Origin of the sequence: Escherichia sp. KS167_9B (assembly GCF_030295215.1) — a bacterium.
In the GTDB taxonomy this organism is placed as follows: Bacteria; Pseudomonadota; Gammaproteobacteria; order Enterobacterales; family Enterobacteriaceae; genus Escherichia; species Escherichia coli_F.
The window spans coordinates 2,809,666-2,865,127 of the sequence record NZ_AP025754.1; the positions used below are offsets into that span (position 1 = coordinate 2,809,666).

The following is a 55,462-nucleotide window of genomic DNA, read 5'->3' on the forward strand; positions in this document are numbered from 1 at the left end:
GAGAACCTAACGAAGTTTTTAAACGTTTAGGTCGAGCAATAAGATACAATTTTCAAGTGGACGATGCAAAATTTAGACGCGATAATGTAAAAGAAATAATTTCTACTTTATTCGCTAACGAAGTTGACGTTGACAACTCTCAAAATGAATATAAACAGTTTAAGGAAATCGAAGATAAAGTTGAAAAAAGACTTCAAAATCGCCAGATGAAATATCAAAGTGAAATTAAACAACTCTCTGCGTTGGGTGTTAATTTTGATGATAATTAAAATTATTTGTCCAGTTTTTTGATTTTTCAACGTCTGAATATCGGAAACAGTCAGTGACGAACATCAGTATTTTTACATAATTCGTCCGGGTCATTGTCGGTTTGTCTCCTTTTACTTGTGGTAATTGAGGGATAACAACAAAAAAGGTGAGTTTTGCGACTCACCTTTTTATTTGTTTCTTATTCAGAATCGATATCTTTTAACTCATCCTGAATCGCTTGCGCGTTCGGGTTTTCCTGCGGTTTGAGTTCGCCGCCATTGGCGATGAAATCATGACGCTGGAAGTACGCTTCGCGCACCATAATGTATGGGTCGGACGACTGACGCAGCAGGCCGTCGGAATCCAGCAGTTGCGCACGGGTTTCGATACCTTCAAGCGTCCATTTACCCACGGACATCGGCCAGGTCAGCCAGGAAAGTACCGGGTAAAGACCATCCGCCATATCACCGCCGTCATCACGCAGCGTGAAGCTTCCGTAGAACGGTAATTGTACGTACGGCCCATACCCCACGCCATAATGACCAAGCGTACTACCGAAGCGGTGAGGTTCAGTCCGTTGCAGTTTCGGGTTCGCCATCCCCGCAACATCAATAAAGCCGCCCATCCCCAAAATAGTGTTCAGGAAAAAGCGGGTAAAGTGGACCATCCCCTGATAAGGGTCGCCCTGCAAGAAGTAGTTAACCATCACCGCAGGTTCTTCAAGGTTGCCGGTAAAGTTGCTCAAACCGTTACGCGCCGGTTGCGGAACATAATCACGCCAGGCGACTGCGACCGGTCGAACAATATACGGGTCTAATACATTGAAGTTGAAGTTGTACATGGTGCGGTTGAACCCTTCTAATGGGTCAGAACGCCCTTGCTGATCTGTACCGGAACTCGCACACCCCACCAGAAGCGTAGTTCCAAGAGCAAGCGCCGACAGGCGAAGCTTCATAAATGTCTCCCTGTTTTTTTTATGGCTTATGCAGTTTGCCATCCATGACGGAACGATACCGTATCCGCCTGTTTAGGTGTGGGCGATTGTAACAGCACGTCAACTGATGTCCAGACGCCCTGATTTGCTGATTTGATCATAGCCTGGTAATCGACGCCCTGTAGGCTACTTGATTCTATAGAAACAGAAAAAGGCAAACACAGCCTTTTCTACATTTTCAGAGTAACTCCCGCCAGTTGCGAGCAAAAAAGCCGCTACGCTTTAGCTATACGTGCTAATTCAAGAGAAGAGACCATGGACAACGACAAAATTGATCAACACAGCGACGAAATTGAAGTTGAGAGCGAAGAAAAAGAACGCGGCAAAAAAATAGAAATAGATGAAGACCGACTCCCCTCCCGGGCGATGGCAATTCATGAACATATCCGCCAGGATGGTGAAAAAGAGCTGGAACGCGACGCAATGGCGCTACTGTGGTCAGCCATTGCGGCGGGTCTGTCGATGGGCGCTTCACTACTGGCAAAAGGGATATTTCATGTCGAACTGGAAGGCGTGCCGGGCAGTTTCTTGCTGGAGAATCTCGGTTATACCTTTGGCTTTATTATCGTCATTATGGCCCGCCAACAATTATTTACCGAAAACACCGTGACTGCGGTACTACCCGTCATGCAAAAACCGACAATGAGTAACGTCGGCTTACTTATGCGGTTATGGGGCGTCGTGCTGCTGGGGAATATTCTCGGGACAGGTATTGCGGCGTGGGCATTTGAATATATGCCTATCTTTAATGAAGAAACTCGCGATGCATTTGTAAAAATCGGCATGGATGTGATGAAGAACACCCCCAGTGAGATGTTTGCCAACGCGATCATTTCCGGCTGGCTGATCGCCACTATGGTATGGATGTTTCCTGCAGCGGGTGCGGCAAAGATTGTAGTGATTATATTAATGACCTGGCTTATCGCCCTCGGAGACACCACCCACATCGTTGTCGGTTCTGTAGAAATCCTCTATCTGGTATTTAACGGCACGCTGCACTGGAGCGATTTCATCTGGCCCTTCGCGTTACCTACTCTGGCAGGAAACATCTGCGGCGGCACCTTTATCTTCGCGTTAATGAGTCATGCACAGATCCGTAACGACATGAGCAACAAGCGCAAAGCAGAAGCACGACAAAAAGCAGAACGTGCGGAAAACATTAAGAAAAATGATAAAAACCCGGCATAAATGGCGAGGGTTTAAGCAATCGAGCGGCAGTGTACTTACCCCGCTGAGCATTAGCGGGTATACTCATGCCGCATTGTCCTCTTAGTTAAATGGATATAATGAACATAAATATCAATCCATTGATTTAAATGCATTAAATACCAAAACATCCATCACAACAGTACTCACTTATGTACACATTATGTTAAGAATGCCCCGCACTTCAGTACGGGGCAATTTCTCTTACTCCACCCCCACTTTTTTGTTGTACTCGCGGTTAAACCGATCCACGGCAATCTTCATATCCCGCTCAACCGATTTCACCATCGCCGACTGTTGCGCCAGACTGAGAGTACTGTCGGCATAAATGGCATCACGCTGTTTACGCAAATCCTTCAGTCTCTTCCGGGTATCCTGCATAAGCCCGTTCATCGACAATTTTCCGTTGTTCTCGTCAATGAATGCCGTTCTTTCGGAACCCCTCAGGCTCTTCAGCTCTGCGTGGTACTGCACAACCTCCGTCATCCGGTCATACATCTTCTGCTGGTCAGCATACGGCATCACCTCTCCCGAAATTTTCCCCAGGAAAGGCACCTGCTGCTCCGGTATATCAATACCATTCAGCGATTTCACCGCCGCATCCGTGGTTTTGGAAATGAAGCGCCCTGTCCCTCCGGAGATATAGTCCACCCAGTATTTCAGCGATTCCGGTGTGATATCCACCGCGCCGGGACGGTACTGGCTGCCACCAGAGAACGCATTCAGCCAGGATGCAAACGCCTTGTACGCTTCTGGCGTTGAACGTCTTCCCAGCTGGCTGTCAGGTTTTGGTGTACCAAACGGCATGTTCTCCTGGTAAATCTGCGCCCCCATGAAGTTTTCATTCATGGCAAGGTTCGCAAACGGACGCAGAATGGTCGGCGCTGCATTTTTCAGCAATGCCCCGGACAGTGTTTCCGACGTCTCACTGCCAATCGGGCTGAATGCACCAAGCACACCACCAACAACATTACCGGCAGCACGGGACGCCGTCAGGTCACCCGCCGCCACACCTTCAGCAGTATGCCCGAGCAGGAAGAAAACGTTGTACCCGTAAGGCAGAGGAATACTCCAGTACTCTCCGGCCTTGCCCCCGAACACCGATTTCATAATGACGAGGTTACGCTCTTTCACATGAGACGGCACCTTGTCATACCAGTTAACCCCGTCATCATCCTCACCCGCCACGCTGCGGTTAAGCGAGCCAAGCAGATAACCTGCTCCCACAGCGGCAAGCGCGATTTTCTGCGGAACATTCAGATTCTTCCAGCGAAGGCGCTCCAGTAAAGGTCCCTCACCATTAAGATGTCCGAGCGTTCTCACCAGATTTGCCGTTCCCTGAATGCTGGCGTTGGCGAACATGTACAGCGAATTCATCAGCGCCCCCTGCTCACCACGACGGTTAAAGTTCACCGTCATGTTTTTGGCAAGAGACGCCGCCTGCTGGCGTGACAAACCGGTATCACGGGCGTGCTTATAGGCAGAAAGACGCAGAGCGTTTTCAACCGCACCGTTGGCATCCTCGACAAGGTTAAGGAACGAATTCCATGCACCGATACTCTGGCCTTTCCATCCCCCCTTCGCCAGTGAGACAAGGCGATCCATTTCCTTCTGCTGGCCTTCAAGGTCACCCATGTTAAACCAGCCGGTTTTCCCTCCGTCCTCAACAAACTCTTTCCACACCTTCTGCCACTGTGCACCTTTTCCCGTGAGGGTTTTACCACGCAGACTGGCGTATACGGCTGACATGGCAGAACGGCTGTCTTTCACCACAGCCAGGGCGGATAAGTTATCCAGCCCTTTCAGTTTACCGTCGCTCCTTCCCTGCTCCGCCTTCAGGTTCATCACCGCCGTCTGCACGTCACGGATGAAGTTACTGACCAGGAATTCCGGGTTATACGACGTGTTCACCGTTGCCAGGAAGCGGTTAACTTTCCCCAGCGTGCGGATTACGGCGTTACTGGTTTCCGGTCCCATATTCTTCATCGCACGCATCAGGCGCGGATCATGGAGTTTGATGTAGTACGTTTTGCCGTTCTTTTTGGTGGTGAAGTACCGGTCTGCCATCATTGCCATCGGTACAGGGCGTTCGACAGCTTCGCGAATGGTTTCACCAGTTTCCTGGTCCTTGCGCTCTGCAATCGTCCGCATGGTATCCGGTCTGTCATCGGTGAATACCTGCCAGTAATCCTTGTCGGGATTATCCTGCACCAGTTTCAGGAAGGCGTTACCCACTTCGTTTTTGCGATGGCGGATCAGCGATTCGCTCAGGTCCTGTATCGCCTGAGTGGACGGAGACTGTGCCCGGGATGCACGCCCCATGGCCTGCCTGCTTTCACGTCCGCCGATGGTGAAGCCCTTACCTGTACGGGGCAGTGACACCACACCGTCAACATCCTGACCTTTCAGGGGAACGTAGTAACGGTAGGCGTTCTGCCAGGCATCCACCACACCGTTCTCTTCAAGTCCGGCCTGACGGATAAGCTCACGGCGACGGGCCAGCATATCGTCAATAATCCCTGCCAGACGGTCATACTGTGCCTGTTTGCCACTGTTACGTACACGCTGCATGATTTCCGCCGCTTCCGCGTTGGTCATCCCCGAACCGCCGTCCGGCATTTTCGGGTTGATTTTCGCGATATGCGCGTTACGTTCCGGCGCGTGACGGGCGTAGAGGTACTCATCCAGATCGGCCTGCGCAATTTTGTAGTCCGCCAGTAATTTAGCCAGTGGCTGAACGTAGCGCTCCTTCATCACGTTCAGGTCGTTTTCCGCCTTCCCGTGGAAGAGTTCTTCCGCCATATAAGCGTTGTTACTGTCGTCTATTTTTCCGCCAGTTTTACGGATGTTCTCCTGAACAGCTTTCAGCACCTGGAATTTATCCTGCATCTGACGCACAAAACGCGATGCAATTGTCTCTTCCGGTGTCAGACTGCTGGTACGGGAGTAATACGGCCCATTGCGAATATCTTCAGGATAGAGTATTTTATCTACAGAGCCGCGATAAGAACGCTCCTCTTTGGGCAATTGAAGCCCACTGTACTGAGGGTTATCGCGGCTTAATTTTTCCTTCCGGTAAAGCGTCAAACCTGCTTTATCCAGGCTATTAGCTTTGTTCATCCCCCCTTTTGTTCCATATACAGAAGCCACCTTGTTAATTTCTATTCGTTTATCTGTTGCCTTCATGTGCACTGCCGACACCACCGGATCACCATTTTTATCCACGGCATCAAGCAGCATCACAACCGCATTTCTTTCTGTCGCGGAACGGTAAATTGCATCCGGATCGTGCATCAGCTCAGGAAGTCTCTCGATAACATCCATTGGCACCACATGTTTCACTCCATTGGTTGCCTTCCGCACAGTGTCGCGGGAGATAACCAGCGGCAAATCTGGTGCGCCAAGGTGGCGCAATACCGGCGGCGTACGCCCGATGTTTGCAGTCATTGCACCAGAACGTAACGACTTCATCATTCTGGCAAGGTCATCACGATAACGCTCGCCCTCACCTTCCGGCACTTTGAACGGATCAGGTTTACCACTACGGGAGTACTGAGACGATGCGCCCGCGCCATCCTCACGCGGCGTGTAACCTTCCCGCACACGCAGGCCTAACGTGCGAATAGTTTCGCGAACAAGTCTGATATCGTTCAGTTCCGTCGGCTTCAGTAACCCCGTACGACGCAGTACCCCTTTGACCAGGGCAACAACACGCTCCCATGCCGCCACGAATTTATTCGGCTGTTTCTCCGCCATATGTGCCAGAAATTCACCCGCCTGTACTTCCGGTGATTCCTTACCATAGGAAGCATCAACCTTACGCCAGGCTTCACGGATGGTGACGTTATCACTGTCGCGGGTTTTCAGCACGGTTTTGATAATCGTCTGATATTCCGCTGGTGTGACAACATGCTCCATGGCATGGTGAATGATCTCGTGACGCAGCTTCTCGCGAACGGTCCGCCCGTCAGGGATGTTATCCGCCACCAGGACAATTTCTCGTTTATCCGGACGATAGAATGCGTGCACCCTGCCGTAACCATCGAACAATTCACCCGCCAGCGCTTCAGCCTCTTTCTGTGACTTCACCACACGGACCTTCAGGTCACTGTCCTTAATGCCGCTCATCACGCCACGGGCAACCGCTTCAACCTGCGGGACCGGACTGCCTTTGGCTTCCGCACTGCGGTTAACATCCGAAATCAGATTGCCTTCAGGTGTGCGGGTCACGCCCTTACGGGAATAAAACGCAACTCCCTTGTCCGTCTCACGGGTTTTCAGTGTTCGGAACAAGTGATCGAATGCCTCACGAATACCGCCATCCAGTTCTGCATTCGTCGGATAAGCGTAGGTGTCCGGCTGTCCATGGTCATCCGCCTTACGGATATTGACCAGATAATCATTCTCCACGCCAGCCATACGCGCTTTATCCTGAACATAACGCTCAAAGGCTCGCGCCGCCATTTCAACATCCGTTGACCAGTACGGTTTTGAACGAACGCCATCCAGGCGTTCAGAACGACGCAACATGTCACTGCTGTTAATGGCTTTCATCACGCCTTTAAACGCGTCGTAAACCTCCTGACGTACCGGATATTCCGCATCAACATACCTGCCGTCTTTAAATACGCGCCCGGCACGCTGTGCTTCCGTCATATAGTCGCCACCTGACGTGATCTTCCCGTCAGTGGAAACATCATAACGACCAAAATAATTATCCAGTGAATGGAACCATTCGTGGGCCAGCGCCCCCGGTCCGTTACCTTTTGTCAGGTTGATTGCCACCTCACCCGGCTCATAGTGTGCCGCCGCCTTACCCTTACCACGGGCACCAAAAGCAAGCCCAAGACGACCGTTCAGAGAAAGCGCTTTTGTCGGCACGTTCAGCACGTCAGCCAGGTCATGCAGCGAGTCATAAGCCCGGTTCAAATCAGCCTGACGACGCGGACTTTCCACATAATTACCAAACTGCACACCACGAAAACCAAACGCATCACTGAACTGCTCCGGCGAAACATCCCCCTTGCGGCGTTCTGGTCCGGTACGATCGCGGTTGGTGGCGTTACGCTGCTCCTCACGCGAGACTTCACGCAGCGCCTTCACCTGATTAACCAGCTCATCACGATGTGTGCGCACATAATCATGTGCATCACGGGCAGACTCAAAACCGCCCTTCAGTTTCTGCCTGTTTTTGCCATAACCGATAAAAATGTCGCCACTGGCCTTATGCCGGTACACGTCAAAGGTTATTCTGTCATCAGCAGAGGTTGCTGGCGTTTCCCTTTCTCTGGAGCCTTGTTCATCGAAATATGCTTTCGCCTTTTTCAGTAACTCATCCCGGCTTTCCGAGAAAAAGAGGTCGCGCCCCTTGCTATCACGAAGCGAATACATCATTTGCGGCGGATCGTAACGTTTTCCCCCGACAAACGAATAAACACCGGACCTGACACGATAGCCGGATGCTTTATCAATCTGCAATGCAGAAAGCGTACGGAGCAGTTTCCAGGTATCCGACATGCTCCGTAACCCCGGCTTACTGTCCATCATATCAGCCAGTTTCGCTGCCGGAATTTTCCCCTCCAGCATACCGGCAGTAGCTTCGCGACCGCTTTTAACAATGCTGATCCATTTCTGCATGTTACGGCTTGTTCTGGTGGGAATTTCACTGCGATACAACGCCATCATTGCCAGCGTGTCACTATCCACACCTTCTTTTTCCAGACGGGCATAATCCGGCTTTGGAAACAGTTTGCTCAGTGGTTGTGTCGCGTACTCCCCATCCTCCAGCGTTTTACCCATAGCTTCAGCAAGCTGCGCATAACGGTGTTTTGCCGCGCCCTTAATCTCCTCGCCAAAGTCTTCAATTTTCGCACCACGCGCCTGCTGGTGAGTGCTCGGTTTATCTACCGGCACCGGCACCTCAGTATCCGGAACATCGGTTATGGTCTGGCGATTATCCCCGGTCTGTCTGCGTGCTTCTGCCTGCTGTGCCAGTTCCGGAAGGGAGTCACGAACCATACGAGGGAGTGATTCAGGCTGTGGCATATCAACCCCACGCTGACTTTCAGGTGCAGGAAGACCTTCACGCACTGGTGCTGTGGCGTTCTGCTCATCCGGTGACGGCAGACCACGACGAACTGTTTCGCCCTCCAGTATTTCCCCCTGGCGACCAGCGGCATTTTCCGGTGCCTGCGCACGTCCTTTCTGGAAACTCTGGCCCTTCACCTCACCGGTTGTGGTAAAACGACCACCACGTCCGGCCTGATTTTCATCCGGCGTACGCGCTACTTCTCCTGGTAACGGATATCCCTGTCCGGGATGAATATCGCCGGGAGCGGGAAGGCGTGGACGCTCAGTTAACTCCTGTGCTGTCGGACCGGCATCACCTTCAGCCATCTGGGAACGCACCAGTTCTTCCGCCGTCGGCGCGTTGCCACGAGCAAGACGGGCCTGCACTTCTGTATCATCCCCCGTAAAACCACGGAATCGCGGGTCACGCATGAACGCGGGCTGTTCCATCGGATCAGCATCAGTAATACGCTCTCCGTCAGCCAGAGTGTTAATGGTCTCCGTTGCCACATCTTCAGAGAACGCAGGATTATCCATTTCAACGGCATACTGATTCTCGCCTTTCTTCACTACGGACGGTTTCAGGCCGGTGGCGCTGGCATTGCGGAAAACGTCGCTCCCCAGAGCACTTTTTTCATCCGTGAAATAACGGTTGTCCGGACGCACCTTTTCAATGCGTTCTGCTGGTCTGGACGCACCACTCTCGTTAATTTCAATACGAACTTCATCCGGATCGCGGAACCGCACCGTCGGGTAAATACTCCCGTCGCCATCATCCGCATTTTCCGGCTGTGGCTGTGCCTCCGGTCTGGCCTCCCGCTGAGGGCGAAGCACATCACGTATTGCCTGTAACTGCTGCTCTTCAGTATCAGTACGCCCTTCCTTCTGGCTGAGTTTTCGGTATTCCTCAAGCAGTTCATGGCGCGGCTTCGCCTTCAGCTCATCCATCACCGCCTGTCGCTTCGCCTGTTCATCCAGTTCATTCAACAGCTGGCTGGCGGCTTCCCGGCGATGAACGGCAGACGTGTCTCCCTCATGTGCCATATCCGCATCAGCATACTGTTCCAGAAGCTGCTCGCGATTCATCCCCTGCATAGATTCACGATGCTGTGCCACCGGATCAACCGGTTCGGGTTGCGGAGCCGATTCGTCCTGAGGAACGCTTTCAGCCTCACGCATGGCTGCTTCATCTGCCGCCTGACGTTTTCCACGATATCCGGCAGCCGCACCGAATGGTGCCCCCATTGCAGCACCAAGGGCTGCACCTTCGATCGTTGCGTCAGCCACGCCCTCCCACGGTGACACATCCATTCCGGCGGTCTCACGCAATGCCGTGTTTTCCTGATAGCGTGAATAGCCACCCTGCGCCGCATTAATCGTCCCCTGTTCCGTGGCATTTCTGACAATGCCGCTTTTAACGGTATTCGCCGTGCCCCGCATCGCCAGATTAAGCAACTGAGCATCGCCCAGTTTTGCCGCCATGGCATTCACAGCCAGCAATTCAGGATCTGTTGCCAGCTGCGCGCGCACCTCATCGGCAACACGCTCTTTTGCCAGATCCATTTTCTGGCGATCAGTAAGCTGTGCGTGCTGCGGATCGGCGTCAATGGACAAAAACGTCTGCTGAAATTTCGGTGACTGCGCCAGCTCAGAGTAATCCGCATTAAGAACAGCATCTGCTGCCGCCATTGCACTCTGCCCCTGTGCACTGGCTGTGGAATGGGTGATCAGGCCCGCCTGGAATAAATCCGGCATTTTTTTATCGACAGCTTCTGCTGCCAGTGCCGTGGCTCTTTCCGGCTGCATCCCTGCCGCGATGTATTTTTTCTCCAGCCCGGCGGTCAGCGTTTTTCGCAATGTGACATCACCCACCTTTTTAGCCACACCGCCAGCAACCATATCAGGTACAAGGGCACCAATCAGGTTTACGCCCTTCGCCACCCAGACCGCAGAATCATCATAGCCTTCGGTCATCGGCGTATTCAGCGCACGCAGAGCACCCGGAGACATCTTACTGGTCAGCCATTCATCCGAGGATTTAGCGCCGTCACTGACAGCCTTACCGGTGACCTTCAGACCTTTACCGACAGTATCTGTAACCGCGTTTTTGCCATCAGGCAGGGTATCGATGACCTCATCAGCCCCCCTGCTGCCACCGGCAAAAATATCCTGCACAGTTGCGACACCCGGCAGCCCCATACGGCTGAACTCATTTAAAATACGCGCCCCTGTTTTTACCGGGCTCTGAATCATCGCATCACCGAGTCCACGGGCCATTTCCCCTGTTCCCCGGACGGACCGGGCGAAACCTTTACCCATTGTTGGCAATACATCGCCCAGGCTGAACGACGTACTGTTATCCTTCCAGCGATTTGAATCAGAGAAAAATGCTTCATAGCTGTCAGTTTCGCCGGGTTGCTGAATGTTCAGGCTGTTACGATTCTGGTTACCGAGTTGCGCCTCAGGACGCTGTTCCTCTGAATAGGCCATACAGACTCCATAAAAAAACCCGGCACAATGGCCGGGCATCAGGAAATGGTATTAATGGAATATCGTGAATTACTGGGCGTAATTCTGTTTCAGTCCACGGATAAACTGAGATGCAGATGAAGCACTTTCATCTCTGGCCTGTTCCCCCCTGGCCTTTTGAATACGGAGAAAATTCGCATACCCGTTCTCCAGCAATTTCTGATTCTGAGGTTCCAGCATTTCAGGCTGACGGGCCGCTACATTTCTGGCAAATGACAGCTTATCAGGATCATCTCCCGCCCAGTTGATAACCTGTTGCTGAAGTTTTTGTTGCTGAATTTTCTGTTGATGCGGTTGTGAACCAGTCGCAGCATAATATTCATCCACCGCAGCCTGAGCATTACCGCCATTCTTAATCGCGTCCGCCGCTACGTTGCTGGCCCCCTTCTGAAGCTCTTTCAGAGAAAGTCCCTGCTGCTTCGGCATAAAATAACCATAATTTTTCGATATCTCTGCAAATTTGCTGCGATCCCTGACCTGAGCGATAGCCTTATCAACGGGTATCGCCAGCACGGTTTGATCATCAGGGTGCGCACTGCCGTATTCTGTTACAGGTTTATGCGCGGTGGAGCCATCGCTGTATGTGAGATCAAGGCCAATAAGTACGTACCCTTCCTGCTGCGCCGGTACGATACTGCCAATCCTGGCCTCTTTTATCGTTTTTTCCCCGGTTGAATCAGGCATGCCAATACGCTGTTGTAGTTCCGGGGCAAACACGCCGGAAAGCACATCGAGATTTTCCGGGGTATTCAGCGAATCGATCGCCCTGTCCGGCTTATCATCAAAGATTTTCTGCAGGTTGTTCACGGCCTGACCCGCCTTCGCAGCATAGCCTTCCGTTGATATTATTTTAATGGGGTTGGCATCCGATAATTTTCCGAACAGACGAGAGGCCGCATCATGGTCACCTGCATCAATCGCTTTTCCCAGCGCCACCATCACCGACTGATCACGTGCCAGCATATCGTTATACTCAAGCCGTCGCTGGTTGTATTTCTGCAACTGGAGTCGTTGCTGTTCCATCCCCAGCGACGCATTCCGGTAATTCTGGTTGGCGTTAAACTCCCTTTCCTGCAGTGCGTAATTGCGGTCATCAACTTTGGCTCTGTAATCAAAGTTCCGCTGATCAACGTCTTTATTATGTTCAAACTGAGACTGCGCAAATTCAAAATCGCGCTCGTTATTTTTCTGTTGCTGAGCAAGCTGTGCTTCTCGCAAACCAAGCTCCTTACGACGGGTCATTGCCTGGTCAACAGTGCTGAATCCGGCAAGTAACCCCTGTGCAAATCCGCTCATTCACCACTCCTTAAAACAAAGAACCAGCAATGCCGCCAATTACTGCACCAGCAACAGCGCCAACAGGACCACCAACGGATGCGCCAATAGCCGCCCCCGTACCAATGCCCGTACCGATATTCTGCTTGTTCTGCGCTTTCTGTTGCGCCGCCATCTGTTTGTTCGCAGCCTCAATTTCTTCACGTCGTCGGTCTGCGTCACTTATTCCCTGTAATGCCTCACGCCGTGACTGATTCGCAATATCCAGTAAGCCGTACCCCATATCTTCCCCCTTACGCTGTCATCATTTGACCGCCAACACTCAGTTGTTGTCTTGCAGGTGCAGAAGCCCCCGTCAGTATGTTCATCTGGCGATCCTGCTCTGCTTCACGGATACCATTTTTCGCGCCAGCAATTGCCAGAGCATTACGCAAACCCAGTGTGTTACTGTTGGGATTATCCGGACGATTTACCCCGTATCTCGCCATCTGGTTATCCTGTGCCATCTGCGCTGTACGGAGACTGGAAGTGGCAAGGCCGCCCACCCGGGCAAGCTGTGCATTCATCAGGCTGTTGTTCTCACCAAGGTCAGCCAGCCTTGCCACGCGGGGCAAATATCTGGTTCGCCAGTCGTCGTATTGTTGGCGTGTCAGCGCTGCTGACGTCTGCCAGTCACCCTGTGGGCGGTCTGCTCCTGAATAACCAGCCCTTGCGAGAGTTTCGTATTTGCCATACTCCATAATTACAGTCTCCAGTTCTGAGCCTGACTCTGAATAGCGTTAGCGCCGGTGTCTGGCGTTTTAGAACCTCCACTTCCGCTACCGCCAGCCTTATGCATTGCATAAGCCCCAACCGCCCCCAGACCAGCGCCAACAAGAGAGGCCCGCCCCTGTTGTTTTGTAAACGCCGCCTGTGCATCTGATTTGGCTTTTGCCAGACTGCTGTCTGCCAGAGAGTTAAAACTCTGTAACGCATCGGCCTTCTGACCGGAACCGAGAGCCGCAACATCCTGTAGCCCGGCAATATATTTATCTGCCTGCGATACCTGCCCCCGTGTGGTCGTGTCAATCTGCCCGGTCACCTGGTCGCTTTGATTTGCATCCATTACCGCATTAAAACGACCACTGGATGGGTCAACGCCGGACTGAGCAAGATTACCCGCAAGCTCCCTTCGCGTTTCACCAAACTGTTTCTGATATCCCAGATTTGTTGTACCGGCGATATTGTCGTACTGCTGCTCACTGTTAAGGTCATCGACCTTTTCCATGAAGTTATCTTCTGCCGGACGGAGAATATTTTTGTAATCCTGCCACCCTTTCCAGGCCACCTCTTCCTGTGCTATTTGCGCTGCTGTTGGTTTTACTTTGGTATCACCACCGCCTTTTTTTCCGCCCATTATGGCTCCTCAGATAACAAAAAACCCTGCCGGGGCAGGGTCAGAATGTGAAGTGCAATGTTGGTTTACACACGATGATGAATACAGTGGCAGTCAGACCGCTATCCTGAACACCATGAAGCCATCCTCATCATCCGGCATTCGCTCAAAGCCCAGACGTTTTCCCAGCCGGATAAATCCCCGCCTTGCCGTGTGGAATTCAGCCCAGCGTCCGCCAGCCAGACTGGTTAATGTCTTCACCTCCGGCAGATAACGCTCAACACCGGCACTCCCCGTACACACACCCAGCAACACCAGAACATAAGGGATACCGTCGTCACTGAGCACAGAACGCAGCACCAGAAAACCATCCGGTGCCTCAAAGCAAAACGCCTGCTTTTTAAGGCAGGCGTCTTTAACTTCATTCATAAATTCAGGGTTGCGGGAATTTCTCACAACACGCTGCATATACCGGAGAATTTTGTCGTCCATTCTCTCACCAGAAACGGGTGCCATATCGGCTGAACCTCAGCAACCAGTTGACGGGGACTTTCGTCCCCGTCGCGGTTTTCCTACTGCTTACACTGTAAGAACGCCGCAAACTCCGCTCCCCACAAATTCAGCCGGAACTCACACAACGAGCCGTGTAACATCCAGATGGTGAAGATTACCGTCATACAAATTGTGACGGTGATGAGCGATTTTTGCGACATAGCGCTTGCCTCCTGAGTGGAGAGGCGCTAACCTTCTACTTGCTTAAGGTATGATGGTTAGGGCCTCGGGTTAAACAAAATGTTTGACTCGGGGCCTTTCCACATCAGGCCTTCAGGTTCTCCCTCCAGCCATCAGCCGAAAGGCACCCGCGCATAATCTACGATTTTTGCCCTGCACGGGCAACAAAAAACCCGCCATCACAGCGGGTTATGACATGTTGTCGGGTATTACTCAGAATTTCAGGCCAATGCCTGCAAATAAACCATCAGTTTTCCAGTCGCCAGAGCCTGAGCTTTCATAAGTGACGTCCATAGTAACACTTTCATTGAAGTTAAATTGCGCGCCGACAGACCATGCAATAGACGTTTTTTTGGTGCTGTTACTTTCAGAAAAACTACCGGCACCATGATTAAGATTGTCGTTAATTTTCAAGTCAGTGGTGACTTTTGCAACCCCCATACCAGCCATTGCATACACACTGAGGTATTCGTTAAACCGCCACGAAGGACCGGATAGTAGACTCCAGTAATTAGCCCTGATATCAGTTCTCGCTGAAGCTGCCGGGTTTTTTACCTCTCGTGATGGATCGGAAGGCTTAACATCAATAAATGCCTGCGCATTAGTCATGGAGCGCGCCCATGTAAAAGAGGCTATAACACCCAGTTCATCAGTTATCTCGTAACGATACCTGATGCTCATCCCCAGGGGGCTTTTGGCTGTGCCGTCATGCCCCCGGGCAATAGCATTTTCGTATTCACCTGATGAATTAAAATGGTTTACGTTTACAACATTCCTGAACGTATCCCGGTTATAAACACCCGCGTCTCTAACAAAATCCTTCAGCCCGGGGAAGCGTATGTGTGCAAACCCGAGAGATACCGTACTATCGCCTGATGCTGCATTTACCTGTGCAGTTAAGCAACTCATCACCAGAACTGCACACGCAAAAAATTTCATGATACTTTTCATTTTAAGTATTTCTCTGAATTAAAGGATGCGATGTCTGAAAGGAACGCTTTCGTTTTACACTATTAAAGTTTTTCTTACGCTAATCATATATTGAGGAATTAATAACCAGAACTTTATCTATATACGGCTTTCGGATATCCCATGTTGCACCACCGGAATAATGCTCACAGGAATATATTTTATTTCCTGTAGCACCAGTGGATGTGGTGTAAATCGGTCGGTCATAAGGTGTTCGTTTCCAGTTATAATATCCAACCAGTGCAGGCATAATTGCGCATGGATATCCAAGGTCCTTCTCAAACTTGATATCAACTGGTATTAACTTCGCGTCAAGCAGCATCATTTCGCCATGGTAAATCATCTCACCCGACGGGTTATACATGGCGATACCATACTCAGAAGGTTGAGTAACCATATTCGCAAAAGCATAAACAGTCGTAACACCAGGATTCGTTCCCCTGACAATTTGATGAAGCCTTAAGGCATGATATCCATCAATCTGTTCATGCGTGTACATGACATCGGCCTTATTCTCTGTTCTGATAAAGAAAAAACAACTTTTTCCTGACGGAATTGACGTTTTAAAAAAAGCCTTCTCAGTCGCCGGAATAGTTCCCTTATTGATCAGACACTGAGGCGTAAACCCCGGGCTTATCCACAAGCTGCCATCTGGTTTCGTAATGCTTAAACCATACATACAACTCACCCCCAGAATGTATAAATATATGACCCCATCCCCTGCTCAAGATTTGACCACGTCACCGTATTGCCATTAATGGTTATCTTCGGTACTTTCCGGTCCTTAAATACATTATTCCACGGAAATAATGAACAGACTGCCTGCAATGTTTTCCCTTCTGGTTTATTCGTATACGTTTTTGATCCCGACTCCGCCGTAAACCTGTCCAGGAAAAATATGGGAGTAAGCACGCCCGTAACATTAACGTTATTTCTGTTATAAATGGCAAAACCGTATTCCAATACTCACCTCCTGATCAGCGTAATCTGCCTATGCGAACAGCCAGTCGTCCATTCTGATCATAAACCTCAATTTTATCATTGCGGATCACCAGTCCTACATTCTGATTAGAGTAACGAATTGTCAGTTGCCCTTGTGACGTAACACTGAAAAGGCCTCCAATATTCAGGTTACCCTGAGAATCAACCTGAAAGTTTCCGTTCTGAATAACGGCACTCCGGATAACTGGCGAAGTGATACTTACCCCGGCTTTTACCTCATCCGCCACAACCTTCCGCGACACCAGTGTTTCAATCACCGCGTCATAAATCATCGCTTTCGGGATCACAACCTTGCCACCTGATACCGCAAACGGATAGGCGGTGTTATCCGGGTTGTTCGGGTCAAAGACAAACAACTGCGACGCAGAAATTGCAACCTGACTTACAGGCCTGCCTTCACTGTCTTTTCCGGCGACAATCCCGATCCCCGCAGTGATACCATCAACTCCCGCTTTTTTTGACCACATTGCCAGAAACGCCTCACCGCCTTCTTTATCCAGTTTAGTGATGCGCTTGTCGACCTCATTAAGCGATTCACTGGTTGACGAATCCAGTGTGCTAATGCGGGTTTCAATACCACCAATCGTTCTTGTCGTTTCTTCCCTGAGAGTCCCCACAACTTCGGTTGTCTTAATTGCAGCATCCTTTACAGCCTGCCCCTGCGCGTTTTTTATTTCTTTACGCAGCTCGGACACAACCGGCGACTTTGCAGCCTCATCGCGGATCTGGTCAATGATGGCCTTCACGCCGATCTGTGTTTGTGCCTGAGTGCCTTTTTCAGCATTCCATGGACCTTTCACTCCTGCCGCGTTAACAAAACGTATCCAGTAAAATCCCGACCAGCCAGGGTCAACCGGATCGCCGTAAACCTGCCCCGGCGTCGTGGCAACAAGCACTGCATCAGCAAGGTCATCCTCCGTACCCCGCCAGATTTCAGTCAGTGAATGTCCGCGATAATTAGGCATATCCCATTCAAGAAGAACCGAGCCAAATCCACCGGCCGCCTTAAAATTCAGCGGTTTTGTGGGAAAATCAACAGTCATTAAAGTACTGTCAATCTCAATACCCGGATTCAGTGCATATGAGGCACCACCCGATGTTCGACGCCGGGCGAGTTTAAGACCAACCAGTTCCTCACGGGTCACAAATGCGTGGCGTCCGTCACCACGCTGCCCGGTGCCAATTTCCATGTTCTCCACAACTGTGGATAAATCCTTCCCCGCACGCCACGGTTTTCTGGTCATACCGGCATCTCCGACATCGATGTACTCAGGGTTATTCGTTCCACCTGCCCGAATCCGGATACCATCACCTGCCAGTTTTGCCCGGTTGCTGCCGGAAGTCTCACCACACTTCCCTTAAACGTACCCGGCGCAAAATTAATCACAGGAACATCATCAGCCATAATGGTGATCCCCACCCGCTCAGGCGCCGGAGATTTCACCCTGATACAGGAAAAAGAGGTTCTTTCAGGTAATGAAAAAATTTTTGAATGCCACCTTATCGTGGAGGGCAGAGAGCCCCCGGCAAGCACTGACATTTTGTCTCCTGTCACCACGCGCATCATATCTTTCGCGAGATCAACCCATGCGCAGTCAAACGGTGTACTGAGATAACGGATATCCATGTTCACCGGACTGAATACAAACACATCCTGCTTACCATCCGGTTTCGTGTAACAGGCAATGTACTCACCACGCCAGGAATAAGCCACAATGGACGCCGGGTTAAACTGACTCTGCCACTGTTCAGGTGAAATAATCTTTTCCGTTGCCAGTGCTGTATTACCGTTTACATCAACAGATACCAGACCGTTTGTCCCGGCATAGAGTACGAATCCCTCCATCGCCACCATACTTCTTCGGCTCAGGCATGCCTGCATGGAAGGAATTCTGGAGCCAGAAATTGTGGACGGTGATACCCCACTGAACAGATAAGGCTCCCCCTTTGTCGCCACCACCAGTGACGTTCCCAGCGGACAGATAGCCACAATATCTTCTGCCGTCGTGTGACGATTCACTTCCGGCCATGCATACGGCAGATACGCTTCCGAAAACATCACTTCATTACCGGCAAACCCGGCGGCAATACCATTAGCCATCAGGCAAAGGCCTGTCATATTCTCTGGCGGCGGCAGGTAATCCCATGTCGCCAGAGAAGGTCCAAGGTTTTTCCCCGGTATTTTGTCCGTGTAACTGAGCACGGATGCATCCAGTTCAGCCACAAGTAAAAAATCCGCCTCCCCTCCACCTGATGCAGAGCGATAAATCCGGCGGCGTTTAATACTGGCATTCTGCAATGGCACCGGAGACAGCGTCAGCTGTACCGCAGTCCCCGGAGTACGGAGTGTTACCTCCAGAGACGCCGGACCTGGCGGACCTTCTTCACCATAATCTGAGACAAAGGTTTCCGTATAAAACCGGGTTTCGTCATCATTCGGGTTATCGTCAGAAACATCACCGCCCTGCTGAACAGTACAGACAGGTGCTGTCGTCGGCGCGGGGATCCCCAGACGATACGATGATGTCGGATGATTCCCGTCCCCTTTTGTGGCAATGGTTGCATCCGTCACTTTAGGAAAACGCCCGTCAGTGTAGTAAATACGCCCGTGGGGGTCCTGAGCGATCGGACTGCGGATCACATCCACCACATCCGTCCATGCAAACCAGAAATCGTCACGGTAATGAAAAATTGTTTTTGGCTTAATTGTGAATGTTTTCTCAACCTCTGACATCTCGTGTTCAGGCGTGATCACGCCATAGCGAAAATGACAGTTTTCTGCCAGTACAGCAGAATTATCAGGAAGCATAGATGCAATAACGCCTGGCATCATCCCGCGCATAGTGGTTATATCGATATAAGGCATGGTTATCTGGTATCCGAAAATTTGAATGGCAGACGAGGTGGAATAATTAATCCCGGCACAATTTCACGACGTCAACCCGTACAGGAGTCGCTCTTACCGGCCCCCTCCCGGTGAAAACGCATATTGCTCTGTTTACAAAAACCGCCCGTCCACATGCAGGGAATTCGCAATGTCCGGCGAAAATGGCATCGTAAATGAAGCATGTAATCGCGCACGGGAAAAATATGGATTTCCAAAAATCTGAATATTCTCCGCCGTGAAAAAATGCGAACAACATCACTTCACTAATCAGCCTGATATGGCATACTTAGCACGCTAACTATGATAACAAACTAATACCCTAAAACTCATGGTTCCGGGACTGGTCGTGGTCCCGTTTTTTTTATTCAGCCAGCAGGCCATCCGACAACATAACTGCGGATCGCCTTCAGCTCTGTCAGCGCCTCAACCTCTGCTTTCATCTGCAACTGCCGTGTATTAATCTCCACTCCCTTCGCAAACATCGCCTGCTCTGTCGCATCTGCCAGCGCAATGATGTCAGCCGCCGTTACCGGCACCACATTATTATCCCCGTCCGTCCAGGCAAAACCTTCCGGAAGACGGTTATTCTCTGCCATCAGGCGTGTCGTGCTTATCCTGGACAACGTCTTCTTGCCGTAATCCCAGTTCCTTCCGTTGAATTCCATCACGTATTCCATATTCTCCTGCACATCACGCCAGATATTAATCTCTTCCCTTTTCGCCGCTTTTGCCGCTTCCAGTACTGCTTCCGTGGCAACAAAGGCACTCACACTTCCGTACGTTCCTGCTGTCAGCCCCGACCACAAGGCTTTTCCGTGTTCTGTATTATCCGTTTCCGTTGCGGTATACGGCAGCCATACCTGCTCTCCTTTTTCATTCACCGCATCTTCAAACTGCACCTCGCAGTTTATCCCGCCATTTTCGTTATACGCAGCATTACGAACGGCAATAACACCAGTTACCGTCTCTGCCATAACTTTTTCCTCCTCGTTTATTTTATACGAATAAACAGTGACTTCCCTGTCGACATCCCTACATATCCAAGGCAACGCCATGTCCCTGACAGAGTGACAGCCGAGTTGTCGAAACTTACATCAGCATCATAAGAAGATGACGGGTGCAACTGGCTGGCTGCAACACTGTCGCCATAGTCTGCTGTGCCTTCGTACATGGCATAAACCAGAGAACCTATATCCCCCGCACTGACCTGTTGAGCACCTGGTCCAGGATCGCCTTTATCACCTTTCGGACCCTGCGCACCTGCCGGGCCTGCGGCTCCCGTATCCCCTTTAGGTCCCTGTGGCCCCGCCGGACCTGCTGGACCTGCTGGACCTGCTACTCCCGGATCACCTTTATCGCCTTTCGGCCCCGGCGCACCTGCCGGACCTGCTGGTCCAGCCACACCCGGATCGCCTTTGTCACCTTTTGGCCCCTGTGCGCCTGCCGGACCTGCTGGCCCCGTATCCCCTTTATCTCCTTTCGGACCGGGAACACCACCTCCTGCTGCAGCCTCTTCTGCCTTTGTTTTCGCTTCATTTGCCACATCCATTGCCGCTTTCACCGCTTTCGGGGTGGCTGCCTTCGCTTCATCATCACTGTCCGTTGCGCTGCTTAACTGCACAATTCCCTTCTGTGCCGTCGTCGCATCAGCCACATTTGCAGCGCTGCCTGCCGGACCTGGCTCTCCACGAGGTCCCTGAGGTCCGGTCTCTCCTCGTTCGCCTCTCGGACCTGCAGGACCAGGTTCACCTCGGGGGCCAGTCTCCCCACGCTCACCTCGTGCTCCCATCGGTCCCTGTGGTCCGGCTTCTCCTCGTTCACCTTTAGGACCTTGCGGGCCTGCAGGACCTCCCGGATCACCTTTCTCGCCTTTTGGCCCCATATCCCCCTGGTCCCCTTTAGGCCCCCGCTCTCCGGTATCCCCCTTCAGGCCTGGTATTCCCTGCGGTCCTCGCTCCCCCTGTTCGCCCTTCTCACCACGCGGACCAGCGGGCCCTACAGCCCCCTGAGCACCAACGTCACCACGCTCACCTTTCGGCCCTGCGGGCCCTTGAGGGCCCACTGGACCTGTTTCGCCTTTAGGACCGACATCCCCCTTCGGACCAGTTTCTCCCTGAGGCCCCCGGGGCCCCCGTGCATTCTCAGCCATACGTCTGGCCTCTTCAGCACTGACAGTGGCAGCCTCTGCCCGCTTAAGGATCTCTCCGGCGCTCTCCTGCGCCAGCCTGGCCTTTTCAGCATGCTGTCTGGCTTTTTCTGCATCAGCTCCGGCGGCTTTTTCAGACTCTCCGGCACGGGTCGAGCTTTCCTCTGCATTCCCCGCTGCTGTGACTGCACGGGTCGCAGCCTCAGTGGCATCAGTCGCTTTTTGTCCGGCTTCAGCCGCCCTGCTGGTTGCCGTCTTTGCACTGTCAGATGCACTCTTCGCACTGGCTTCCGCACTTTCTTTTGACTTTATCGCCTGAGTGTTTTTTGTCGTAGTGTCTTCATTAAGGCGACGAATGGTGGCAAGGTCATCCGCAACATTGTTCTGTATCTGCCGGAAATCTGTCAGTAGTTCTCCGGGTATGCTCACCTCAACAAGACTGCGGCGTAACAGCATATTGAGCGTCACCGTACTTTCGGTCCCCTCAATACGCACACGTCCGTAGACAGCAGTTTTCCCTTTCACCGTCACCGAAACCGAATACTCCCCCGGTTCCATCGTCATTCCGTAGTATCCACCTTCACGGGTCACTGCCGACGCACTGGTGCCGCTGAGCGCATCCGGTGAAACTGTCAGCGCCGTCAGGGTAATATTTGCTCCTGATATCGCCTCACCATCAGGAGATTTCAGCGTCCCCGAAACAACAACACTCACACTCCACCTCCGTTAAACACTTTTTTACGGGCAGACAATGCACTGTCTGCCCCCTGTTTGATCCCTAGTTGCTCAACAAAACTCTGATAATGCTGCGCAGCCAGCCCCGATTCTGCGCCACCGGCAGCATCCTTACTGAAAGCGCGAAACAACATCCAGTCCACCAGTGGGTTAACATAAGCCTCTTCCAGTGGAACTGGCGTATCATCGTCCTGCGTCAGAACATACACTGCCTCCGGTATCCGGCTTACCACTGCATCAATACTTATCTCTTTGTCAGGAGCAGGAAACAGCCAGAATACGCGCGGGGACAGGTCGTTGCTGATAAAACATTCAGGAATACCCTTCATTGTGGGCCACTCAGGATACTGCGCATCCAGCACCTCCCGGGATAATGGTCTGACTGCACTACCGTCACTGAGGCATATCACGTCAAGAAGTTGTATTACACCATCGGGCAAAACCTGACGGGCGCCAGGAACACAACTGATTGTTTCCAGGCTTGCGCCAGCATCCGGTCTCGCCAGAATCACTGCCCTCACAGCATCATTGTAATAATCGCACAATTCCTGCAGGGGCCAGCGAACCATCATCGGGTCAACCAGTTGTGTATTCACACGTCCGATGATTTCTGTAATCGTCGTCATCAGTAAAACCTCTGCCTGCGTACAGGGTTGCGGTATGAAGAGTACGGGCTTGTCGCCAGTGTATGACGATATGCCCGACGGATCCCCTCAGAAAACTGCACAGAAAAATACTGTGCGCGTGACGGATCTGACCATGAAACACCAGTCTGCATGAACAACCGCTCAAGTGCCCCCGCTGCCACTTCTTCAGGCCATGTGAGGAGTTCATCCGGTATCTGGCTGCGTCCGGCTTTCGGAGCGACGGCATAAAGCACGCTCACCTCACCGGGAGAACAGGCAAATCGCAGGGAGCGTCCGGAGCTGATATCCACATCCCGACCGACAAAAAGCTCATGATTATCGTCAGAGATACGGATGATATGAACGCACTCCTCATCATCTTTATCATACGGAAGCACAATTTCTTTTCCTGCTACTGGTACAACAGTAACCTCCCGACGGCACACCAACGACTGGCGGCTGAATGCCACGGCAGCCATTGACAGAGCATCCGTCATCATAATGTTCAGTGGACCGCTGATATGACGACGGACATACGGTAAAAAATCACTCAGTTCCGCCATGCTGTTCAGTCTCCGCAACACGACGGCAAAATGCCTCACGCACCCGGATACGGAATGCCTCAGCCGTTTCTTTCGGGTCTTTGTGAATATCCAGCTCTTCTGCCTCACACAGCGTCGCCAGTCGTGCTGAGGTGAGCTTACTTAAATCCACCTCCTGCCCGTTAACAGAAACAACAAAACTGTTCTCCGCTTCTGCCCGCGCAGCAAGCACTCTTTCCTGCGCCTGCTGTGCCTGCCTCAACTGCTCATTCTGTTGTTGCTGTTTCAGAACATCATCAAGCTCTTCATGACGAACCCAGACATCAGGAAACCCCAGCAGTTGCCAGGCCATCGCACTGTCAACATGCACCGGCTCAAGACGTGGGAACAATGTGCGGCTTCCGGTAATGGTGTCCTTTTTCACGGGTTTTGGGCCGATATAGACAACGGCAATTTTCTCACTCATATAATTCCCCGGATAAAAAGCCCGCATGACGCGGGCCGGAAGGTTTTAATCAGTATCCCACCACTGTATAACGCAGCAGAACATTCAGGGTGCCGGTTGCAGCGGCAGTCTTAATGGTGACAGTAACCAGCTCCCCGTCACGCTGTGTGGTGTACGGCTCCACTGGCACATATCTGGCAAATTTTGCAGAAACAGCTTCGCTGTTATCGATGAGAACATGCTCACCGGACTTAATGCTGACGGTTGCAGTACCCAGACCGCCCGTTGAAACCAGCTGGAGTGAGTTGATACGGATGCCCACTGGCAGTGAGAGAAGATGAATAACACTGTCCGCTTCCGCAGCATTCACCGTAAATACGCCTTCTGCCACCGACTCATTACCGTGCGTACCCGTATAGACCCGTTCACTCAGTGACGGGGCAAGGATAGTCTTTGCCATAATTAATGACTCCTGAAAAAGCCGGGCGAAAACCCGGCATGGGGAAAGGAAAAATCAGAGCTTCACTGCTGTATCAACGGCAATCACACCGTGATCCTGCATCTTGCCGCTCTTCTCGGGGAAACGGATTTTTTTCAGACCGTTGATCCAGCTGATTGCTATCTCAGTACGGTTATCCATATCCGTTTTCTTCTCAACCATGTTGAAGTGACCGCCCGCCTTCTGACCGTAAGCATTTGCCAGCGCCTGAGCCCCCAGTAACATGGCGCGGTCAATATTGGTTGCAGCAGCGACCTCTTTCGTGGTTGCCGTCAGGTTATTCTCTGATACCAGAACCTTTGACCCCTGATAGAAACGGATCGGCATACCCGCATACTTACGAACCAGGATATTGCGCCACATCGCACATTCACCTTTGAACAGCGGATGATTAAAACCTTTTGCACGGTTCACGGCACGAACCATCATCTGGTTCCAGTCCTTACCGGACGTCGAGGTGTACCAGTCATTCCACTGACGCGGCGTGACGTACAGGACGTAATATGGATCTTCTCCGTGAAGTTCATCACCGGACAGACGAACCGGCTGTAACGGATGCGCCATTTCGTCAATGAACAGGGAGAGATTGTCCACCAGGCCAATAGAAAAAATATCTGCCGCTTCAATCTGCTCAAAGCTTGTCGCATCACCGCCAAAAAAGTGACGGTCATGTGTCGGAGGCAGTACATCGTTGATCATGATTTTTTTGAATTCAGGGTGCTCCGCTGTCGGCAGAATAGTGTCGTCAGCAACAAAATCACCACGAGCTCCAGCAAGATGCACTATCGCACACTGGTCCTGCAGGTCATTAAAGTACGTCCCCAGAAGCGTTCTGGCTGAGGATGCCAGGTTAAACTTCGTGCGCTGCTGACTCATACGTCCGCCTGCATCCACCAGGTGACGTCCCTGATTGATTTTCAGGGAGAAGTCAGCATGGCTGAGATCCTCACCACGACCTTCAACACGCTCATCTCCCATCGTCGGACGTTTTGAGAGTTTGTGCATGATGCTGAAGGTCACTTCATCACCGGCCTGTTTGTTAAGGTCTGTGATACGGACAACCGGCGCACCCGCGCTGGTCTGCTTCGTGCTTTTCTTGTCCGGCGAAACCGCTTTTGGCGCTTCCTGCTGTTCAGTGAGGATATTTACCATCGAGCGGTTGCGGTTGGCAGCGGTAAAAAGCGCCACCTGATACAGCTTATTCGCCTGGGCTGATGTTACAGTCGTCATTACTTCAGTTCTCCTTCAGTAAGTTACCCGAGCTTCTCCAGAAGCGCGTCTATTTCAGCATTCGTCATACCGCGCATAATCGCCTCTGCCTCTGAATGAGAAGCGCCAAGTAACCGTTCAAAATTATCACCGGTTCCGACGGAAGCCGTGGTGCCTAAATCTGACGGGGAAGCAGGTACTGCCTGCTCCTGTTCAGCGGTCTTCACTTTCTCTTCCGCCGTTTTCCGGATATCCGTTTTGTCTGCCTTGTTGTCAGCAGACGACTCACTGACTTCACCGAAAGCAACCTGCGTACGACGGGCCACTTCAGCGAAACGTTCAGTGAGCGTTTTGTCTTTCCATGCGGGGTCATTCTGGAGCTTCCCGTCGATGGATACAGCAACCGAGAAGCGATCTGGATCGGACTCCTGCCACGTTTTCAGCACCGGCACGGCATTCATCGCATCAAGAACCGGTGATAAATCCTCACCACCATTACCTTCTGCCTGCTGTGCTGATTGCTGAACACGGGACTGGAGATAGTTATTTTTACGGATGAGCGAAGCCACCGCGTCACCAATTTCCGGATACATCTCCCTGATACGGGCAATCTGCTCATCAGAAATTTTTTCGTTTTCCGGTAACGGTGTGGGCTTCATACCGGCCTGGTGGATCTGAGACGTCAGCAGTTCCACCCTGCGTTTTTCTTCAGCTATCTGCCCACGAAGAAGTGCGGCTTCCTGTTCGGCCCGTTGCTTACCGGAACGTTCAGCCTCAAGGACTTCATAGGGAATGACGTGTTTACCGTCGCGGGTGAGCACCCCCTTCGCTTCCGGCTCCTTCACGTCCTGCGTCTGCTCCACACTGGCATCCGGCGTCGGTGCCACATTGTTATCGCCCGTCTGAGTCTGTGCTTCCTCATCCGCATGTTTTTCCGTGGTATCTTCCGTCACGACGTCCTGTGCGTGACTGTCAATATCCACATCCCCAAGTCCTTCCAGCATTTTTTCCAGTTGTTCCGGGGTTTCTTCACCCGTAAATTCAAAATCCATAAATAACTCCGCATGGTCTGTTTATCGGACAGATCCGAATGGTTGAGTAAATAAGGCTTATCGCTGCCCCCGCGAATAAGCGCACCGCTCCCGGAACGCTTACCTCCGGAAACAAAAAACCCCGTACGATGACGGGGTTCAGTTGAAGCCAGAGTTTTCAGAGCGACATTTCATTCATCCGCTGTTGTAACGTATACAGCATCTGTTGCTGAAGAACGTCCTGCTCCTGTTCCATATTCTGTACGCCGGTAATGATTTCTGCCGTATGTGCCTGGTTAAGCGCATCCACATAACGCTGCCCCTGTGTCAGGGCGACTTCCCGCTGTGCACTGGCATTATCCCGTTGTGCAGCTGCATGTGCCCTGGCGGCGTCAGCTTCCAGTTTTGCCACTCTGCCAGCCATCTCGCGCATCTGGAGTTCTGCCTGTTGTTGCTGAAGTGCCTGTTGTTGTGCCGCTACTTCCTGTTCTTCCGGCGTCATTTCATCCGGTGATTTTGGCGTCCCCAGCGCAGCACGAATACGCTCAACAAACTCCTGTTTCTGCGGCACATCCAGAAGATTAACCCACAGGTCGAGCACAACAGCCTGCACCTGAGGCGGCAGCCCCTGAATAACCTCTGACATTCTCTGTGCAAGCTGTGCCTTAAACGCCGGTGTCTGCTGAACAGGCGCCAGCGCAATATGTGTATTTAACCTTGAAATATCATTGGTCAGTTCACCATTATCACCTTCAGCATTGAGGACAATGGTCTGGCGACGCTGGCGATCATCGCGATTAATCACCACTGCATGATTACGGCGTTTTTTCAGGTCATCGAGAAGATAAGCCAGCAACAGTCTTCCCACCTGCTGGCAGGCAAACTGGTAGTTATCGTTGATTTCCGCAAGGGTTGTGGCCCCCTGCTCCACCAGGTTACTGATAGCCACGCCTGACGTCGCACCTGACTCCTGCCCGAGAAATGCGGAATACACTCCCATGGTATCCTGGATAAGTTTTTCCGATTCCTGCATGACCTGAAACTGCTGGCTGGCAACCTGAAAATCCTGCTCAACCCGAAAAACATCTGCGACACTTTTCTGATTTTTTCGGACCGGATTCAGTTTAATAATGCCATCCGGACGTTCGATCTGCTCCATCAGGTCGTTGTCTGACAACTGGGTGGCATCCTCGTCCATAATCACGCGTTTGGCCTGAAGCAACCAGGTCAGCTTGATACGACGAAAATTCACCTCATCCTGTGCCGGAATGGCGCGGGAAATTAGCCCGTATGGCTCCCCGGTTTTATCCTTTCGGTATCCCCAGAAAGGAACCAGCGGAAACATCCCCTGCGGAGCACTACAGGGGCGATCCACAATAAAGTGTGGCCCGACAAACCAGGCTTCACGAATACGGCTTACCCGCCCGACTTTCACCTGAACCCGCCCGGATGCCACAGCTACCGCCTGCATCAGATTATTTTTATCAAAGGCCACCACCCGTCCATTACTGAGTTCAATCACCGGAAGACGCTCGAATGTACGGTAATAAACCACCTGAAGCAGCACACGACGGCGTTCACGCTGAAGCCATTCGTTCTGCTGTCGATCCCATGACTGATACTCTTCCCATGCACTCATCAACGGACTGGGCTGGCCTTCAGTAACCGTGGTATCGACAAAACCACGCCAGTCATCAATGGCATAATCGATAACCTGAGCCATTCCCGGGAATGTAGCTTTTGCCTCATCGGTATCCATCCAGCGGCGACGCATCAGCCATCGGCAGTCACTTAAATCAGCCTCCCGGCTCAGCCAGTCCCAGAAAACCTCATTCCGGCTGACAGTAGACACCTTAAATTCAGGCCCGAACGGATCGCTGTTTCGTCTGACCTCCACCCAACTGAGGCCCGCCTTGATTTGTTCCGCATAGGCATCAGAGCGGGCTTTATTCATATTGCCAAGGCGGCATGCATCGGCAAATTCAGCATTAATAGCTTCAGCCAGTTTTTCAGTTTCATCATCTGGCTCGTCTGACATCACCACCAGATCAGTCCGTGTTTTGGCCTCCATTCCCAGAACGCCATCGACGGTAGGCGCGATGAGGTTATGGATAGTCATCGGCTGACCGCGATCTTTCAGTACCTGAAGAACTTCCGGTGGCAACTGATCGCCATCGTAATACGCACAGGCCTTGTTTGCGGCATCACGCCATTTAGGCTGGCTGTCAATATCAGAACAAAGCGCCTGTAACTGGCGCTGAGAAAAACGCGGCGTGGCTCCATTGTCGTTTTTCGTCGCCATGGTGTTAGTTTCATTTTTCATCAGTGAGCCATCCAGTGTGTGGTTCTGCGTTTATCCGTTTTCTGTTTTACCCTCACCGGCATTCTGGCGCGCATCTCCTGGGCAATCATGTAGCTCATGAGCTGATCATCAAAGCAGCCTTCCTGTGCATTCATGGAGCCTTTCGCGTCATAAACGTAGGTGTTCATTTCCGATAATGTGCCTGACCAGCGGATCCCTGATATTCCATTATTCAGAAGCGTTTTCATTCCTTCGGTCAGAACAGGTTTGCTCTGACGGGTTGTCAGCCAGCCAAGGCGGGGCGTATCGTCGTCATATGCCTGGTCAAGATGCTGTTCGTTGTAGATATAACGTGTCGGATAGAGTTCCCGGAGTTTCAGGATAACTGCATGTCCGTGATTATTACGCTCCGGCCCCACAAACGCGTTGTTATACATACGACAGACCTGCGAAATGAGATGAGCAAAAAGTTCAGCATCGAGATGCCCGAACCAGTGAGCCACCTGCTCGCCATTACTGCGTTTGACAACATCCAGCGATGAGCGGTCTCCGTGCTCCAGCCCTTCGGCAGTATCTGCCCCACAAACATACTCTTCATCCGGATCCGGCAGTTCCCATACCAGCAGATAATTCATCAGCGTCCGCTGCAACTCGTTTTTATTTCCTTCACGCAGAGACTGAGCTTTAGTCTTCGCTCCTGTAACAGGTTCAATGTCATAAACAATCATCGGTGGCGAACAGAATGATTCTGCCTGCAACGTACTTTCGGCACTGAACACACGTCGTCCGGACGTCAGAAACGCCTCCTGTGGCGTTGAGGGAAACTCCTGCTTCATTTCCTCACGCTGTTCAGTTTCCTTATTGATGTACCACTGCTTCTGTTCATCAGTAAGCGTGATGTTCATTGCCTTCTCAACCGCAGAAAAATACGTCATTTTTTCCCGTGACAGCTTCAGCCCGCTTTCCGGCACTCTGGCGCTGTATTTAGGATCCTGCCACCAGGCGTAAAAATGGAATTTATAATCCTGTGCCGTCAGCAATAAGCCTGATGCAGTGATCTCCTGTGCACGGTTACTCATATCGTAAAAATCACCACCCACGCCTTCAGCCGTGGATTCATCAAAAATAATGCATTCATCAGAGACGGCATTAAGCGTACCAGTTCGCAGCTCTTTCGCCTTAGCCGGATATTTCGCGCAAATTTTGCCGTGCTCTGAGATATGCAGGCGCTGCACCGTACCTGAACGGAATGAGGTTGCCACCTGGATACTCGAGCCGTGACCAAACAGGATATAGCCACCGCTGGCACCGCTACGACGTTCAACGATGGTGAATGAGGCTCTCAGCCAGTCAGGGAGATGATCAAACGGTACAGCAATTTTTGTGCGGAAAATTTCACTGGCAGCCTGTTTATCCTGAGCGACGATCCCGCATTTGAGATGCGGAATGAATAATGCCTGGTCGAGAAGATAAATATCAATGGCTGTGGAAAATCCCAGCTGGCGCGCTTTCAGGATAATATTTTTATTGTGCATGCTCCGGAACAACTGGCGCTGCGCCGGTCGCATTCTGAAGGTGACCAGTTCACCTTTTTCGTTCTGTATTTTGTAGAGATGATTGAGCCGCCACCAGGGATTGCTCAGTTTAGTCATGATGAACAGACGTTGTTCAGCCTCGGTCATTTCTGACGGCTCATCACATCGCGGTTCATTCTTCCGGAATGTCATCCAGTCTCCCCGAATTACTCATTTCATGCAGCGATGACACGATGTCACTGACAGGCGTAACAACGCCCCGACGCTGGCTGGTCAGAATATCGGTTTCAGCTCTGAGTTTATCTCTGGCGGCGTTGATTCTTTCCCGGTCAGCACGAAGTTTTGGTGCTGTCTCAGCCAGGACGTCCAGCGTCAGCAATGAGCGTTCAATTGACTCGATACGGGCAATATTCCGGTCAAGGGCCTGTTCAGCTTTGAGTATTTTGTCGTAAAGAGCAACACGGGTTTCCACGTCAGTTGCCTCTTCCAGGTCGGCGAACATCCCTTTAAGTGCCTTAGTTACTGAAAGTGCGCGGGCCCGGGTGAACACCAGTTCATCGAACAGCACCATATCGGACGCATCATCCATGAGGTTATCTGCCTCAAGATACTTCGCGTATCCACGGTGTCTTACAGCGTGGGTGTTTCGCTGAGAAAAAGCGTTTGAAGGTGGTAAAAGTCGGGAACCACGAATCCGTTTCGTTTCTGCCGAATTTGCGCAGTTTTTTTCAGAGTTTTTTGCGCATTTTTCATCGCCGGAACCCGCGTCATTGCAGGGTTCTTCATCTGAGATGTCATGATCGATTTCATGATCGGTTTTATGATCAATTTCATGATCGATTTTGCCCATTTTTATACGGGTTCTGGCGGTGTTGTAATTAATCTTTTTCTTCCGGCACCAGTCCAGTAATGTTATTCCCGTTTCGGCATGTTCGCGTCGGAATGCCTGCTCCAGCTTTTTCCAGTCCAGCTTTGCCATGTCACGTTCTGACGTCCTGTGTTAAAAACTGATGCATAATGACCGCTGTGATTTTTCAGATTTCACACAGCAGCACCATATTTGATCGATATTTGCACAATGCGGTTGTTTTATCCGGTTTCTTCCACCACCGCACCGGACAGGCGGCTTCGCGGGAAATCGCTCCCATCTCGTGAAAAATGAGAAAACCCGGTGTGCATCGTTTTTGATTATCCCCGCACACTCACGCAGATAAGGTGGCTGCGGTCTCTGTTAATGCGGGAATACGGCGACGATGCGGCGCATGGCTATGTCAGGCTGAAATGCCTTTATCCGTTAAAAGGGATATCAGTTAAGTTATCCCGTGTAGGGTATAAGCCATTATCAAAGCCACTCTGTAGGGAATGGCTTTTGTAATAACTACTTCGCTTTTGCTTCCGCTCGCTTACGCCGGCACTCTTCTTTCCTCTCGGCTTTTGCCATGTCCATGAATGCCTGCATGATCGAGTTCCGCATCATGTAGCTGACAAAGTGATGATTGACACAGCCGTTGAGGCGCAGCTGCTCGCCAAACTCATCCACCGAGGCCAATGCTTCCATCATGCCCTTCTCGCCTTTCATGAACTCTGAGAAGTCGCGCCCCGCTCTGGAGGCGCATTCAATGACACGATCACTCATCCCGGAAGCCCGGGGATCGTAATCTGCAGCTGGTTAGCCAAGGAGTTAATCTCAGCGACCAACACTGGCTTCGTATAGCGCCATGCCGCGAGCCCTTGTCCACAGAAGCTCGCCATATCTTTTTTCTGATCAAACTCATGGCACTTCATATTGAGCTGCGCACTTAAGCTGTTGCGATGCTGAAGTTCTCCGGTGAAGTAGTCATCCAGGACTTTATAGGCTGCATATTTAAATCCGGGGTTTAGCCATGCTGCATAATCATAAGCAACAAACTTCCCGCCATATGTTCCACCGTGTACACCGCGCTCAGTAAAAACCACAGATTCGTGGTTTTTCTCCAGCTCGGCTAAGAACTCTTTGGTCTGCTTGTTTCTCAGGTAGTGGTATGGAGATTCAGATTCACTTTTACCACTGGCTTTCCACATATCAGTGAGGCAGATCATGCCATCTTCAGCGACACGGATTGGCTGATTGAAGAGGGTTAATGATTTCATGTCGTATACCTGTTCTTTGAAATGAACCTTTGCCGCATAGGAAACCAGCCCACCGAGGCTCGCCAGCACTAACTGGTATCCTCAAAGGCTCATTCCAAAGGGGCAGGTTCGGTGGTTATCATGCGCTGCGGTGCGCGGTGAAATTCAGATATGAAAAAGCCAGCGATCATGCTGGCTCTGTTAATTCAAGCACTGAGTGCGGATATATTCCTGAAGCGTTCTCAGTGCTGCCTGGTCGCTGATGATTCCGTCTCTGATACCGAGAACGTTTCGTCCAGCAACTGGAGAGAGTTCGACGCTGGCATCATTGCCCACGCCGGAGGTGCCGGTGGCTTCACGCACGGTACCGGGGCAGGTGGCGTTGAGCCGCAGGCGCTTACGACCAGCGGCAACATCAGCACGCAGAGTTTCATTTTCAGCTCTCGCATCGGCTAATTCCCTCGAGTATTTAGCATCAAGCGCAGCAACATCACGCTGGCGCACCTGCATATCAGTAATGGTTGCGTTTGCCAGCTCCAGCTCTCTGACTTTTTTATCTCGCTGCGCTTTGTAGGTGAGCGCGTTGTCACGGTAATGGTTTGTTGCCAGCCACAGCGCACCACAGCCAACCGCCAGGACAATAATCACCACACACAGAACACGGTTCATCTCTCTTTCACCCCACCAGTCCCGATAACGTCAGGACTCGCCAGGCGGTGGAAAAGAAAATGGCAACCAGCATGACTAAAAATGAAATGCCGACGATTACACAGAGGATCTTCGCCAGCGTTATGAGTTTATCCGATATCATTAGCCACTACTCCATCAATCCGCCTTTGTTATTTTCCCTTTGCCTGTATCAGCTAGGACAAAATCAATCAGCAGATTCGCTTCGTTTATCAATGTGCGGATTTTTGATACATGCGCGGCTTTAACCTGTTTCCACTCATTCAGCCCGGTAGCAAACACACTGGCAATGTTTTTATCCCGTTTCATGTCAGCGCAAGCCTGATTGAGTTCTTCCATCACACTCATTCGACGGGGATTAACGACAACCCCCTTCGTCCAGTATTCATAGAGAACATCGTCGCACTCTTCCTGATACTGGATTACCTTGTCGCGGATTTCAGGTTTAACTTTGTTTGAGTTGATGGTCTGAAGCCAGGCAGCCAGCTTACGCAGAGCAAGACAAGTCATTGTTTGCTCACCACCAGCAGAAGGTATTATGATTTCCGTAACGCCTTTGGCAAATCGTTGTTTTAACTTAGTAAATTGTGGAGCCCAAGCCAGCCCCATCCCCTCAACAATGGGTTTCATTGGAACATACGGTTCGCCATTATGGTTAACCACATAAAGAGAATCGCCGTGAAACGGCACGGTCATCATATTCATCGGTTATTTCCTTTTAGTGATGAACCCTGCGCACAGGAATAACCAGCCCAAAGAGGGTTAACCAGACCAGCCGGTTATCCACCAGGGCTCATCCTGAAAGGTTCTTTGGTTTATTTACGCTTGTGCGAAGCGCAGAAATGACAAAGACACCATTACGGTGCCTCAGCGTGAAACAATGTTCCTGACTTTATTCACTTAGGTTTTGCCAGTTCGCAGGATTTCGTGTTATCCGCCCGCGTTGGCCAACGTCATTTTTCAGCAAAATATTCTGCTTATCTGTCGATTCCCCAGCACGCCAGCGCACTCTCCTGGTCGCGACGGGATACCTGACCATAACAGTTATTTGAGCGGATACGGCAGTCTCTGCCACCGTCTTTAATCCACCAGCGAATCGCCTCGCATGCACCCCGGCGATCGCCTGCATTAATTCGTTTATAAAACGTCGACGGGAAACACTTACCGGGGCCAATGTTATACGGGCAGAATGACGCGATCCCCGCTTTCTGGGGTTCAGTCAGTGGCACTTTGATGTTTTTCTCCACCCATGCCAGCGCCTTATCACGCTCAATGGCGTTAACCCGGTCGCATTTTTCCTTCGACAGCTTCATGCCAGGAATAACAGGCTTACCATCCACCCGGGTGGCTCCACGGCAGATGGTCCAGATACCCGCACTATCACGGTATGCCGTGGTGTGGTTACCTTCTTTTTCATCCAGAAACTGATCCAGGATTTCAGGCGCAGAAGCCCCTGCGGCAATCAGCGCCAGAACGACAGCTGATAAACCATAGCGGAATTTCCGGCTCATCAGCTTACTCTCCCCGCGCCGCCTTACGCCGGTCCTCTCTGATTTTGAAATACAGGTTCGTCAGGTACGTCAGCAGACCAAACAGCAGACTCCCCAGCACGCCTATTGCCGCCCACTGAGACGGGGAAACCCTGTCCAGCAACTGCAGGAACCAGTAGCCCGTTCCCACCGCTGACGTGGTGTATGACACACCTGTTGTGATTTTTTCCATCTGGTACATACCCCGTCTCCCGCAATCCGGAAGCTCACAACAATAAAAAAGACCACCGGCACACACCGATGGTCCCTGACGCATGCTTACATCATCATGTCGCTGTCCGGTGTGGGGTCACCGCTATCTGAAGCACTCCCCTCACCCGCGATGCCTTCCGGCTCCGGAGCTGCCGGTGCGCCCAGCAGTTCATCCAGAATGGCATCCACTTCTGCATCAAGACGCGCTTCCAGGTTATGGCGAAGTTTCTGTTTCAGTGCGCTCCGGACTTCTTCAGAGCGCAGGACTTCCTTCACTGCTTCAGCAGTGACCAGGGATGTAATTTCTGACATGGGATTTTCTCGTCGAAAGATGTGATTAAGAAAGTTGCCGCTAAATGAGCGGCTCTTCGGGTTTGCTTCCGGCTGACTGACTGGCGCTGATTTTCTCAGCGGCCCTTTTGTCAATCTGTCTGCGCCAGACGTCACGCATGGCCCGGTATCCACCCGAAAGGAGATACAGCACACAGACCACCGTACAGAAGTACAGCATTAACTGGTTCAGAAATGTCATAATTTCTTTCCGTTATTGTTGACAATAAGAACTGTTTTCATTAAAAAACCAGAGTACGAAAGTATCGTTCCTTTATTTTTTCTCCATAGGTATCACCACCGCCAGCGTCCATTCCTGTCGCTGGCGGTTTTTTTATCATGCCGCAGTGTCTGTGCTGTTCACTTCCACCGCAATGCTGTCTATCAGTACCGGGTAAGTCGCACCTCTGGTAATGTCTGTCACATGCAGTTTATCCGCCGCAAAGGCACTGACCGGTGACTGCGTCAGCGTGAACGGTGTGCCATCCTGACCATCAATAACCGGCGTCACCTGCAGGCTGTTATTCCCGGCAAAGCGGAAAGCCAGCGTATGCCATTCGTTATCAAATGCGCCAAAGGTTCCCAGTTTCAGGTTGTTTGTCGCCACTTTCGCATTGTGGTACATCACATTCAGGTCTTTTGCATCTGTCTGGATGTAGAACGCTGCCAGCAGGTTATTCCCCCCGTCTCCGGTCAGGGCAACGCCCTGTGGCAGTGAAGATACCGGCCAGTAAAACGCCATAACATACTGGTTCGCAGCCAGCGCTCCCGAAACCTTAAAGCGGCAGCGAATCTGCCCCCCTTTCTGTAACAGAGCCGCACCGTTGCCCGCGGCGTACTCCAGCACCCAGCTGCTTTTACCGGCTTCCTTGGTCAGCTTCACTGCCTTACCTCCGGTTCCCTCCGCATCGCTGACCACTTCTGCCCTGCCGCCACTGGCTGACCATCCCTGTACTTTCAGGCTTCCCTCTGACTCGCTGGCAAGGTAAGAGAGCAGTGTTGTGACGCCTGTGGCTTCTGCACCGGAAGGCGATGACGGGCGCACCTCTGATACTGTCGATGATGCCCCCGCGTTTAGCGCCACTCTTCCCGCATGGCGCAAAATCGCCGTTGCCAGACGGTCGGAAATAATCCCGCGGCGAGCCCATGAACTGAAATGGCTCGCCCTGTCCTGTGACGTCCAGGTGGCTGAGCTGTCACGCCATTTCGAACCGTAATATCCGATACCCGGAATGTCCGGGTCTTCTTCCGGTTTGTTCGTCGGCACATTCACCCCGTTCTCATCCGTCATGAACGGTACGAAATGGATATTCTTTTCCGTTTTGTTTTTGTAGCTGCCGTACACCGTCTGGTACGTGGATTCGTTCTTCTGCTTCCAGAAATACGTCGTATCTCCACATATCCAGGGAACACCGCCAGCAGAGCCACCGACGCACTGACCTGCCATATCCGCCAGGTCTGCACGGAATTTATCAACCAGCGCACCAAACTGTGCTGCGTGATTTACCGGCGTACCGCCAAAATCAAATTCCCCCTGCATCCACACCACGGCAAGCAGCACATTTTTCGGGTTCTTCTTCAGTGCTGCTTTTGTTCGACCGATAAGGTCCTTATACAGCGGCTTGTCCACACCCCAGCGGGTTGAATTCTCCGAGGCACCACTCGCGTCACTGTATGTGCCATCGGCTCCGGTGGTGAACGCTGAACCACCACGACAGCACGGAACCAGCAGAATGCCCGCATTCGCCGGTATAAACGGCAGCAGTTTTTTGGCGATATGCAGCCCCTGCCCCACGGTTCCGTACTGCCCCTTTGACAGGTCCGCTTTCGGATGGTTAAGGCGGCTCATGTCCTGCACATCATGCAGACAATGGTCCGCCGGAATGATGTCGTTATATTTGCATACTGCACCGCCCGGTGTCACCGTACTGCGACGCGCTAACTGTTTAATACGTGGATCAGGGCTGTCGAATGTATCCGGCAATGGCAGTCCCTCACCGTATGACATACCATTGGACTGACCAGCAAGCGCGATCACATAGTAATATTCTGGCGCAACAGAAGGCGCTGAGGTCGTCGGACGGTTGCCTGGCTCCTCTGGTGATGAGATGCTCCCCTCACTCACAACTGGCTGGATGAACTCCGCACCATAACCAGCTGTCGAAATCAGCGCACTACCATAAGGCTGCCACCCTTCCTTCAGTTTTTGAGTTATTCGTTTCGCAAGGTCTGACGGCGACGCCGCCCTGACAACATCATAGTGTTTAAATGCCATGAATCCTCCCGGCCGGGATAATATTGTGAGTAAAATAAGGAGCGGGCTGAAGTCCGGAAGTTACAGGACAATGGCAGAAGGAAGACTACAGCCCGAAATACGAAAAAGGCCGCGCAGTTGCGCAGCCTTATGAATCCTGGTTAAAATGATTTCGATTATTAAAACGAGTATCTCATGCAATTGCCCGAACCCACTCGGGCTTTTTTACATGTAAAAAGGCCCCTGCTATGAGAGGCCTTGGTATATGCCTAATCTCTGTATACTGCATGGTGCCGGGTGCCTCCCGGTGAGTTCGGCCTGGTACCACCGAACCCGTGTCGATAATGAATCACAAGCAAGGATTTTTCACCAGTCGCCCCTCCACACAGGGGGATTCACCATGCGAAATTTTTTTAACAAATGCTCAGTCTGACAGGCAACTGTCAACTGACTGAATTGTGACACAGATTACACTTGTTACCCACATACCACGAATCAGGTTATGCCTCAGTCATTATTAAACTGCACTTCAGCAAATCCGGAGCCTGATTCACAGGTACTGGATTTGATTGTGACAGTCATTCCTGTCAACTGAGCACTTTGCAGTAACGGTTGCAGATTCCAGCGACTGGTCCAGTATTCTTTCCCGTCAACCTTCACTGTAAATGTGTCATCCTCATTATACTTGGAAAACTCAATTTTACCTTTAGCACAATCCGCCGCCATTGCATTAACAGAAGCTAATGCAAATAAAACCGCCATAAACATCTTCTTCATGCTTAACTCCTTTATTTACCCGTTGTATATAAAAACTGTGACTTTCTGTTCAGAAACGCTGCAGCTGTATTACTTTCCCATAATGTATTGTTTATTTTTATAACAGGCCTGTCGCCAGTTATCTGACATTCTGGTTGACTCTCTTCATTCACGGCGCGAACAGAACGCGCCCCCTGATGATGGCAATTCAGTATAACGGCCACAGTCCCCAGTATCGCTGATATATTATTAAAGGATATTCTCCCCACTCTGACACCATCCTCTCCCCGATACTCCGGAAGCACATTGCTGATTCGCCCCCAGTTCAGAGTGAGGTCCACGTCTCCCGGCGTCATCGTATACACAGGAGCAGTTTCAGACAGTGCCTGACGAAATTCTCTCTGTATCTGCCTGAAGCGTAAGGCTTCTGCTGTGACAGTGACAAAACGCAGAACTGCTCTGGATGCATCTCTGGTCATTGTATTACCACTGAACTCCATTAACGCCAGATATGATGAAACCAGTGAGTGACGACTGATTTGCATTCCGGAACGTTCCAGCGCTGCGACACGTTGCAGAGTGGTATAACTGCTGTCCGTTGTCATGGAAACCGTTGTCACACCGGGCACTGATATATGTGTAAAATCTGAAAAACGGTAGAAAGTATTTGTTGCCGTATTAACGAACCCGGCCACATATAAATTATTTTGCTCAATAATCAGACGAAGATGGTCAAAACGCGCCTGATAGACATCAAGCCCTCGTATATCCACAGCAAAATAACTGCCCGGTGGGGTGTGGTTAATAACAGACACCGATGTGGTCCCCTGAGATATATGTTCAAGAGGGGTCGATATCTCTGTCCGTATACTATTTAACGAAGAGACATAACTTTGTTGGGTCGAAAAGTCTATCGTAAACTCCCGGGAATAGGATACCGAAGAAAAACCCAGTAACAGGCACAGTACCCATTTAAATAATATACACTTCATATACAGGTGTTCCTTTTGGCTGAAGTAATCAGCACCAGACCCGGCGCAGATATAAAAAAGGCCCGCAAAAGCGAGCCTGGTAAATAAATATGGCGCGTTGTACTGGATTCGAACCAGTGACCGATTGCTCAGAAGGCAATTGCTCTGTCCGGCTGAGCTAACAACGCATAATGCAGATAATGGACCGCCATCGAGGACTCGAACCCCGCGCAGCCAGCTTCGAAGGCTGGCGCTCTGTCCCGATGAGCTAATGGCGGTATGTGATATGGTGGCCCTTGCTGGATTTGAACCAGCGACCTGGCGATTATGAGTCGCTCGCTCTCACCACTGAGCTAAAGGGCCGGGCGCAGGATAATAACGGTACGTAACTAATCCTGCAATATCATCCGTTCTGACTGACTACATTCTGAACTTCCCTGACCGTCTGCTCAAAACGCCCGCTCTCCAGCTCAACGCCAATTGCACGACGCCCTAGCGCCATTGCTGCTTTGACGCTACGGACATAAAAAAGCCAGCCACTGGGGGAGGCTGGCAAACTCGTAGAGCAAAATGCTGTTACGCAAACTTCGTTACAGGGTTATCCTGCAATACTTAAAATATACAATATTTAGAAAACTAATAGTGCTATATGCGATTTTTAAGATTTTGTTATTAATTACGGTCGCACCTTCCTTTCTGTGTACTTTCCGTATAGCTCACAGGATTCGGGGTACAAAAAAACCCGCGCATCGGCGGGTTCGACTGCGTGGCAATGTAACCACTCTTATCATGATATGCAGATTTTTACGATCGTAAACTATTTTTTCGCTGATAAAATACAGAGGTTCTCCCTCCCGGCAATTCACGCTCAACATACCGATCCATCTCAAGCCTCACTCCCAGCATCATCAGCATGCCTTCAACAATCCCCTCCGCTTTGTGAAGGCGTTTACCTATACAGGTGTCAGAGCACCCATGTTTCCGTGCCAACGCCATGAACGTCTCCCCCAACACGTAATAATCAACCAGCAAGTCATGCAGATCGCGATTGTTCCGGTAAAGGCGGGCTATGCACCCGCATATCACCATCGCATCATCGTCACAGCACTGTGGACGTGATTTTACTTTTTCGGGGATCAGTCCCTTAAATCCGGCAGCAATGGGCGACCATGTAACATCCTCATAGTTATTTGCCGCCCATGCCCCCCAGCGCTCAAGAACCTGCCGGATATCACGCATCAGTATCTTTACCCCATCCGCGGTGAACCATAAGAACACCGTTGACGATAGCGTGTCTTTTCCCTTCTTTATCGCCAGTGTATTTTCTGACCGTGTTGCGACTACAGTTCAGTATTCTGGCTACCTCGGTCTGATTTTCATATGCCTCAACGAGCATGTCAGGAATGGTTTTTACTGTGAACGTCATGCGGCCTCACTTCTGCTGTTTCGCAGGTCTTTAAGTTTCTGTTGATACTCTGCCTTGATCGCCTTGCACTCTTCGACAGTCCAGCGGTGGCGACTATGGTTTGATTCGATTTCGTCTACTGCTTCCTGCCCGATGCGGTTAATCAGTTCGACACGATACGGAACGAGATTTCCGCTTTTGTACTGGTTACACACCACGCATTGCTTATGGATATTGCGTTCATCAAATCTGAGCTGAGGTGCCGCAGCTGTTGTACGGTAATGGCCTGCATCCCACTGGGCTGAATCGAACGTCCCGCATGAAACACACGGCAAATGACGGTCCCGCTCCCTGATATAAGCATTCACAGCCTGTTGTGCCTGCTTAATCCAGTAACTGCGGGGCTGTAAGTCCCTCCTGCGCGCTTTCAGCTTGTCTGCCTGCTCTTTTGCTGAAGCTATCGCCTTTTCTTTTCTGACCAGTTCCAGTGCGCACTGACCACAGCAAACTTTCTGATATGAGCGGAACGGCACAAACGAGGAGCCGCACACTTTGCATTTTTTTGGTTTACGTTGCTTCATCATCACCTCAGAAAAACGACAGCAGGCGGTTATTCAGTTCAGGATTGTTTGAGCGCCCGAACACATGTTTTAACGCGGCATTAATCATTGCGTTGTAGCAACGTTCAAACTCATCCTGATCCATATTCGCGTAACTCAGGCTTTTTGCCCGATATCTCACCTCGCCTCTTATGGTTGTGACCACATCATAGAACCCGGCAAGAATTGTCAGATTTTTACGAAACTCATCAAACTGCGTCGCTTCATCAGAGAATTCGTATCCAGCATGTTCAGCGCACCAGTACTGAAAGCAGAAATTAAGAAAAGCGAACATCTTCCGGTGAAAAGATGGGTTACGGGTAAGTTTTGCTTCCAGTGTATACAGCTCACCGTTTTTAAATTTTGCCAGTCGGGGTAAATCGCGCTCATACGCCGGTACAAATACGCCATTAGCCGCCTTGATCATCTCTATTTCCATCAGGCAGCCTCCGCTTTGAATTTGCGCGTCAACACATGTTCACGGGCTTCACACCCCTGAATGAGCATGTCGTTAAAATCCGGCAAGTCAGGCCAGCGAATGCTGACCTTCTCAACGTCATTACGACTCATGAGATTCTTATGCCCACATTTAAAGGCAGCCGCCAGACCTGCGCCGTGCTCATCATTGTCTGCAAAGATAATCAGGTGATTAACGCCTGGTGGCGCAATAAACTTCTCCATAAAACCGGAGTTCATTGTTGACCACACATTGCAGCGGAAGATTTGACGGCATGAAAGCGCAGTTTCGATACCCTCGGCTATCCCCAGAGTGGACGACACCGGATACAGGCGTATTGCCACCGATTTGGCATGCTGCAAACCAGGCAACTCCTGTAGCGCGGTCATTTTTTTAGCCGCCTCTACATTCGCCTTGCGATCACCATCCAGCAACGTACGATGCAGATAGCAAAGAGAACCTCTGTCATCTGTTGCAATGGCGTAAATTGCCTGATATTCGCGCCCGCTGGCGATCTGACGGTCACAAAAACGCACGGATTCGGTCGGTAACTGGAGTATTCCCCTCCCCTGCAGGTACGCCTCACCTGTTGTGCCCCGCAGACACGGGAGTCCGGCAAACTTATCCATGACCAGCTCCCGCTTTCTGCTTATCTCTGTTACAGGCTGGCTGACTTTCTCCCTCTTCCAGGTATTTCCGATCAGCCGATCGATTTCATCACACAACGTCACCCAGGGCTTACCCGTGGCAAGTTGCAACAGATTCATCCCGTCCCCGTGACCACAGACACAAATCCATGAACCGGAACCATCCTTATCATCACAGCGAAATTTACCTCTGGCACCACATATCGGGCAGGGGCCGCTATAATGTTTCAAGCCAGTAACAGGAGGCATGCCGTAATATTCAAAAATTCGCCCCCAATGCCCGGCCGCTGCCTTCTTAGTCTGCATGCTGGCCTCCTGTCATGGCTTTCTTGCGCCCTTTGGCATAGGCAATGGTCTTTGACTTGATGAAGTTGTACACTTCAACTGAGGTTTGCAGCGGCGCATTACTGAAGCCTTTAGGCCACACACCGAACTTCTCCTTGTAGGTATGAGCGCACCATCCGTCACTCAGGGGTTTACCCGTCGCGTTGCGGTAATTCTGATACCCCTTGATCTCACTCCACCAACGCTGCTTTTCCTCGCGACTGTATTCGCGTTTCCCTTTGTTTACGCGAGAGAGTTTTCGATCGCGGTCTGTTGCCACATCATCGCCACCAAGAGGACGAAACCCACATTTGGGACACATGTGTACACCAGCAGGCTTCATGAAGTGGCATTTGGGGCATTCTCTGGGAAGTTTCTCAGCCTTAACCTCGCCACCGCCAGCAGACGCTTTCATTCCGTCATTTTTACCCGGCAGTTCGTCATACTCGATATCCTCGGGGAAGCCCAGCCGATGAACCGTACCAGAATGGTCGAAAATCAACGCACGTTTTTTACCTGGGGCTGTACGTAACGCTCTACCTATGCACTGCAACCAACGGATTTCTGATTTTGTCGGACGGGCGTAGATCAGGCAGCGAACATCGCTGTCAAATCCCGCAACCAGTACACCAACGTTGACAATTATTTTGGTCGCGCCCTCTTCAAAACGGCGAATGATGTCCTGTCGTTCATCATGGAGGGTATCTGCCGTCATCACCTCTGCGCCAATACCGGCCTGTAAAAACTCACGGGTAACAAAATTCGCATGCGCAACATTCACGCAAAAGCAGATCGTCGGCAAATCCTCGCCATTCTCAAGCCAGTTGCGAACGATATCGCCAACCAGATCCGAACTCCCCATGATGGATGCGAGCTGCTCCTCGTTGTAATCCCGTCCAAATACGGTGTTACTGGTTTTTACGCCAGCCAGATCAGGCATTGAGGGGGCAAAAAACTCGTAATCGCTCAGATCACCACGCTGAATAAGTTCACGAATCGTTGTAGGCTTGATCAGGCATTCGTAGTACTTCCCCATCCAGGCTGCGAACGGGGTGCCGGAAAGTCCAAGAACCCTGATGTCTCTGTCCCGGATAACCTCAAGTAACGCACGACGCTTCATGTGTGCTTCATCGATGATCAGCAGATCGATGTTGTCAGGAAACTCACGACGGATCAGCGTGTCGGCACTGGCAATCTGAATCAGTCGTGACGGGTCATAGTTAGGGTGATCACGCCATACAAAACTGATTTCTTCCCACGGCAAACCGTATTCGGTGAAACGTTCCGCTGTCTGGTTCAGCAGGATGGTGTACGGACAGACAAACATCACCCGCATACCACGTTCAACCATTCCGGCAGTGACGAATGCTGCAAGACCAGTTTTGCCAGAGCCAGTGGGTGCATACATCAGGTACGTGCGATGCAGTTTCCACTGGTGCCGCAGCTGGTTTAAACCGCGCTCCTGAGCAAAGTTTGGGGTGATTTTCAGCATGACGCCCCCTTGCCATTCGCCGGGATGATATCGATCCCAGCATCGCTATAACTGGTCAGTTTCTTTGGCATTCGAAGCAACACAAAGCCTTCAGTGCCACGACGTGCCAATTCACGCAATTTCATGACTGAGCGGGGTCGCGGAGAGCTACGATCGATCTCGATAGCCACACTCCCACCAGTTTTTGCTGTTGCGAGAATATCAACACGGAAATTTCTGCCATCGATTCTTACTGTGACATTGCTTGCCACATGCATCCCCTGTGACTCAAGGATCGTTACGACATCAGCCAGAAAGCTGTAACGCTCCTCTGTTCTCAGTGGTACAGTGCTCAGTGTACGGATCAGTGCCGATTTGGTTGCTGCTGACATAGTTTATCACTCAATAGTTAGCTCGATAATTATTTCACCAGAAACTATCGCGCGCTTATACAGTGATCTACCTAACCTATGTACCTGCCTTCTGGCCTAGGCCAAGGGATACAGGCCTTACCAACGACTCCACCCCCTTACCCCCTCCTCGCTTCCTTTCAGGAAATTAGTTGCATGTGAAATTATTTCTAGCGCAACTAACCGCCATCATGGTGTCGGGGGAAACTTCCGTACCGCTACTGGCGAAAGCATCCAGCCACGGCTGGCTCTCGCGTACTTCTGGACATACACCCGTAACCGGGTGTTGGCGCTCCGTCTTGCCCTGTTGCCCTTCCTGAACGATACAGGCTCCTTGTCCCACTCTTCCTGGTACACTCTCGCGTACTCTGCTGCAATTTTTACCCGGGTGGTCGGGTCTAGCTGTAACAATTGCTCCTGTATCCAGTCCCGATCAGCATCACAGTACTGCTCGGGCATAACCGTTTTGATTTGCCTGTTCACTCACACCTCCGATGGGCTGTGTGTCCAGGATTAATCATCGCCTCTTACGAACGCAGGGAACGGACGAACCTCTTCCGCCTCAACTGTGCCGTCATCAAAGGTTTTGACGTATATTTCTCGTCCGACGAGAAGCGCTTTACTGATTGCACTCTGCGCCACGCCAAAGTCCTTAGCGGCTTTCTTTTGGCCGAACCTGTATACGTAATCAGCCAGGGTCTCTTTTTTCATCGCCATAACTGACTCCTTCAAAATGCCCATATCATTACGCACAGTTATTAAAATGTCAACACCGCAGATATTTCATTACATATAACCAAAGGTGATATGGTATGAACATGAAAAAGAAACCGTTAACCCCTGAGCAACTGGAAGACGCCAAGCGTCTGAAAAGTATTTTTAACGCTAAAAAGAAAGAGTTAGGCCTGTCGCAGGAATCATTAGCCTATGAATTAGGTGTTACCCAAAGCGCTGTTAATCAGCTAATGGCTGGCATCAACGCCATAAATGCCAGCCACGCAGCACAGCTTGCTAAGATACTGAATGTAAAGGTCGGAGATTTCAGTCCCAGCCTGGCAAAATCTATTGCAGAAATGGCGCTCGCAATTGAAGAGCCATTAACTCGTGTCCCCGCTTACGAATATCCGTTACTCTCCTGCGTACAAGCTGGCGCATTCTCAATGGATGATATTTCGTACACCGCAAAAGATGCGATTAAATGGATCTCCACCACCACAAAAGCCAGTGACAGGTCGTTCTGGCTGGAGGTCAAGGGGCATTCAATGACCGCACCGCAGGGTGGTAAACCCAGCTTCCCTGAAGGTATGCTGATACTCGTTGACCCTGAACGGGAAATCGAGGATGGCGATTTTTGCGTGGCCCGAATGAACGGCGATGAATTTACCTTCAAACGATTCATTCGTGAGAGCGGTAAAGCGTACCTGGAGCCGCTCAACCCACGATTCGACATGATTGAGTGTAACGAAAACTGCCAGTTTGTCGGAAAGGTCATCAAATCGCAGTGGAATGATGAGACTTTTGATTGAGCTCACAGAGTGATTTGACATCCTTCACGCCTGAAGAATGTGGAGGATGTCAAAAGCACGTTGGCATCATCATGCCACGTAAAGAGGATTAGTTATGCTTCAAAAGCTAGACGTCGCAGACAGCGTGCGTCGCGAGCTGTCTCCCCGTACCGCGCGTAAACACAAAGCAGAGTTCGGCCAGTTCATGACGCCTTCTGGCGTGGCCCGTTTTATGGCCTCCTTGTTTCCACCGAGCACAATGAAAACTTGCCGTCTACTGGACGCAGGCGCTGGTTTAGGCGCACTGTCTTGCGCCTTCCTCGACCGTTGGCTGGTTGGCGAGTTTGGCTTTGAGTCTGTCGAGGCAACAGCCTACGAAATCGACAAAAAGCTGTGTGGTCACCTTGCGAAGCACTTAACCGGGTACAGGAGAGTGACGCCCCGCATCATCGAAGGGGATTATATTGAGCTGGCAACCGCCGAAGGTCTACAGGATCGAGGTTATACCCATGCAATACTTAATCCGCCTTACAAGAAGATCAATAGCCAGTCAGCCCACCGGCAGGCTCTTCGCACTGTCGGTATCGAGACGGTAAATCTGTATTCCGCCTTTGTTGCACTGGCTGTAGGTGAGGTTGCACCTGGCGGGCAGATAGTGGCCATAATCCCACGTAGTTTCTGCAACGGACCGTATTACCGTCCGTTCCGTAATTTCATACTTGAGCGGGCAGCAATCCGCCATATTCATTTGTTCGAATCACGTAGCAAAGCTTTCAGGGATGACGATGTGTTGCAGGAAAATATTATCATCCGCCTGGAGCGTGGAGGCCGTCAGGAGGCTGTTACAGTCACAACTTCGACCGATGATAGCTTTTTTGACCTGGTCACCTACGAACACCCATTTGACCAGATTGTGTACCCGGACGATTCGGAGCGGTTTATTCATGTGCCGACCACGCTCGAGAAAAGCACCATTGAGTTATCATCTGCCGTACAATGTTCGCTGGCTGATATTGGCGTGAAGGTATCGACCGGACCGATAGTTGATTTCCGACTGAAAGCTCATTTGCGCAGCATGCCAGAAGAAGGAACTGTTCCCCTGATCTACCCGAGCCATTTGAGTATGAGTAGCACTGTCTGGCCTGTGGAAGGTTTGAAGAAACCCAACGCAATCATGCGCAACGACGAGACAGAAAAGTGGCTTTACCCGAACGGTTTTTATTGTGTGGTGCGTCGTTTCTCGTCGAAGGAGGAAAAGCGCCGAGTGGTAGCAAGCGTCGTTGATCCTGCTACCTTCAGTGAGTATTCAGTGTTGGGATTTGAAAATCACATGAACGTGTTTCATGAGAACAAACATGGGTTACCCGAGGCGCTGGCCCGTGGCTTGGCCGTGTTCCTGAACACTACCGCAGTGGATAAGTACTTCCGTCGCTTCAACGGGCATACACAGGTCAATGCAACCGACCTCAAGATGATTAAGTACCCAAGCCGTGACACTCTGATAGAGCTTGGCAAGTGGGCTATGCAACAAGAAACTCTCACGCAAGAACATATTGACGCTAAGCTAGGAGCTCTGACTGCATGAACAACCAAAATGATTATATTGAGGCCGCTCAGCAAATTATAGCATCCTTAGGCCTGCCCAGAGCGCAGCAGAATGAGCGTTCTGCTTTGTGTTTGCTGGCACTCCTGAACCTCACACCGGGAAAAGCATGGGCCGACGCGGAAAATCCGCTTGTGGGCATTACACCAATCATGAATTGGGTTCGGGAGCACTACGGCAAGGTCTACGCACCCAATACTCGTGAGACATTCCGCCGCCAGTCTATGCATCAGTTCTGCGCTGCTGGAGTAGCCCTCTACAATCCGGACAAGCCCGATCGCCCAGTGAACAGCCCGAAGGCTGTTTATCAGATCGAACCTGCTGCTCTGTCCATGCTACGCACTTTCGGCAGCCCGGCATGGCACGATAGCCTTGCAACCTATTTAGCCGAGCGTGAAACGCTGGTTACCCGCTATGCTAAGGAGCGCGAACAGAATCGTATCCCTGTTGAAATTGCTGCGGGCCAGCAAATAACCCTCAGTCCCGGCGAGCACAGCGAACTTATCCGTGCCATAATAGAGGACTTCGCCCCACGTTTTGCTCCGGGTAGCGTGCTGGTCTATGCTGGCGACACTGGCGAAAAGTGGGGCTACTTCGACGCTCCACTGCTGGCCGGGCTAGGTGTTGATGTGGATTCACACGGTAAAATGCCAGATGTGGTGCTACATTTTACTGCGAAAAACTGGCTGCTACTGGTTGAGTCTGTCACCAGTCATGGACCGGTTGATGGGAAGCGGCATGCTGAGCTTGCCAGGCTGTTTGCCGGATCAACAGCCGGACTTGTCTATGTGACCGCTTTTCCAAATCGCTCCATCATGGGGCGATATCTTGGTGAAATCGCATGGGAAACAGAGGTATGGGTGGCTGATGCACCTTCTCATCTTATTCACTTCAACGGAGTGCGATTTCTTGGCCCCTACTCTACTGAATGAGAACAGGACCAGATAAATAGCCCGGCCCATGCGCCGGGTTTTTCTTTGCATATCCCCTCCTGTTATCTGTCCCCTTAAAAAATAAATCACTTTAAAAATCAGTTAAGTAATATTTTTTCACCCCCAATAACCACTAACGGTATTTACATAAAAATCACCGCAAGTTATATTTCTTTCAAGCCAGAAACATCGCGCCCTTACACAGGGCTACATAAATCAGTCGTACGGCGCGACTTAACCCGCCGCAAAATGCTCTTTAACAACCTGGAGCTTTACAGCGTCAATGACCTGTTTAGACCCCTACACGTAAACGTGCTGTATCATCGGGTGCGATCCGGTCGATGAGAGAGTATCCCCGCGCGAGAGCGAGAACGGCGTGAGAACGGGCAACACTGGCAGGAAGTTGGCGCTGACCAATACAGGGAATGTTTTGGGGTGCAGGCGGCACCGCCAAAGCGTTTCTGAGAAAGGACGGTATTGACTGCGTGTGATGTCGGGGGCTATATTTGGCGAACACCTTATAAAACGGGTGTCGGGATTAGGACCCCGCTGACAATCGAGGCGATACAGACGCGCCAGCGTCTTTTTTTGTATCGATATACACGCACATCTTATCAATGGTGGGCTGTATGGGGCCGACTTCGGTCGGGCTGGTTCCCTTGATTGCCAGTAGTCCTAACCCTGTACAGTCCACCGCCAGCGAGCTTAGGACCTCCTGCGGTGGTTCTCAATCACCAATCAAGGAGGCTGCCATTATGGCTACTATCCCTGCCCTTTCTCAACCTGAAATCACCATTACCAATGGTCGCGTTGTCACAACGTCTATTGCTATTGCTGAATTTTTTGACAAGCGGCACGACGACGTTTTAAAAAAAATCCGATTGATGGATTGTTCTACGGAATTTAACGCCCGCAATTTTGCGGACGTTACCTACACCGACGCCAAAGGCGAACAACGCCCAATGTACCAAATCACCAAAAACGGATTCGTTTTTCTGGTGATGGGCTTCACCGGCAAAAAAGCAGCTGCATTCAAGGAAGCCTACATTGCTGAATTCGATCGCATGGAAAAACAACTATGGGAACAGAAACAACTGGCCCTGTCTTCTCCTGCGATGAATATCAATTTCCCTTTATCGTGGTTTTCAGAGCATCACCCCTATGCCACGATGAACTATGTTGATAGAAATACATTGCAGCTTGATACCTCCGTCTTATTCGACATGCCAAGCCCTGCAATGCGCATATTTAATGAATTACGTCGTAACGGCTATAACGTCGATGCAGCTGTCGCCGAATTTAACGCCTTCAAGCATCTGACGGAAGAAATGCGCCGTAAATTGCTGGATATTTCCCGCACATCGGAAAAATCTTCCCGCTTTGGTTTCAACGTTAATCTTTAATTAACCCCATCCCCGATCACATATCGGGGATTAAATAAAATATCTGGATTAATTAACCGGAGGATTTGTCATGCTCAAACCTCACTACGGAACCGCATTAGTTTCTCGCGAGGACGTTAAACCCGGCACAGCAATTCTTTACAACGGGCGTTATTACATGGCGTCAGCGAACGTTAATAATGCACTTTACGCACATTCACTGATTGAAAAAATTCGCATTATCTCAGATGCAATAGAAGTTTACCTGAACAATAAAGGCCAACCGTTAATCTCACCAGCCTGAAAGGAAATATCATGCTCAATCAAAAAATAAATATCAATGTAAAAAGCGTCGTAACTCCAGCAGGAACGATAATGGGAGAAGTTTTTATGGATGATAAAATCATCGCCTATTTTGTCATCCTGTCTGATGAGGCTATTTCTGTTATTGATACGGAAGGCAATGTTATGTTTATCGCGGAACATCCAGAAGACATCGCATTACAGGCCGCTGCATATTTCTTCGCTAAGGAGCAGGAGGAAGAATGTAACTGCCCTGTATGTCAGCTTTCCCGACAAATTAATTTAATGCATTAACCGGAATCAGGAGTTCCGCCATGAACGCATACCTCACCTGCGACCGCATAGAGGAGCGTCGCTGGATTAATCAGCAAATTCAGGATGAAAAGGATAAATGGATTGATGATCGGGCGCAGGAGCTTATCAGCATGTTCCCCGATAAACCATTGCTTATGAGCAGCCTTTTTTTACCCAAAGAAGCCCAACTAGCACTCACTGGCGAAAAAGCTGAAGAGGCGTACAACGATTATATCTCAGCGATCGCCTATGCTCGGGCGGAAGAAGAATGGGAGAGAAAATTCTCCCCCTGTCCTTTCTGATTTTCAGGACCAAAAAATGTTCGATATCGTTGAATTTGTTAAGCAGCAGGAGCGCTTTTTCTGCGAGGCATTAACTGAACCGACGCTGACATGGGCGAAGGAAAGTCAGTTTGCAATTCAGCAATTCCAGAAAAATGCCTTTCTGGCTGACACAGCAAGGGCAAATCTGCCCAGCGCACAGAACGCTATCATCAATGTTGCCGCCATCGGCATAACCCTGAACCCGGCCAGCAAGCTGGCGTATCTGGTCCCACGAAAAAAGGCTGTATGCCTGGATATCAGTTATATGGGGCTTCTGCATCTGGCACAGGTCACAGGAGCCATTCAGTGGGGGCAATGCAAACTTGTTTACGAGAAGGACATTTACGAGTCCAACGGTATTGACTGCGCCCCCACGCACAAATACAACCCCTTCGTAGACAGGGGCGCACGCATTGGCGGTTATTGTGTCGTAAAAACATCCGAAGGCGACTATCTGACCGAAGAGATGAGCAACAGGGAAATCGAGGTCATCAGGGCGTGCAGCAAAGCCGGAAATAACGGAGGAAGTAGCCCGTGGGATAGTTTCCCCGATGAAATGGCCAGAAAAGCCATTGTTAAGCGCGCCAGCAAATACTGGCCCCGTCGCGATCGCCTGGATACAGCTATCGACTACCTGAACACTCAGGCCGGTGAAGGTATCATCCTGAATGCTGATCATATCCCTGAGCGTGACGTCACTCCCGCATCAGATGAGATTATCAATGAGATCACTCAGGCAATCACCGAAATTAACAAGACATGGGATGACCTGCTTCCCGTATGTTCCAAAACATTCCGTCGCACGATTGCATCACATGAAGCTCTCTCTCAGGAAGAAGCTGTCAAAACGCTTGATTTTGTCAAAAAGAAAGCTGCCAGAAACAAGGCCACGGCGGAAGCGAAAATTCACGCCACCACGGAAAATAACAGCGAGGCCGTGTCATGACACCAGAAATTATTCTCCAGCGAACTGGCGTGGATATTACCAGCCTCGACCAGGGCGATGATGGATGGCACAAGCTGAGACTCGGTGTTATCACTGCTTCAGAAGTTCACAATGTGATAGCAAAGCCACGTTCCGGCAGCAAATGGCCTGATACAAAAATGTCATACTTCCACACCCTGCTGGCTGAAGTTTGTACTGGCGTGGCACCGGAAGTTAACGCTAAGTCGCTCGCATGGGGAAAGCAATATGAAGATGATGCCCGTGCCCTCTTTGAATTTATCGCGGATGTTACCGTCTCGGAAACACCCATAATTTTTCGTGACGAAAGCATGCGCACCGCCTGCTCTCCCGATGGTTTATGCAGTGACGGCAACGGCCTTGAATTGAAATGCCCGTTTACCTCCCGGGATTTCATGAAATTCCGGCTCGGTGGTTTCGAGGCCATAAAGTCGGCTTACATGGCCCAGGTGCAGTACAGCATGTGGGTGACGCGAAAAGATGCCTGGTACTTTGCCAACTATGACCCACGAATGAAGCGTGAAGGCCTGCATTATGTCGTGGTTGAGCGGGATGAAAATTACATGGCGAGTTTTGACGAGATGGTGCCGGAGTTCATCGAAAAAATGGACGAGGCACTGGCTGAAATTGGTTTTGTATTTGGGGAGCAATGGCGATGAAGCATCCTCACGATAATATCCGGGTAGGCGCGATCACTTTCGTCTACTCCGTTACAAGCGAGGCTGGGTATTTCCCGGTCTTTCTGTTATCCGAAATCCACTGAAAGCACAGCGGCTGGCTGAAGAGATAAATAATAAACGAGGGGCTGTATGCACAAAGCATCTCCTGTTGAATTAAGAACGAGTATCGAGATGGCACATAGCCTTGCTCAAATTGGAGTCAGGTTTGTGCCAATACCAGTAGAAACAGACGAAGAATTTCATACGTTAGCCGCATCCCTTTCACAAAAGCTGGAAATGATGGCGGCGAAAGCAGAAGCAAACGAGAGAGACCCGGCATGACAACAACAGAATGCATTTTTCTGGCAGCGGGCTTCATATTCTGTGTGCTTATGCTTGCCGACATGGGACTTGTTCAATGACACCTCAGCAGGAAAACGCCCTTCGCAGCATTGCCCGTCAGGCTAATTCTGAAATCAAAAATGCCAGACAGCAGTTTCCGGATAAAAACGTCGATGACATTTGCCGTAGCGTACTGAAGAAGCACCGCGAAACGGTAACGCTGATGGGATTCACACCGACTCACTTAAGTCTGGCAATCGGTATGTTAAACGGCGTCTTTAAGGAACGGTGAACATGAAAAGCAAAATCATCAGGGAGCTACAGGCTCCTTTTTTATTATTCGCATTCACCCTCAAGCGTATTAACCAACAATTCAGGGATTAATGAAAGATGGCAGATATCATTGATTCAGCATCAGAAATTGAAGAATTACAGCGCAATACAGCAATAAAAATGCGTCGCCTGAACTACCAGACTGTATCCGCAACTCATTGTTGTGAGTGTGGCGATCCGATAGATGAACGAAGACGCCTGGCAGTTCAGGGTTGTCGGACTTGTGCAAGTTGCCAGGAGGATCTGGAGCTTATCAGTAAACAGAGAGGTTCGAAGTGAGCGAAATTAATTATCAGGCACTGCGTGAAAAGGCAGAAAAAGCAACTAAAGGAAGCTACATCGTAGGGCATACATCTGTTAACCAGCACGGCAATTTAACAGGAGTTTTTGTTTGCCAAAAATGGAAAGGAGAACCCGGTGGCGTGATTGCGGAATGTCATGTTAACTGCCTGATTGAATCAGATGATCAGGCTTATGCAAACGCTGAATTCATAGCAGAGGCTAACCCGGCTACCGTGCTGGCACTGCTGGATGAACAGGAAAGAAACCAGCAATACATCAAACGCCGCGACCAGGAGAACGAGGAGATTGCGCTTACGGTTGGGAAGCTGCGTGTTGAGCTTGAAGCAGCAGAGAACAACCTTATTGATAGTGAATGCCATGTTGCTGAACTGGAAGAAGCTCTACGCGATAAGCAGGCGTTACTTGAAGCCTCAGAAAAGCGCAACGCAAAATTACAAAGCGAGAATGCATACATCCGCAACCGGTACAAAGAACTGGACCTATTAATCGGGAAAAACATTCTGGTCATGCAGGCTGCCATTATCGAATGGCAGGCAACTGGCGACGCTAAGAGCGGACTAGCATGGATTTATAACACACTGTTTGGCCCTGGCGAATTACCGGACGAATCTGAGAAAGATGCTCAGGCCTACTTTAATCGCAAATATGCACCGATTGACGAAAAGCTTATGGCGCTTCACAAGTGGTTTTGGGAACAAAGTGAAGCCGAGCGCGCCGCTGGCATTCGCATCAAAGGAGGTGAGTAATGCGTGTGGCATGTATCGGCTTGTTACCGTATCCGACTCGTTTTTGGGCTTCTGCGCTAATTGCAAAGAACATCATCCCGACACCAAAGCGCCGCCATACCGGTATTGCAGCGGCACGACGAGCAGCAAAGAGATGCAGGAGAGCAAAACGATGAAAAACCGTAAAGCAAAGATTCTGTTAGTTCGTAGAAACGCTCCTGGCGTCTGGCAGTGGGTGAGACTCAGCAACCGACGGATGGGGTTGATGAAATATTACGGGATGATGGATTGTGGTTTTTGCAAAAAGCCCAGCGCGGAGCAAAACCGCTGGAAAAACCACTTGCGCACTAAAGGAGAGTGATATGGCTATTGCTGCAAGTTACACCATGCATCTCTATTGTGATTGCCTCCAGTGTACAGATGGCAAATATAAGTCGCCAGACTTCGGTGAGTATATAGGTACGTCATGGGCTGGCTGTGCAAAAGAGGCGCGCAAGGATGGCTGGCGAATAAGCAAAGACAAAACGCGTGCTTTTGCGCCCGGGCATAAAGTTTTGAGGATTAACAAATGACCACTATTACCAAAGAGCGACTGCTGACAATCAAGCAGTGGCGCGAAACATACGGACCTGGTAGCAACGTTGTACTGCCAGCAGAAGAAGCGGAAGAACTGGCACGGATTGCTCTGGCAGCGCTGGAAGCTGAACCTGTTCTGTATCAGTCCTGCACTCGCCCCACTTGGAATAGCGGTGTTCCGTGGACGGAATGGAAAGAACGTAGTCGTGAGGGCTACGAAAACGATTTGCGCTTTACAGACACGCCTGACCATGCCGGTTGGATAAACAAATGCCGAAAACTATATACCACTCCGCCAGTTCCGGTAATACAGGCTGATGTCGCGCAAGCAATTGAAAACCTCAAGCAGAAGTTAGTGGAATGCAATCGCTATAACTACTGCGCAGATGCAGTTAAGGGCGTAGAGGATGCCTGCCGCGCTGCCATGCTTAAGGGAGATAAATCATGATTAATCGTACCAAGCTGGAGCACATCCTCGAATATGCCAGACAGCAGAGGCATACTGGTCAGCATTGTAAAATTCCACCAGGGGATATGGTTGAAATCATGGAGATTGCCATGCGCAAGGCTGGCAATTCTCCGGTAACTACGGATGGCTGGATAAGCTGTAGTGATCGAATGCCTGAAAAGGGCCAGAACGTGCTTATTTCGGTGAATTTCGATAGTGATCTGGTTGAGCCGCTAATATGCTCCGCACGC

64 protein-coding genes, 3 tRNA genes and 3 pseudogenes (2 of these 70 running past the window's edge) are annotated in these 55,462 nt (G+C 50.8%); 21 read left to right on the forward strand and 49 right to left on the reverse strand.

All coding sequences use genetic code 11. The features are described 5' to 3' along the window. On the forward strand, positions 1–269 hold the 3' end of the coding sequence (locus QUE34_RS13955) for a hypothetical protein (RefSeq protein ID WP_032303471.1). 931 nt of this gene lie to the left of the window's left edge; the window shows 269 of its 1,200 coding nt (coding positions 932–1,200); its start codon lies beyond the left edge, outside the window; it ends in the stop codon at positions 267–269. Positions 270–448: 179 nt separating this feature from the next. Here QUE34_RS13955 and mlaA read toward each other — a convergent pair whose 3' ends face one another. Continuing rightward, complete coding sequence (gene mlaA / locus QUE34_RS13960; protein WP_000776770.1) at positions 449–1,204, reverse strand: phospholipid-binding lipoprotein MlaA; 756 nt, start codon at positions 1,202–1,204, stop codon at positions 449–451. 294 nt (positions 1,205–1,498) lie between these two features. On the opposite strand from mlaA, the gene QUE34_RS13965 reads away from it, so the two are divergent. Next, positions 1,499–2,431, forward strand: coding sequence for a formate/nitrite transporter family protein (locus QUE34_RS13965; protein WP_000368131.1), 933 nt, complete (start codon positions 1,499–1,501; stop codon positions 2,429–2,431). Positions 2,432–2,653: 222 nt separating this feature from the next. Here the strand turns inward: QUE34_RS13965 and QUE34_RS13970 are convergent, their stop codons facing one another. The 12 genes from QUE34_RS13970 to QUE34_RS14025 all read right to left on the reverse strand — a co-directional run bounded on the left by QUE34_RS13970 (position 2,654) and on the right by QUE34_RS14025 (position 19,266). Further along, positions 2,654–11,008, reverse strand: a complete 8,355-nt coding sequence (locus QUE34_RS13970) for an LPD5 domain-containing protein (RefSeq protein ID WP_286338840.1) — start codon at positions 11,006–11,008, stop codon at positions 2,654–2,656. A gap of 69 nt (positions 11,009–11,077) precedes the next feature. After that, the gene (locus QUE34_RS13975) at positions 11,078–12,343 is read right to left on the reverse strand and encodes a hypothetical protein (RefSeq protein WP_000012437.1); all 1,266 of its coding nucleotides are present in this window, start codon (positions 12,341–12,343) and stop codon (positions 11,078–11,080) included. Positions 12,344–12,353: 10 nt separating this feature from the next. Continuing rightward, complete coding sequence (locus QUE34_RS13980; RefSeq protein WP_000540391.1) at positions 12,354–12,605, reverse strand: bacteriocin; 252 nt, start codon at positions 12,603–12,605, stop codon at positions 12,354–12,356. 10 nt (positions 12,606–12,615) lie between these two features. After that, positions 12,616–13,062 (reverse strand): hypothetical protein, encoded by a 447-nt coding sequence (locus QUE34_RS13985; protein ID WP_000455645.1) that lies wholly within the window; start codon positions 13,060–13,062, stop codon positions 12,616–12,618. 2 nt (positions 13,063–13,064) lie between these two features. Then, positions 13,065–13,718: a hypothetical protein gene (locus QUE34_RS13990; RefSeq protein ID WP_000509019.1), complete on the reverse strand. Its 654-nt coding sequence runs from the start codon at positions 13,716–13,718 to the stop codon at positions 13,065–13,067. A gap of 93 nt (positions 13,719–13,811) precedes the next feature. Further along, a complete protein-coding gene (locus QUE34_RS13995) occupies positions 13,812–14,213 on the reverse strand; it encodes a hypothetical protein (RefSeq protein ID WP_000035555.1) in 402 nt (133 codons plus the stop codon). Between the two features lie 56 nt (positions 14,214–14,269). After that, the gene (locus tag QUE34_RS14000) at positions 14,270–14,410 is read right to left on the reverse strand and encodes a Hok/Gef family protein (RefSeq protein ID WP_000078907.1); all 141 of its coding nucleotides are present in this window, start codon (positions 14,408–14,410) and stop codon (positions 14,270–14,272) included. A gap of 232 nt (positions 14,411–14,642) precedes the next feature. Next, complete coding sequence (locus QUE34_RS14005; RefSeq protein WP_000836187.1) at positions 14,643–15,380, reverse strand: Ail/Lom family outer membrane beta-barrel protein; 738 nt, start codon at positions 15,378–15,380, stop codon at positions 14,643–14,645. A 79-nt stretch (positions 15,381–15,459) separates the two neighbouring features. After that, on the reverse strand, positions 15,460–16,077 hold the full coding sequence (locus QUE34_RS14010; RefSeq protein WP_001459282.1) for a hypothetical protein: 618 nt from the start codon (positions 16,075–16,077) through the stop codon (positions 15,460–15,462). A 5-nt stretch (positions 16,078–16,082) separates the two neighbouring features. Beyond that, on the reverse strand, positions 16,083–16,361 hold the full coding sequence (locus QUE34_RS14015; protein WP_000455633.1) for an outer membrane protein: 279 nt from the start codon (positions 16,359–16,361) through the stop codon (positions 16,083–16,085). Between the two features lie 14 nt (positions 16,362–16,375). Further along, on the reverse strand, positions 16,376–17,644 hold the full coding sequence (locus tag QUE34_RS14020) for a phage tail tip fiber protein (RefSeq protein ID WP_000197188.1): 1,269 nt from the start codon (positions 17,642–17,644) through the stop codon (positions 16,376–16,378). After that, a complete protein-coding gene (locus QUE34_RS14025; RefSeq protein ID WP_182044479.1) occupies positions 17,641–19,266 on the reverse strand; it encodes a hypothetical protein in 1,626 nt (541 codons plus the stop codon). Before QUE34_RS14025 ends, QUE34_RS14020 begins: the two co-directional genes overlap by 4 nt. Positions 19,267–19,372: 106 nt before the next feature. On the opposite strand from QUE34_RS14025, the pseudogene QUE34_RS14030 reads away from it, so the two are divergent. Further along, positions 19,373–19,510: pseudogene (locus QUE34_RS14030) on the forward strand (YkgJ family cysteine cluster protein); the annotation flags it as partial. Between the two features lie 142 nt (positions 19,511–19,652). On the opposite strand, the gene QUE34_RS14035 reads toward QUE34_RS14030, so the two are convergent. From QUE34_RS14035 to QUE34_RS14205, 36 genes and pseudogenes are all read right to left on the reverse strand, one after another. Beyond that, positions 19,653–20,261, reverse strand: a complete 609-nt coding sequence (locus QUE34_RS14035) for a DUF4376 domain-containing protein (RefSeq protein ID WP_194316111.1) — start codon at positions 20,259–20,261, stop codon at positions 19,653–19,655. A 17-nt stretch (positions 20,262–20,278) separates the two neighbouring features. After that, positions 20,279–22,147 carry a tail fiber protein gene (locus QUE34_RS14040; RefSeq protein ID WP_182044480.1) on the reverse strand — a complete coding sequence of 623 codons (1,869 nt, stop codon included), beginning with the start codon at positions 22,145–22,147 and terminating at the stop codon, positions 20,279–20,281. Beyond that, positions 22,144–22,794, reverse strand: a complete 651-nt coding sequence (locus QUE34_RS14045) for a phage adaptor protein (protein ID WP_000207922.1) — start codon at positions 22,792–22,794, stop codon at positions 22,144–22,146. Before QUE34_RS14045 ends, QUE34_RS14040 begins: the two co-directional genes overlap by 4 nt. Next, positions 22,794–23,357, reverse strand: a complete 564-nt coding sequence (locus QUE34_RS14050) for a hypothetical protein (RefSeq protein ID WP_000829202.1) — start codon at positions 23,355–23,357, stop codon at positions 22,794–22,796. The genes QUE34_RS14045 and QUE34_RS14050 overlap by 1 nt, the downstream gene beginning before the upstream one ends. After that, positions 23,341–23,802, reverse strand: a complete 462-nt coding sequence (locus QUE34_RS14055) for a hypothetical protein (protein WP_286338841.1) — start codon at positions 23,800–23,802, stop codon at positions 23,341–23,343. Before QUE34_RS14055 ends, QUE34_RS14050 begins: the two co-directional genes overlap by 17 nt. 49 nt (positions 23,803–23,851) lie before the next feature. Further along, positions 23,852–24,241, reverse strand: a complete 390-nt coding sequence (locus QUE34_RS14060; RefSeq protein ID WP_001140444.1) for a hypothetical protein — start codon at positions 24,239–24,241, stop codon at positions 23,852–23,854. Positions 24,242–24,295: 54 nt separating this feature from the next. Further along, positions 24,296–25,510 (reverse strand): N4-gp56 family major capsid protein, encoded by a 1,215-nt coding sequence (locus QUE34_RS14065; protein ID WP_000214474.1) that lies wholly within the window; start codon positions 25,508–25,510, stop codon positions 24,296–24,298. Positions 25,511–25,533: 23 nt separating this feature from the next. Continuing rightward, positions 25,534–26,541 (reverse strand): hypothetical protein, encoded by a 1,008-nt coding sequence (locus QUE34_RS14070; RefSeq protein ID WP_000345010.1) that lies wholly within the window; start codon positions 26,539–26,541, stop codon positions 25,534–25,536. Between the two features lie 157 nt (positions 26,542–26,698). Next, positions 26,699–28,843: a portal protein gene (locus tag QUE34_RS14075; RefSeq protein ID WP_000787520.1), complete on the reverse strand. Its 2,145-nt coding sequence runs from the start codon at positions 28,841–28,843 to the stop codon at positions 26,699–26,701. After that, the gene (locus QUE34_RS14080; RefSeq protein ID WP_286338842.1) at positions 28,843–30,549 is read right to left on the reverse strand and encodes a terminase large subunit; all 1,707 of its coding nucleotides are present in this window, start codon (positions 30,547–30,549) and stop codon (positions 28,843–28,845) included. The genes QUE34_RS14075 and QUE34_RS14080 overlap by 1 nt, the downstream gene beginning before the upstream one ends. Next, positions 30,530–31,336 carry a terminase gene (locus tag QUE34_RS14085; protein ID WP_001086073.1) on the reverse strand — a complete coding sequence of 269 codons (807 nt, stop codon included), beginning with the start codon at positions 31,334–31,336 and terminating at the stop codon, positions 30,530–30,532. The genes QUE34_RS14080 and QUE34_RS14085 overlap by 20 nt, the downstream gene beginning before the upstream one ends. Before the next feature lie 399 nt (positions 31,337–31,735). Continuing rightward, a complete protein-coding gene (locus tag QUE34_RS14090) occupies positions 31,736–31,993 on the reverse strand; it encodes a hypothetical protein (RefSeq protein ID WP_151673312.1) in 258 nt (85 codons plus the stop codon). Then, positions 31,990–32,487 carry a KilA-N domain-containing protein gene (locus QUE34_RS14095; protein ID WP_001505200.1) on the reverse strand — a complete coding sequence of 166 codons (498 nt, stop codon included), beginning with the start codon at positions 32,485–32,487 and terminating at the stop codon, positions 31,990–31,992. Before QUE34_RS14095 ends, QUE34_RS14090 begins: the two co-directional genes overlap by 4 nt. Before the next feature lie 180 nt (positions 32,488–32,667). Further along, a complete protein-coding gene (locus tag QUE34_RS28605) occupies positions 32,668–33,135 on the reverse strand; it encodes a lysis protein (protein WP_001082580.1) in 468 nt (155 codons plus the stop codon). A 7-nt stretch (positions 33,136–33,142) separates the two neighbouring features. Further along, entirely contained in the window at positions 33,143–33,277 is a 135-nt protein-coding gene (locus QUE34_RS14105) for a hypothetical protein (protein ID WP_000622438.1), read from the reverse strand. A gap of 14 nt (positions 33,278–33,291) precedes the next feature. After that, on the reverse strand, positions 33,292–33,858 hold the full coding sequence (locus tag QUE34_RS14110; RefSeq protein ID WP_001056876.1) for a phage antirepressor N-terminal domain-containing protein: 567 nt from the start codon (positions 33,856–33,858) through the stop codon (positions 33,292–33,294). A gap of 272 nt (positions 33,859–34,130) precedes the next feature. Next, positions 34,131–34,664: a lysozyme gene (locus QUE34_RS14115; protein ID WP_032330623.1), complete on the reverse strand. Its 534-nt coding sequence runs from the start codon at positions 34,662–34,664 to the stop codon at positions 34,131–34,133. Positions 34,665–34,668: 4 nt separating this feature from the next. Further along, the gene (locus QUE34_RS14120) at positions 34,669–34,884 is read right to left on the reverse strand and encodes a class II holin family protein (protein ID WP_000284510.1); all 216 of its coding nucleotides are present in this window, start codon (positions 34,882–34,884) and stop codon (positions 34,669–34,671) included. Between the two features lie 77 nt (positions 34,885–34,961). Then, positions 34,962–35,207: a DUF826 domain-containing protein gene (locus tag QUE34_RS14125; RefSeq protein ID WP_001290230.1), complete on the reverse strand. Its 246-nt coding sequence runs from the start codon at positions 35,205–35,207 to the stop codon at positions 34,962–34,964. A 40-nt stretch (positions 35,208–35,247) separates the two neighbouring features. Continuing rightward, on the reverse strand, positions 35,248–35,427 hold the full coding sequence (locus QUE34_RS14130; RefSeq protein WP_000143462.1) for a DUF1378 family protein: 180 nt from the start codon (positions 35,425–35,427) through the stop codon (positions 35,248–35,250). Positions 35,428–35,562: 135 nt separating this feature from the next. Then, positions 35,563–37,500 carry an SASA family carbohydrate esterase gene (locus tag QUE34_RS14135; protein ID WP_137571349.1) on the reverse strand — a complete coding sequence of 646 codons (1,938 nt, stop codon included), beginning with the start codon at positions 37,498–37,500 and terminating at the stop codon, positions 35,563–35,565. 486 nt (positions 37,501–37,986) lie between these two features. Beyond that, a complete protein-coding gene (locus QUE34_RS14140) occupies positions 37,987–38,256 on the reverse strand; it encodes a Shiga toxin Stx2a subunit B (RefSeq protein ID WP_000738068.1) in 270 nt (89 codons plus the stop codon). 11 nt (positions 38,257–38,267) lie between these two features. Continuing rightward, a complete protein-coding gene (locus QUE34_RS14145; protein WP_000649753.1) occupies positions 38,268–39,227 on the reverse strand; it encodes a Shiga toxin Stx2 subunit A in 960 nt (319 codons plus the stop codon). A 90-nt stretch (positions 39,228–39,317) separates the two neighbouring features. Beyond that, a tRNA-Arg gene (locus QUE34_RS14150) sits at positions 39,318–39,394 on the reverse strand. A gap of 13 nt (positions 39,395–39,407) precedes the next feature. Continuing rightward, positions 39,408–39,484, reverse strand: a tRNA-Arg gene (locus QUE34_RS14155). Positions 39,485–39,493: 9 nt separating this feature from the next. After that, positions 39,494–39,569: transfer RNA gene (locus QUE34_RS14160), tRNA-Ile, on the reverse strand. Positions 39,570–39,609: 40 nt separating this feature from the next. Then, positions 39,610–39,723: pseudogene (locus QUE34_RS28610) on the reverse strand (site-specific DNA-methyltransferase); the annotation flags it as partial. Positions 39,724–40,010: 287 nt separating this feature from the next. Further along, complete coding sequence (locus QUE34_RS14165; protein WP_001204880.1) at positions 40,011–40,445, reverse strand: antiterminator Q family protein; 435 nt, start codon at positions 40,443–40,445, stop codon at positions 40,011–40,013. Next, positions 40,438–40,632 carry a phage NinH family protein gene (locus QUE34_RS14170; protein WP_000144764.1) on the reverse strand — a complete coding sequence of 65 codons (195 nt, stop codon included), beginning with the start codon at positions 40,630–40,632 and terminating at the stop codon, positions 40,438–40,440. Before QUE34_RS14170 ends, QUE34_RS14165 begins: the two co-directional genes overlap by 8 nt. After that, positions 40,629–41,192 carry a recombination protein NinG gene (locus tag QUE34_RS14175; protein ID WP_000813671.1) on the reverse strand — a complete coding sequence of 188 codons (564 nt, stop codon included), beginning with the start codon at positions 41,190–41,192 and terminating at the stop codon, positions 40,629–40,631. The genes QUE34_RS14170 and QUE34_RS14175 overlap by 4 nt, the downstream gene beginning before the upstream one ends. A gap of 7 nt (positions 41,193–41,199) precedes the next feature. Next, positions 41,200–41,649 carry a DUF1367 family protein gene (locus tag QUE34_RS14180; RefSeq protein ID WP_000402092.1) on the reverse strand — a complete coding sequence of 150 codons (450 nt, stop codon included), beginning with the start codon at positions 41,647–41,649 and terminating at the stop codon, positions 41,200–41,202. Next, positions 41,649–42,620, reverse strand: coding sequence for a DUF7146 domain-containing protein (locus QUE34_RS14185; RefSeq protein ID WP_001694414.1), 972 nt, complete (start codon positions 42,618–42,620; stop codon positions 41,649–41,651). Before QUE34_RS14185 ends, QUE34_RS14180 begins: the two co-directional genes overlap by 1 nt. After that, positions 42,610–44,130, reverse strand: a complete 1,521-nt coding sequence (locus QUE34_RS14190; protein ID WP_001694415.1) for a DEAD/DEAH box helicase — start codon at positions 44,128–44,130, stop codon at positions 42,610–42,612. The genes QUE34_RS14185 and QUE34_RS14190 overlap by 11 nt, the downstream gene beginning before the upstream one ends. Beyond that, the gene (locus tag QUE34_RS14195; protein WP_001271433.1) at positions 44,124–44,501 is read right to left on the reverse strand and encodes a hypothetical protein; all 378 of its coding nucleotides are present in this window, start codon (positions 44,499–44,501) and stop codon (positions 44,124–44,126) included. Before QUE34_RS14195 ends, QUE34_RS14190 begins: the two co-directional genes overlap by 7 nt. A gap of 207 nt (positions 44,502–44,708) precedes the next feature. Further along, entirely contained in the window at positions 44,709–44,978 is a 270-nt protein-coding gene (locus QUE34_RS14200; RefSeq protein WP_001115081.1) for a hypothetical protein, read from the reverse strand. Between the two features lie 54 nt (positions 44,979–45,032). Then, positions 45,033–45,236, reverse strand: a complete 204-nt coding sequence (locus QUE34_RS14205) for a Cro/CI family transcriptional regulator (protein ID WP_001240876.1) — start codon at positions 45,234–45,236, stop codon at positions 45,033–45,035. A 95-nt stretch (positions 45,237–45,331) separates the two neighbouring features. Here QUE34_RS14205 and QUE34_RS14210 point away from each other — a divergent pair, with 95 nt between their 5' ends. The 18 genes and pseudogenes from QUE34_RS14210 to QUE34_RS14295 form a co-directional block, all read left to right on the forward strand. Then, positions 45,332–46,045 carry a LexA family protein gene (locus tag QUE34_RS14210; protein WP_001056250.1) on the forward strand — a complete coding sequence of 238 codons (714 nt, stop codon included), beginning with the start codon at positions 45,332–45,334 and terminating at the stop codon, positions 46,043–46,045. Positions 46,046–46,139: 94 nt separating this feature from the next. Continuing rightward, the gene (locus QUE34_RS14215) at positions 46,140–47,609 is read left to right on the forward strand and encodes an Eco57I restriction-modification methylase domain-containing protein (RefSeq protein ID WP_000939558.1); all 1,470 of its coding nucleotides are present in this window, start codon (positions 46,140–46,142) and stop codon (positions 47,607–47,609) included. Then, the gene (locus QUE34_RS14220) at positions 47,606–48,559 is read left to right on the forward strand and encodes a BsuBI/PstI family type II restriction endonuclease (RefSeq protein WP_001064714.1); all 954 of its coding nucleotides are present in this window, start codon (positions 47,606–47,608) and stop codon (positions 48,557–48,559) included. The genes QUE34_RS14215 and QUE34_RS14220 overlap by 4 nt, the downstream gene beginning before the upstream one ends. Positions 48,560–49,188: 629 nt before the next feature. Then, positions 49,189–49,962, forward strand: coding sequence for a Rha family phage regulatory protein (locus tag QUE34_RS14225; RefSeq protein ID WP_235160989.1), 774 nt, complete (start codon positions 49,189–49,191; stop codon positions 49,960–49,962). Positions 49,963–50,032: 70 nt separating this feature from the next. Then, complete coding sequence (locus QUE34_RS14230) at positions 50,033–50,245, forward strand: cell division inhibitor protein (protein ID WP_000917252.1); 213 nt, start codon at positions 50,033–50,035, stop codon at positions 50,243–50,245. A gap of 11 nt (positions 50,246–50,256) precedes the next feature. Next, positions 50,257–50,538, forward strand: a complete 282-nt coding sequence (locus tag QUE34_RS14235; protein ID WP_000934196.1) for a hypothetical protein — start codon at positions 50,257–50,259, stop codon at positions 50,536–50,538. Positions 50,539–50,558: 20 nt separating this feature from the next. Continuing rightward, positions 50,559–50,840, forward strand: coding sequence for a host nuclease inhibitor GamL (gamL, locus tag QUE34_RS14240; protein ID WP_000995345.1), 282 nt, complete (start codon positions 50,559–50,561; stop codon positions 50,838–50,840). 16 nt (positions 50,841–50,856) lie between these two features. Next, positions 50,857–51,807, forward strand: coding sequence for a RecT family recombinase (locus tag QUE34_RS14245; protein ID WP_000459720.1), 951 nt, complete (start codon positions 50,857–50,859; stop codon positions 51,805–51,807). Next, positions 51,804–52,484, forward strand: a complete 681-nt coding sequence (locus tag QUE34_RS14250; protein WP_286338843.1) for a lambda exonuclease family protein — start codon at positions 51,804–51,806, stop codon at positions 52,482–52,484. Before QUE34_RS14245 ends, QUE34_RS14250 begins: the two co-directional genes overlap by 4 nt. After that, positions 52,481–52,662 (forward strand): annotated as a pseudogene (locus QUE34_RS14255) (DUF1317 domain-containing protein). The gene QUE34_RS14250 and the pseudogene QUE34_RS14255 overlap by 4 nt, the downstream one beginning before the upstream one ends. After that, entirely contained in the window at positions 52,635–52,826 is a 192-nt protein-coding gene (locus tag QUE34_RS14260) for a DUF1382 family protein (protein WP_000548528.1), read from the forward strand. The pseudogene QUE34_RS14255 and the gene QUE34_RS14260 overlap by 28 nt, the downstream one beginning before the upstream one ends. A gap of 76 nt (positions 52,827–52,902) precedes the next feature. Continuing rightward, the gene (locus QUE34_RS14265) at positions 52,903–53,118 is read left to right on the forward strand and encodes a hypothetical protein (RefSeq protein ID WP_001605254.1); all 216 of its coding nucleotides are present in this window, start codon (positions 52,903–52,905) and stop codon (positions 53,116–53,118) included. A gap of 98 nt (positions 53,119–53,216) precedes the next feature. Further along, a complete protein-coding gene (locus tag QUE34_RS14270; protein WP_000763383.1) occupies positions 53,217–53,438 on the forward strand; it encodes a TraR/DksA family transcriptional regulator in 222 nt (73 codons plus the stop codon). After that, the gene (locus tag QUE34_RS14275; protein ID WP_001289935.1) at positions 53,435–54,208 is read left to right on the forward strand and encodes an ead/Ea22-like family protein; all 774 of its coding nucleotides are present in this window, start codon (positions 53,435–53,437) and stop codon (positions 54,206–54,208) included. Before QUE34_RS14270 ends, QUE34_RS14275 begins: the two co-directional genes overlap by 4 nt. A 151-nt stretch (positions 54,209–54,359) precedes the next feature. Further along, positions 54,360–54,548 (forward strand): hypothetical protein, encoded by a 189-nt coding sequence (locus tag QUE34_RS14280; RefSeq protein ID WP_000797281.1) that lies wholly within the window; start codon positions 54,360–54,362, stop codon positions 54,546–54,548. A gap of 1 nt (position 54,549) precedes the next feature. Then, positions 54,550–54,759 carry a hypothetical protein gene (locus QUE34_RS14285; protein WP_000951706.1) on the forward strand — a complete coding sequence of 70 codons (210 nt, stop codon included), beginning with the start codon at positions 54,550–54,552 and terminating at the stop codon, positions 54,757–54,759. Then, a complete protein-coding gene (locus QUE34_RS14290) occupies positions 54,756–55,211 on the forward strand; it encodes a hypothetical protein (RefSeq protein WP_001345189.1) in 456 nt (151 codons plus the stop codon). Before QUE34_RS14285 ends, QUE34_RS14290 begins: the two co-directional genes overlap by 4 nt. Then, positions 55,208–55,462: the 5' portion of a DUF551 domain-containing protein gene (locus QUE34_RS14295; RefSeq protein WP_000610656.1), read on the forward strand. Its footprint extends 126 nt past the window's final position; 255 of the gene's 381 nt are visible here — the first part of the coding sequence; the start codon lies at positions 55,208–55,210; the stop codon falls past the right edge of the window. Before QUE34_RS14290 ends, QUE34_RS14295 begins: the two co-directional genes overlap by 4 nt.

Bases quoted from the DNA above. Each gene is read 5' to 3' on its own strand.
- mlaA (WP_000776770.1), bottom strand. From the start codon at position 1,204: ATGAAGCTTCGCCTGTCGGCGCTTGCTCTTGGAACTACGCTTCTGGTG.
- QUE34_RS13965 (WP_000368131.1), top strand. From the start codon at position 1,499: ATGGACAACGACAAAATTGATCAACACAGCGACGAAATTGAAGTTGAG.
- QUE34_RS13970 (WP_286338840.1), bottom strand. From the start codon at position 11,008: ATGGCCTATTCAGAGGAACAGCGTCCTGAGGCGCAACTCGGTAACCAG.
- QUE34_RS13975 (WP_000012437.1), bottom strand. From the start codon at position 12,343: ATGAGCGGATTTGCACAGGGGTTACTTGCCGGATTCAGCACTGTTGAC.
- QUE34_RS13980 (WP_000540391.1), bottom strand. From the start codon at position 12,605: ATGGGGTACGGCTTACTGGATATTGCGAATCAGTCACGGCGTGAGGCA.
- QUE34_RS13985 (WP_000455645.1), bottom strand. From the start codon at position 13,062: ATGGAGTATGGCAAATACGAAACTCTCGCAAGGGCTGGTTATTCAGGA.
- QUE34_RS13990 (WP_000509019.1), bottom strand. From the start codon at position 13,718: ATGGGCGGAAAAAAAGGCGGTGGTGATACCAAAGTAAAACCAACAGCA.
- QUE34_RS13995 (WP_000035555.1), bottom strand. From the start codon at position 14,213: ATGGCACCCGTTTCTGGTGAGAGAATGGACGACAAAATTCTCCGGTAT.
- QUE34_RS14000 (WP_000078907.1), bottom strand. From the start codon at position 14,410: ATGTCGCAAAAATCGCTCATCACCGTCACAATTTGTATGACGGTAATC.
- QUE34_RS14005 (WP_000836187.1), bottom strand. From the start codon at position 15,380: ATGAAAAGTATCATGAAATTTTTTGCGTGTGCAGTTCTGGTGATGAGT.
- QUE34_RS14010 (WP_001459282.1), bottom strand. From the start codon at position 16,077: ATGTATGGTTTAAGCATTACGAAACCAGATGGCAGCTTGTGGATAAGC.
- QUE34_RS14020 (WP_000197188.1), bottom strand. From the start codon at position 17,644: ATGACCAGAAAACCGTGGCGTGCGGGGAAGGATTTATCCACAGTTGTG.
- QUE34_RS14025 (WP_182044479.1), bottom strand. From the start codon at position 19,266: ATGCCTTATATCGATATAACCACTATGCGCGGGATGATGCCAGGCGTT.
- QUE34_RS14035 (WP_194316111.1), bottom strand. From the start codon at position 20,261: ATGGCAGAGACGGTAACTGGTGTTATTGCCGTTCGTAATGCTGCGTAT.
- QUE34_RS14045 (WP_000207922.1), bottom strand. From the start codon at position 22,794: ATGACGACGATTACAGAAATCATCGGACGTGTGAATACACAACTGGTT.
- QUE34_RS14050 (WP_000829202.1), bottom strand. From the start codon at position 23,357: ATGGCGGAACTGAGTGATTTTTTACCGTATGTCCGTCGTCATATCAGC.
- QUE34_RS14055 (WP_286338841.1), bottom strand. From the start codon at position 23,802: ATGAGTGAGAAAATTGCCGTTGTCTATATCGGCCCAAAACCCGTGAAA.
- QUE34_RS14060 (WP_001140444.1), bottom strand. From the start codon at position 24,241: ATGGCAAAGACTATCCTTGCCCCGTCACTGAGTGAACGGGTCTATACG.
- QUE34_RS14065 (WP_000214474.1), bottom strand. From the start codon at position 25,510: ATGACGACTGTAACATCAGCCCAGGCGAATAAGCTGTATCAGGTGGCG.
- QUE34_RS14070 (WP_000345010.1), bottom strand. From the start codon at position 26,541: ATGGATTTTGAATTTACGGGTGAAGAAACCCCGGAACAACTGGAAAAA.
- QUE34_RS14075 (WP_000787520.1), bottom strand. From the start codon at position 28,843: ATGAAAAATGAAACTAACACCATGGCGACGAAAAACGACAATGGAGCC.
- QUE34_RS14080 (WP_286338842.1), bottom strand. From the start codon at position 30,549: ATGACATTCCGGAAGAATGAACCGCGATGTGATGAGCCGTCAGAAATG.
- QUE34_RS14085 (WP_001086073.1), bottom strand. From the start codon at position 31,336: ATGGCAAAGCTGGACTGGAAAAAGCTGGAGCAGGCATTCCGACGCGAA.
- QUE34_RS14090 (WP_151673312.1), bottom strand. From the start codon at position 31,993: ATGAGTGATCGTGTCATTGAATGCGCCTCCAGAGCGGGGCGCGACTTC.
- QUE34_RS14095 (WP_001505200.1), bottom strand. From the start codon at position 32,487: ATGAAATCATTAACCCTCTTCAATCAGCCAATCCGTGTCGCTGAAGAT.
- QUE34_RS28605 (WP_001082580.1), bottom strand. From the start codon at position 33,135: ATGAACCGTGTTCTGTGTGTGGTGATTATTGTCCTGGCGGTTGGCTGT.
- QUE34_RS14105 (WP_000622438.1), bottom strand. From the start codon at position 33,277: ATGATATCGGATAAACTCATAACGCTGGCGAAGATCCTCTGTGTAATC.
- QUE34_RS14110 (WP_001056876.1), bottom strand. From the start codon at position 33,858: ATGAATATGATGACCGTGCCGTTTCACGGCGATTCTCTTTATGTGGTT.
- QUE34_RS14115 (WP_032330623.1), bottom strand. From the start codon at position 34,664: ATGAGCCGGAAATTCCGCTATGGTTTATCAGCTGTCGTTCTGGCGCTG.
- QUE34_RS14120 (WP_000284510.1), bottom strand. From the start codon at position 34,884: ATGTACCAGATGGAAAAAATCACAACAGGTGTGTCATACACCACGTCA.
- QUE34_RS14125 (WP_001290230.1), bottom strand. From the start codon at position 35,207: ATGTCAGAAATTACATCCCTGGTCACTGCTGAAGCAGTGAAGGAAGTC.
- QUE34_RS14130 (WP_000143462.1), bottom strand. From the start codon at position 35,427: ATGACATTTCTGAACCAGTTAATGCTGTACTTCTGTACGGTGGTCTGT.
- QUE34_RS14135 (WP_137571349.1), bottom strand. From the start codon at position 37,500: ATGGCATTTAAACACTATGATGTTGTCAGGGCGGCGTCGCCGTCAGAC.
- QUE34_RS14140 (WP_000738068.1), bottom strand. From the start codon at position 38,256: ATGAAGAAGATGTTTATGGCGGTTTTATTTGCATTAGCTTCTGTTAAT.
- QUE34_RS14145 (WP_000649753.1), bottom strand. From the start codon at position 39,227: ATGAAGTGTATATTATTTAAATGGGTACTGTGCCTGTTACTGGGTTTT.
- QUE34_RS14165 (WP_001204880.1), bottom strand. From the start codon at position 40,445: ATGCGTGATATCCGGCAGGTTCTTGAGCGCTGGGGGGCATGGGCGGCA.
- QUE34_RS14170 (WP_000144764.1), bottom strand. From the start codon at position 40,632: ATGACGTTCACAGTAAAAACCATTCCTGACATGCTCGTTGAGGCATAT.
- QUE34_RS14175 (WP_000813671.1), bottom strand. From the start codon at position 41,192: ATGAAGCAACGTAAACCAAAAAAATGCAAAGTGTGCGGCTCCTCGTTT.
- QUE34_RS14180 (WP_000402092.1), bottom strand. From the start codon at position 41,649: ATGGAAATAGAGATGATCAAGGCGGCTAATGGCGTATTTGTACCGGCG.
- QUE34_RS14185 (WP_001694414.1), bottom strand. From the start codon at position 42,620: ATGCAGACTAAGAAGGCAGCGGCCGGGCATTGGGGGCGAATTTTTGAA.
- QUE34_RS14190 (WP_001694415.1), bottom strand. From the start codon at position 44,130: ATGCTGAAAATCACCCCAAACTTTGCTCAGGAGCGCGGTTTAAACCAG.
- QUE34_RS14195 (WP_001271433.1), bottom strand. From the start codon at position 44,501: ATGTCAGCAGCAACCAAATCGGCACTGATCCGTACACTGAGCACTGTA.
- QUE34_RS14200 (WP_001115081.1), bottom strand. From the start codon at position 44,978: ATGCCCGAGCAGTACTGTGATGCTGATCGGGACTGGATACAGGAGCAA.
- QUE34_RS14205 (WP_001240876.1), bottom strand. From the start codon at position 45,236: ATGGCGATGAAAAAAGAGACCCTGGCTGATTACGTATACAGGTTCGGC.
- QUE34_RS14210 (WP_001056250.1), top strand. From the start codon at position 45,332: ATGAACATGAAAAAGAAACCGTTAACCCCTGAGCAACTGGAAGACGCC.
- QUE34_RS14215 (WP_000939558.1), top strand. From the start codon at position 46,140: ATGCTTCAAAAGCTAGACGTCGCAGACAGCGTGCGTCGCGAGCTGTCT.
- QUE34_RS14220 (WP_001064714.1), top strand. From the start codon at position 47,606: ATGAACAACCAAAATGATTATATTGAGGCCGCTCAGCAAATTATAGCA.
- QUE34_RS14225 (WP_235160989.1), top strand. From the start codon at position 49,189: ATGGGGCCGACTTCGGTCGGGCTGGTTCCCTTGATTGCCAGTAGTCCT.
- QUE34_RS14230 (WP_000917252.1), top strand. From the start codon at position 50,033: ATGCTCAAACCTCACTACGGAACCGCATTAGTTTCTCGCGAGGACGTT.
- QUE34_RS14235 (WP_000934196.1), top strand. From the start codon at position 50,257: ATGCTCAATCAAAAAATAAATATCAATGTAAAAAGCGTCGTAACTCCA.
- gamL (WP_000995345.1), top strand. From the start codon at position 50,559: ATGAACGCATACCTCACCTGCGACCGCATAGAGGAGCGTCGCTGGATT.
- QUE34_RS14245 (WP_000459720.1), top strand. From the start codon at position 50,857: ATGTTCGATATCGTTGAATTTGTTAAGCAGCAGGAGCGCTTTTTCTGC.
- QUE34_RS14250 (WP_286338843.1), top strand. From the start codon at position 51,804: ATGACACCAGAAATTATTCTCCAGCGAACTGGCGTGGATATTACCAGC.
- QUE34_RS14260 (WP_000548528.1), top strand. From the start codon at position 52,635: ATGCACAAAGCATCTCCTGTTGAATTAAGAACGAGTATCGAGATGGCA.
- QUE34_RS14265 (WP_001605254.1), top strand. From the start codon at position 52,903: ATGACACCTCAGCAGGAAAACGCCCTTCGCAGCATTGCCCGTCAGGCT.
- QUE34_RS14270 (WP_000763383.1), top strand. From the start codon at position 53,217: ATGGCAGATATCATTGATTCAGCATCAGAAATTGAAGAATTACAGCGC.
- QUE34_RS14280 (WP_000797281.1), top strand. From the start codon at position 54,360: ATGAAAAACCGTAAAGCAAAGATTCTGTTAGTTCGTAGAAACGCTCCT.
- QUE34_RS14285 (WP_000951706.1), top strand. From the start codon at position 54,550: ATGGCTATTGCTGCAAGTTACACCATGCATCTCTATTGTGATTGCCTC.
- QUE34_RS14290 (WP_001345189.1), top strand. From the start codon at position 54,756: ATGACCACTATTACCAAAGAGCGACTGCTGACAATCAAGCAGTGGCGC.